The sequence below is a fragment of the Polaribacter sp. genome, from assembly GCF_036480315.1.
Taxonomy (GTDB): domain Bacteria; phylum Bacteroidota; class Bacteroidia; order Flavobacteriales; family Flavobacteriaceae; genus Polaribacter.
The window spans coordinates 1-57,671 of sequence record NZ_JAZGGG010000013.1 but is presented as its reverse complement, the minus strand read 5'-3'; the positions used below and the strand labels follow the sequence as shown (position 1 = coordinate 57,671).

General features: G+C 28.9%; 52 protein-coding genes (1 of these 52 running past the window's edge). 10 read left to right on the top strand and 42 right to left on the bottom strand.

Going from position 1 to position 57,671, the window contains the following annotated elements:
• The 12 genes in view from V3V28_RS02560 to rnpA are tightly spaced (at most 31 nt apart) and all read right to left on the bottom strand, a layout consistent with a single transcriptional unit that may run on beyond the window.
• Nucleotides 1-140, bottom strand: the beginning of a protein-coding gene (locus tag V3V28_RS02560; RefSeq protein WP_331363455.1) for a glycosyltransferase family 2 protein. Its footprint begins 607 nt before the window's first position; the window shows 140 of its 747 coding nt (coding positions 1-140); the start codon lies at nucleotides 138-140; the stop codon falls past the left edge of the window.
• A gap of 8 nt (nucleotides 141-148) precedes the next feature.
• Complete coding sequence (locus V3V28_RS02555; protein ID WP_331363454.1) at nucleotides 149-859, bottom strand: FkbM family methyltransferase; 711 nt, start codon at nucleotides 857-859, stop codon at nucleotides 149-151.
• On the bottom strand, nucleotides 846-2,150 hold the full coding sequence (locus V3V28_RS02550) for an MATE family efflux transporter (protein WP_331363453.1): 1,305 nt from the start codon (nucleotides 2,148-2,150) through the stop codon (nucleotides 846-848). Before V3V28_RS02550 ends, V3V28_RS02555 begins: the two co-directional genes overlap by 14 nt.
• Nucleotides 2,132-3,196: a GDP-L-fucose synthase family protein gene (locus V3V28_RS02545; RefSeq protein WP_331363452.1), complete on the bottom strand. Its 1,065-nt coding sequence runs from the start codon at nucleotides 3,194-3,196 to the stop codon at nucleotides 2,132-2,134. Before V3V28_RS02545 ends, V3V28_RS02550 begins: the two co-directional genes overlap by 19 nt.
• The gene (gmd, locus tag V3V28_RS02540; protein WP_331363451.1) at nucleotides 3,189-4,304 is read right to left on the bottom strand and encodes a GDP-mannose 4,6-dehydratase; all 1,116 of its coding nucleotides are present in this window, start codon (nucleotides 4,302-4,304) and stop codon (nucleotides 3,189-3,191) included. The genes V3V28_RS02545 and gmd overlap by 8 nt, the downstream gene beginning before the upstream one ends.
• Nucleotides 4,301-4,846, bottom strand: a complete 546-nt coding sequence (rfbC, locus tag V3V28_RS02535) for a dTDP-4-dehydrorhamnose 3,5-epimerase (RefSeq protein ID WP_331363450.1) — start codon at nucleotides 4,844-4,846, stop codon at nucleotides 4,301-4,303. Before rfbC ends, gmd begins: the two co-directional genes overlap by 4 nt.
• On the bottom strand, nucleotides 4,847-5,704 hold the full coding sequence (rfbA, locus tag V3V28_RS02530; protein WP_331363449.1) for a glucose-1-phosphate thymidylyltransferase RfbA: 858 nt from the start codon (nucleotides 5,702-5,704) through the stop codon (nucleotides 4,847-4,849).
• A 1-nt stretch (nucleotide 5,705) separates the two neighbouring features.
• On the bottom strand, nucleotides 5,706-6,713 hold the full coding sequence (rfbB, locus tag V3V28_RS02525) for a dTDP-glucose 4,6-dehydratase (protein WP_331363448.1): 1,008 nt from the start codon (nucleotides 6,711-6,713) through the stop codon (nucleotides 5,706-5,708).
• 2 nt (nucleotides 6,714-6,715) lie between these two features.
• Entirely contained in the window at nucleotides 6,716-7,756 is a 1,041-nt protein-coding gene (locus tag V3V28_RS02520; protein WP_331363447.1) for a hypothetical protein, read from the bottom strand.
• Between the two features lie 31 nt (nucleotides 7,757-7,787).
• On the bottom strand, nucleotides 7,788-9,467 hold the full coding sequence (locus V3V28_RS02515; RefSeq protein WP_331363446.1) for a DUF6909 family protein: 1,680 nt from the start codon (nucleotides 9,465-9,467) through the stop codon (nucleotides 7,788-7,790).
• A 28-nt stretch (nucleotides 9,468-9,495) separates the two neighbouring features.
• A complete protein-coding gene (locus V3V28_RS02510) occupies nucleotides 9,496-11,130 on the bottom strand; it encodes a S41 family peptidase (RefSeq protein ID WP_331363445.1) in 1,635 nt (544 codons plus the stop codon).
• The gene (gene rnpA / locus V3V28_RS02505; protein WP_331363444.1) at nucleotides 11,111-11,509 is read right to left on the bottom strand and encodes a ribonuclease P protein component; all 399 of its coding nucleotides are present in this window, start codon (nucleotides 11,507-11,509) and stop codon (nucleotides 11,111-11,113) included. Before rnpA ends, V3V28_RS02510 begins: the two co-directional genes overlap by 20 nt.
• Before the next feature lie 173 nt (nucleotides 11,510-11,682).
• Between rnpA and V3V28_RS02500 the strand changes: the two genes are divergently transcribed.
• Together V3V28_RS02500 and V3V28_RS02495 are read left to right on the top strand one after the other, a co-directional pair.
• Nucleotides 11,683-12,861 (top strand): acyl-CoA dehydrogenase family protein, encoded by a 1,179-nt coding sequence (locus tag V3V28_RS02500; RefSeq protein ID WP_331363443.1) that lies wholly within the window; start codon nucleotides 11,683-11,685, stop codon nucleotides 12,859-12,861.
• Nucleotides 12,862-13,288: 427 nt separating this feature from the next.
• Complete coding sequence (locus V3V28_RS02495) at nucleotides 13,289-16,027, top strand: outer membrane beta-barrel protein (protein WP_331363442.1); 2,739 nt, start codon at nucleotides 13,289-13,291, stop codon at nucleotides 16,025-16,027.
• A 78-nt stretch (nucleotides 16,028-16,105) separates the two neighbouring features.
• On the opposite strand, the gene V3V28_RS02490 is transcribed toward V3V28_RS02495, so the two are convergent.
• From V3V28_RS02490 to V3V28_RS02440, 11 genes are all read right to left on the bottom strand, one after another.
• Nucleotides 16,106-16,315, bottom strand: coding sequence for a YgaP family membrane protein (locus V3V28_RS02490; RefSeq protein WP_331363441.1), 210 nt, complete (start codon nucleotides 16,313-16,315; stop codon nucleotides 16,106-16,108).
• Between the two features lie 14 nt (nucleotides 16,316-16,329).
• On the bottom strand, nucleotides 16,330-19,524 hold the full coding sequence (locus V3V28_RS02485) for an efflux RND transporter permease subunit (RefSeq protein WP_331363440.1): 3,195 nt from the start codon (nucleotides 19,522-19,524) through the stop codon (nucleotides 16,330-16,332).
• Between the two features lie 109 nt (nucleotides 19,525-19,633).
• The gene (locus tag V3V28_RS02480) at nucleotides 19,634-20,713 is read right to left on the bottom strand and encodes an efflux RND transporter periplasmic adaptor subunit (RefSeq protein ID WP_331363439.1); all 1,080 of its coding nucleotides are present in this window, start codon (nucleotides 20,711-20,713) and stop codon (nucleotides 19,634-19,636) included.
• A 45-nt stretch (nucleotides 20,714-20,758) separates the two neighbouring features.
• On the bottom strand, nucleotides 20,759-22,069 hold the full coding sequence (locus V3V28_RS02475) for a TolC family protein (protein WP_331363438.1): 1,311 nt from the start codon (nucleotides 22,067-22,069) through the stop codon (nucleotides 20,759-20,761).
• Between the two features lie 83 nt (nucleotides 22,070-22,152).
• The gene (locus V3V28_RS02470) at nucleotides 22,153-22,740 is read right to left on the bottom strand and encodes a methyltransferase domain-containing protein (protein WP_331363468.1); all 588 of its coding nucleotides are present in this window, start codon (nucleotides 22,738-22,740) and stop codon (nucleotides 22,153-22,155) included.
• Between the two features lie 2 nt (nucleotides 22,741-22,742).
• Nucleotides 22,743-23,375, bottom strand: a complete 633-nt coding sequence (locus V3V28_RS02465; RefSeq protein WP_331363437.1) for a Crp/Fnr family transcriptional regulator — start codon at nucleotides 23,373-23,375, stop codon at nucleotides 22,743-22,745.
• Between the two features lie 126 nt (nucleotides 23,376-23,501).
• On the bottom strand, nucleotides 23,502-23,633 hold the full coding sequence (locus tag V3V28_RS02460; RefSeq protein WP_331363436.1) for a hypothetical protein: 132 nt from the start codon (nucleotides 23,631-23,633) through the stop codon (nucleotides 23,502-23,504).
• Between the two features lie 64 nt (nucleotides 23,634-23,697).
• Nucleotides 23,698-25,020, bottom strand: coding sequence for a TolC family protein (locus tag V3V28_RS02455; protein WP_331363435.1), 1,323 nt, complete (start codon nucleotides 25,018-25,020; stop codon nucleotides 23,698-23,700).
• A complete protein-coding gene (locus V3V28_RS02450) occupies nucleotides 25,007-28,363 on the bottom strand; it encodes an efflux RND transporter permease subunit (protein ID WP_331363434.1) in 3,357 nt (1,118 codons plus the stop codon). Before V3V28_RS02450 ends, V3V28_RS02455 begins: the two co-directional genes overlap by 14 nt.
• Nucleotides 28,364-28,387: 24 nt before the next feature.
• Nucleotides 28,388-29,503 (bottom strand): efflux RND transporter periplasmic adaptor subunit, encoded by a 1,116-nt coding sequence (locus V3V28_RS02445; RefSeq protein ID WP_331363433.1) that lies wholly within the window; start codon nucleotides 29,501-29,503, stop codon nucleotides 28,388-28,390.
• 10 nt (nucleotides 29,504-29,513) lie between these two features.
• Entirely contained in the window at nucleotides 29,514-29,978 is a 465-nt protein-coding gene (locus V3V28_RS02440) for a MarR family winged helix-turn-helix transcriptional regulator (RefSeq protein WP_331363432.1), read from the bottom strand.
• A gap of 146 nt (nucleotides 29,979-30,124) precedes the next feature.
• Here V3V28_RS02440 and V3V28_RS02435 point away from each other — a divergent pair, with 146 nt between their 5' ends.
• The 6 genes from V3V28_RS02435 (at nucleotide 30,125) to V3V28_RS02410 (ending at nucleotide 34,355) form a co-directional block, all read left to right on the top strand.
• Nucleotides 30,125-31,018, top strand: a complete 894-nt coding sequence (locus tag V3V28_RS02435; protein WP_331363431.1) for a metallophosphoesterase — start codon at nucleotides 30,125-30,127, stop codon at nucleotides 31,016-31,018.
• A gap of 1 nt (nucleotide 31,019) precedes the next feature.
• Nucleotides 31,020-32,192, top strand: coding sequence for a GNAT family N-acetyltransferase (locus V3V28_RS02430; RefSeq protein ID WP_331363430.1), 1,173 nt, complete (start codon nucleotides 31,020-31,022; stop codon nucleotides 32,190-32,192).
• A gap of 9 nt (nucleotides 32,193-32,201) precedes the next feature.
• Nucleotides 32,202-33,065, top strand: coding sequence for an acyl-CoA thioesterase (locus tag V3V28_RS02425; RefSeq protein WP_331363429.1), 864 nt, complete (start codon nucleotides 32,202-32,204; stop codon nucleotides 33,063-33,065).
• Nucleotides 33,066-33,209: 144 nt separating this feature from the next.
• A complete protein-coding gene (locus V3V28_RS02420) occupies nucleotides 33,210-33,560 on the top strand; it encodes an SdpI family protein (protein ID WP_331363428.1) in 351 nt (116 codons plus the stop codon).
• On the top strand, nucleotides 33,538-33,954 hold the full coding sequence (locus V3V28_RS02415; protein WP_331363427.1) for a hypothetical protein: 417 nt from the start codon (nucleotides 33,538-33,540) through the stop codon (nucleotides 33,952-33,954). The genes V3V28_RS02420 and V3V28_RS02415 overlap by 23 nt, the downstream gene beginning before the upstream one ends.
• A gap of 5 nt (nucleotides 33,955-33,959) precedes the next feature.
• On the top strand, nucleotides 33,960-34,355 hold the full coding sequence (locus V3V28_RS02410; RefSeq protein WP_331363467.1) for a class I SAM-dependent methyltransferase: 396 nt from the start codon (nucleotides 33,960-33,962) through the stop codon (nucleotides 34,353-34,355).
• 13 nt (nucleotides 34,356-34,368) lie between these two features.
• Here the strand turns inward: V3V28_RS02410 and V3V28_RS02405 are convergent, their stop codons facing one another.
• Genes V3V28_RS02405 through porZ form a run of 5 tightly spaced genes read right to left on the bottom strand, consistent with a single transcriptional unit; the run spans nucleotide 34,369 to nucleotide 42,438 of the window.
• Nucleotides 34,369-35,880, bottom strand: a complete 1,512-nt coding sequence (locus V3V28_RS02405) for a phosphoethanolamine transferase (RefSeq protein WP_331363426.1) — start codon at nucleotides 35,878-35,880, stop codon at nucleotides 34,369-34,371.
• Entirely contained in the window at nucleotides 35,846-36,868 is a 1,023-nt protein-coding gene (locus tag V3V28_RS02400) for an acyltransferase family protein (protein ID WP_331363425.1), read from the bottom strand. The genes V3V28_RS02405 and V3V28_RS02400 overlap by 35 nt, the downstream gene beginning before the upstream one ends.
• Nucleotides 36,869-36,911: 43 nt before the next feature.
• The gene (locus V3V28_RS02395; protein WP_331363424.1) at nucleotides 36,912-39,320 is read right to left on the bottom strand and encodes a TonB-dependent receptor plug domain-containing protein; all 2,409 of its coding nucleotides are present in this window, start codon (nucleotides 39,318-39,320) and stop codon (nucleotides 36,912-36,914) included.
• A gap of 59 nt (nucleotides 39,321-39,379) precedes the next feature.
• Nucleotides 39,380-40,102 (bottom strand): DNA repair protein RecO, encoded by a 723-nt coding sequence (gene recO, locus V3V28_RS02390; protein WP_331363423.1) that lies wholly within the window; start codon nucleotides 40,100-40,102, stop codon nucleotides 39,380-39,382.
• 2 nt (nucleotides 40,103-40,104) lie between these two features.
• The gene (porZ, locus tag V3V28_RS02385; protein WP_331363422.1) at nucleotides 40,105-42,438 is read right to left on the bottom strand and encodes a type IX secretion system anionic LPS delivery protein PorZ; all 2,334 of its coding nucleotides are present in this window, start codon (nucleotides 42,436-42,438) and stop codon (nucleotides 40,105-40,107) included.
• A gap of 87 nt (nucleotides 42,439-42,525) precedes the next feature.
• On the opposite strand from porZ, the gene V3V28_RS02380 reads away from it, so the two are divergent.
• Entirely contained in the window at nucleotides 42,526-42,999 is a 474-nt protein-coding gene (locus V3V28_RS02380) for a CYTH domain-containing protein (RefSeq protein WP_331363421.1), read from the top strand.
• 219 nt (nucleotides 43,000-43,218) lie between these two features.
• Here the strand turns inward: V3V28_RS02380 and trhA are convergent, their stop codons facing one another.
• The gene (gene trhA, locus V3V28_RS02375; protein ID WP_331363420.1) at nucleotides 43,219-43,731 is read right to left on the bottom strand and encodes a PAQR family membrane homeostasis protein TrhA; all 513 of its coding nucleotides are present in this window, start codon (nucleotides 43,729-43,731) and stop codon (nucleotides 43,219-43,221) included.
• Nucleotides 43,703-44,494, bottom strand: a complete 792-nt coding sequence (locus tag V3V28_RS02370) for a lysophospholipid acyltransferase family protein (RefSeq protein ID WP_331363419.1) — start codon at nucleotides 44,492-44,494, stop codon at nucleotides 43,703-43,705. Before V3V28_RS02370 ends, trhA begins: the two co-directional genes overlap by 29 nt.
• Nucleotides 44,495-44,615: 121 nt before the next feature.
• On the opposite strand from V3V28_RS02370, the gene trpS reads away from it, so the two are divergent.
• Complete coding sequence (trpS, locus tag V3V28_RS02365) at nucleotides 44,616-45,584, top strand: tryptophan--tRNA ligase (RefSeq protein ID WP_331363418.1); 969 nt, start codon at nucleotides 44,616-44,618, stop codon at nucleotides 45,582-45,584.
• Nucleotides 45,585-45,614: 30 nt separating this feature from the next.
• Here the strand turns inward: trpS and V3V28_RS02360 are convergent, their stop codons facing one another.
• From V3V28_RS02360 to V3V28_RS02305, 12 genes are all read right to left on the bottom strand, one after another.
• Entirely contained in the window at nucleotides 45,615-46,112 is a 498-nt protein-coding gene (locus V3V28_RS02360; protein WP_331363417.1) for a DUF1761 domain-containing protein, read from the bottom strand.
• A 121-nt stretch (nucleotides 46,113-46,233) separates the two neighbouring features.
• Nucleotides 46,234-47,217, bottom strand: a complete 984-nt coding sequence (locus V3V28_RS02355; protein ID WP_331363416.1) for a DUF4837 family protein — start codon at nucleotides 47,215-47,217, stop codon at nucleotides 46,234-46,236.
• 98 nt (nucleotides 47,218-47,315) lie between these two features.
• Nucleotides 47,316-48,665, bottom strand: coding sequence for a lytic transglycosylase domain-containing protein (locus tag V3V28_RS02350; RefSeq protein ID WP_331363415.1), 1,350 nt, complete (start codon nucleotides 48,663-48,665; stop codon nucleotides 47,316-47,318).
• 6 nt (nucleotides 48,666-48,671) lie between these two features.
• Entirely contained in the window at nucleotides 48,672-49,433 is a 762-nt protein-coding gene (locus tag V3V28_RS02345) for an exodeoxyribonuclease III (RefSeq protein WP_331363414.1), read from the bottom strand.
• A 50-nt stretch (nucleotides 49,434-49,483) separates the two neighbouring features.
• On the bottom strand, nucleotides 49,484-50,140 hold the full coding sequence (locus V3V28_RS02340) for a 3-oxoacid CoA-transferase subunit B (protein WP_331363413.1): 657 nt from the start codon (nucleotides 50,138-50,140) through the stop codon (nucleotides 49,484-49,486).
• A 17-nt stretch (nucleotides 50,141-50,157) separates the two neighbouring features.
• A complete protein-coding gene (locus V3V28_RS02335) occupies nucleotides 50,158-50,643 on the bottom strand; it encodes a hypothetical protein (protein WP_331363412.1) in 486 nt (161 codons plus the stop codon).
• A 57-nt stretch (nucleotides 50,644-50,700) separates the two neighbouring features.
• A complete protein-coding gene (locus V3V28_RS02330; protein WP_331363411.1) occupies nucleotides 50,701-51,402 on the bottom strand; it encodes a CoA transferase subunit A in 702 nt (233 codons plus the stop codon).
• A 39-nt stretch (nucleotides 51,403-51,441) separates the two neighbouring features.
• Nucleotides 51,442-53,718: a transglycosylase domain-containing protein gene (locus V3V28_RS02325; protein ID WP_331363410.1), complete on the bottom strand. Its 2,277-nt coding sequence runs from the start codon at nucleotides 53,716-53,718 to the stop codon at nucleotides 51,442-51,444.
• Between the two features lie 66 nt (nucleotides 53,719-53,784).
• The gene (locus V3V28_RS02320) at nucleotides 53,785-54,285 is read right to left on the bottom strand and encodes a gliding motility lipoprotein GldH (RefSeq protein ID WP_331363409.1); all 501 of its coding nucleotides are present in this window, start codon (nucleotides 54,283-54,285) and stop codon (nucleotides 53,785-53,787) included.
• Nucleotides 54,263-55,687, bottom strand: coding sequence for a PSP1 domain-containing protein (locus V3V28_RS02315; protein WP_331363408.1), 1,425 nt, complete (start codon nucleotides 55,685-55,687; stop codon nucleotides 54,263-54,265). Before V3V28_RS02315 ends, V3V28_RS02320 begins: the two co-directional genes overlap by 23 nt.
• Before the next feature lie 357 nt (nucleotides 55,688-56,044).
• Nucleotides 56,045-56,716 (bottom strand): hypothetical protein, encoded by a 672-nt coding sequence (locus V3V28_RS02310; protein ID WP_331363407.1) that lies wholly within the window; start codon nucleotides 56,714-56,716, stop codon nucleotides 56,045-56,047.
• Nucleotides 56,691-57,671 (bottom strand): hypothetical protein (locus V3V28_RS02305; RefSeq protein ID WP_331363406.1); only part of this gene is annotated, 981 nt, incomplete at its 5' end. The genes V3V28_RS02310 and V3V28_RS02305, both read right to left, overlap by 26 nt.

The following is a 57,671-nucleotide window of genomic DNA, read 5'->3' as shown; positions in this document are numbered from 1 at the left end:
AATGTTAAATCAGATGATTTTCCATCAATAATAATATATTCAAAATTCGAGAATGTTTGATTTAGAACAGATTCTATGGTTCTTTTAATTGTTTTTTCTGAATTAAAACAAACAGTAAGAATGCTAAATAATGGTTCCATATTTAATTTTATCTAAAAAAAACACCATCTACTTGCAATAATTTTCCTGAATTTTCATCGTAAAAACCATTTTCTAAACTGTATAAGTTATAACCCAATGATGTAATATAATTCGTCATCTCTAAATATAACATTTCTTTACTGTATAGTTCTTCAACAGACATTTCTATTTGAATACCATGAATGTTTTTTAATGATTTAATTGCTCCTTCTAATACATTCTTCTCAAAACCTTGCACATCTAATTTTAACAATACAACCTCATCATCTAAGACAAAGTTATTAAAAATAGCATCTAATGTTTTTATAACTACTACCTCTTTACCAACAATTTTAGATTCTGGTGCACTTTTAAGATGGCTAGGCATTATATCTAATAAAGAACTACTATATGAGTTTTCAGAAATATTAATTTCTAATTCTTCTTCTTTATCTCCTAAACCATAATTAAAAACTTTCCAATTTTTATTTTTAATAGCTTTTTTTTCTAAATTCTTAAACGTTGAATTTACGGGTTCAAAAGATACAATTTCTCCTTTGTAGCCTAGTTTAAATGTCTGTAATGCATATTGACCACTGTTAGCACCAACATCTAATATTTTAGTTATTTTATGATGACTTAAAAGTTTTTCTCTTCTTCTTAAATCTAAATTAGGGTATTTTACCAAATCTATTTTTAAAGGATTTAAAAAACTTCTTACAAGGTTAATTAAACTCATTATTTTTCAAAATTTTAAATGTTTGTATCGGTAAAATTATCGACATTCCTAAAATACTAAAAACTGTTCCCAAAATTACACCACTACTTCCTAAATTGTATTCCTCAACCAAATAAATTGATATTGGAATATTTATAATTGCACCAAAAATAAACAACCACATTTGTAGTTTTACTTTACCAATGGCATTTAAAAACATCATATAAATAGCTCCATAAACTCTTACTAAAACAAACAAAGACATAAAAAGCAATAAGCTTTTCGAAATTAATAAATCTCTTTGAATCCAAAGATTTATTATTGGTTTAGAAATGAAAAATAAAATTAATACTAAAAAAATAAATAGCATAAATAATTTATTTAGCTTAATAATGGTTTTTCTAATCCAGTTAAAATCTTTCTTTTGATAAGCATCTGTATATAATGCCCAAAATGGATCTTGCATAATTACAGAAAATGTAATTACTACCTGAAAAAGCCTAAAAACAACATCATAATTAGTTACCTCACTAGGTCCCAACAATTTTGTAATTATAAGGTTATCTGTAGAAAAGATAACTATCATGCATAGCTGAATTACAAAAAAAGCCAAACTTAAACCCATTAAATCATTCACTTTACTTTTGCTAAAGAACTTAATAGAAGGAATAATATTTTTATTTTTTTTGAAAAATAATACCGTAAAAATTAAACCAACTACAATATTTGCAATTCCATAAACCAAAGCTATTAGCATTAAGTTTCTTGGAAAGAAATTTAATAAAACTGTTATTGTTGATAAAATTAAAATCTGATAAATTAACATTGCTAATTCAACTTTAGAAGCCTGTTGACTAGCATAATAAAAAGATTTGTATAAATTAAGAACAAAACCAATAACTATTAAAATTAATGTTATTAGTAGTATTTTCTGTAATTCTATATTTGATAAAACTCGGGTATTAAATAATTCTTGAAGATTAAAATTAAAAATAAGTACAACTGCTATGATAAAAATAATGATAGAGATTGAAGAAATAGAAATGTATGCTGTAGATATATAGGTTTTTGCTAACTTAAAATCTTTAAGACTTAACGCTTCTGTTAATCTAGTTTTTAAACCGTTACCTATACCTGCGTCAACAAAAAAAACAATATTTACTAATGAAAAAATTGTAACCCAAATACCATATTGTTCTTTTTCTAAATAGTTTAATAAAATAGGAATTGTTGTAAAAACAATACACATATTTAAAACTTTAAACAATACACCTAAAGAAACATTTTTAAATATTATTTTTTTTCTATCCATAAAGATTGTTTCAAATACCAATCATACATCATTTTAACACCTTTTTCTAGTGCTACAGAATGTTGCCAACCTAATTTATGTAATTTAGACACGTCAGTAACTTTACGCATAGTACCATCTGGTTTATCAGAATTGAACACAAAGCTACCTTTAAAACCAACAACTTCTTTTATAAGATTTGCTAAATCTTTAATAGCAATGTCTTTTCCTGTACCAATATTTATATGTGTATTCCTAACCTCTTTTTTATCAGAAATTATATCCTTAAAATCTACATTTTGTATAATGTGTACACAAGCATCTGCCATGTCTTCAGACCACAAGAATTCCCTCATTGGTTTTCCTGTTCCCCAAATTTCAATACTTTCTGATGAGATTCCGAATTTTGATAAAACTGCTTCTGCTTCTTCAAAATTGTTTACACCTAAATCTTTTACAACAGCTTCTATTTTCCCTTCATTTAACAATTTTGCTAAATGAATTTTCTTAATTAACGCTGGTAAAACATGTGATTTTTCTAAATCGAAATTATCATTTGGGCCATACAAATTGGTTGGCATTACTGAAATAAAATTAGTGTTATATTGAATATTATAACTTTCACATAGTTTTATACCTGCAATTTTTGCAATTGCATAAGGCTCATTTGTATATTCTAAAACGTCTGTTAATAAAGAATTTTCTTGTATTGGTTGTGTTGCATTTTTAGGATAAATACAAGTGCTTCCTAAAAATAATAACTTCTTAACACCAGTAACATAACTTTGATGGATTACATTATTCTGTATCATTAAATTATGATAAATAAAATCTGCTCTATAGGTGTTATTTGCAACAATTCCACCAACTTTTGCAGCAGCTAGAAAAACGTAATCTGGTTTTTCACTAGCAAAAAAATCAGCCGTTGCTTGCTGATTTGATAAATCTAATTCTTTATGGGTTCTAGTAATAATGTTTAAAAACCCTCTTTCTTTAAGATTTTTAAGAATAGCACTACCAACTAAACCTCTGTGGCCTGCAAGAAATATTTTATCTTTTTTATTCATAATTGTTCAAAATATCGTGTCCGCCTTTTTTAAGATATAATTCCTTTTTCATTAAGTTTACATCGTTTTCCATCATATCACTTACTAAATCATTTAAAGTAAATTCTGGAACCCAACCTAACTTTTCTTTCGCTTTAGTTGCGTCTCCAACTAATAAATCTACTTCAGTTGGTCTAAAATAATGTGGATCAACTGCTAAAACCTCTTTTCCAACCTCTAAATTATAAGCTGGGTTAGAACAAGATTTTACATATCCTTTTTCATTTTCGCCTTCACCTTTAAATTCTAAAATAATACCAACTTCTGCAAAAGCCATTTTTACAAAGTCTCTAACTTTTGTAGTTGTTCCTGTAGCAATTACCCAATCTTCTGGCTGTTCTGCTTGTAGAATCATCCACATCATTCTTACGTAATCTTTTGCATGTCCCCAATCTCTTTTAGCATCTAGGTTTCCTAAATGTACTTTATCTTGTAATCCTAAAGCAATTTTAGAAACGGCTCTTGTAATTTTTCTAGTAACAAAAGTTTCTCCCCTAATTGGCGATTCATGATTAAACAAGATTCCATTACATGCAAATAAATTATAAGCTTCTCTGTAATTTACGGTAATCCAATAAGCATAAATTTTTGCTACACCATAAGGGCTTCTTGGGTAAAAAGGAGTTTTTTCTGTTTGTGGAACTTCTTGTACTTTACCATACAATTCTGAAGTTGATGCCTGATAAATTCTAGTTTTCTTTTCTAAATTTAGAATTCTTATAGCTTCTAAAAGTCTTAACGTCCCCAAACCATCTACGTTGGCAGTATATTCTGGCGTTTCAAAAGAAACATGCACATGACTCATCGCTGCCAAATTGTAAATTTCATCTGGTTTTACTTCTTGTATAATTCTAATTAAATTAGAAGTATCTGTCATATCTCCATAATGTAAAAATAAATTTCTATTATCTACATGTGGATCTTGGTACAAATGATCTATTCTTTGGGTATTAAAACTAGATGCTCTACGTTTTATTCCATGAACTTCATATCCTTTCTTTAGTAGAAGTTCTGTTAAGTATGCTCCATCTTGACCTGTAATTCCTGTGATTAAGGCTACTTTCTTCATTTTGTAAACTCTTTAAATGTTTTTAGTTTTATGTCTTTTTCTGATAAGACTATTTCTTCTTTTTTTAATAACCAATCTATTGCTAAATCCTGATCATTATAAATTACTCCGTCTTCTGAAGCTTTGTTATAATAATTATCACATTTATAAGCAAAAATTGTATTGTTTTCTAATACTGAAAAACCGTGTAAAAAACCTCTTGGCACAAATAATTGTTTGTTATTTTCTCCTGATAATTCAATTGAAAAGTGTTTTCCATAGGTTGAAGAGTTTTTTCTAACATCTACAACTACATCTAAAACTTTTCCTCGAATTACTCTAACTAACTTTGCCTGAGAAAATTCATCTTTTTGTATATGTAAACCTCTTAAAACTCCTCTTTGAGAAAAAGATTGGTTATCCTGTACAAAATTTACAACGCATCCTATATTTTGGTTGAATTTTTGTTTATTAAAACTTTCAAAAAAACTTCCTCTCCCATCATCAAAAATGGTTGGTTCAATAATAAAACAACCTTTTAACTTCGTTTCTTTAACAATCATTTATTTAATCTCTAATAAATTATTTCCATAACCACTTTTTAACAATGGTTCTGCTAATTGATGCATTTGTTGTTTGGTAATAAACCCTGCTCTAAAAGCGGCTTCTTCTAAAGAACCTATTTTTAAACCTTGTCTTTGTTCAATAGCCTGTACAAATTGCCCAGCTTGCATTAAAGAATCGAAAGTACCAGTATCTAACCAAGCAACTCCTCTATCTAAAATAGATACTTTTAATTTTTTCTGATCTAAATACACTTTATTTACATCGGTAATTTCTAACTCTCCTCTTTTACTTGGTTTTATATTTTTGGCTATATTAACTACTGAATTATCATAAAAATAAATACCAGGAACTGCATAGTTAGATTTAGGGTTTTTTGGTTTTTCTTCAATAGAAATTGCATTTGAATTTTCATCAAATTCTACAACACCATACCTTTCAGGATCGTTTACATGATAAGCATACACAATTCCACCTTCTGGATTATTGTTTGCCTTTAATAATTTAGGTAAACCAGAACCATAAAAAATATTATCTCCTAAAATTAAAGCAACCTTATCATTTCCTATAAAATCTGCTCCAATAATAAAAGCTTCTGCCAATCCATTTGGTTTTTCTTGAACAGCATATTCAAATTCACACCCAAATTGCTGACCATTACCTAGTAGTTTTTTGAATAAAGGCGTGTCTTCTGGAGTTGAAATAATTAATATTTCTCTTATCCCTGAAAGTATTAAAACAGAAATAGGATAATAAATCATTGGTTTATCATAAACTGGCATTAACTGTTTACTAACAGCCAATGTTAGTGGATGTAATCGAGTTCCAGAACCTCCAGCTAAAACTATTCCTTTCATCTTATTTATATTTTTTTAAATACCATTCAATTGTTTTTTGAATGCCTGTTTCAAAACTTTCATTTGCTTGCCAACCTAATTCATTTTCTATTTTTGAAGCATCTATTGCATATCTAAAATCATGTCCTGGCCTATCTTTTACAAAACTTATTTGATCTGTATATGATTTTTCTTTCGGATGAATTACATCTAAAATAGCACAAATTTTATTTGCTATATAAAGATTATCTCTTTCGTTTTTTCCACCAATATTATAAGTTTCGCCTAATTTACCTTTTTTATAAACCAATTCTATACCTGTACAATGATCTCTAACAAATAACCAATCTCTAATGTTTTTTCCATCTCCATAAATTGGTATATTTTCGCCTAAAGTTGCTTTTCTAATAATTGTAGGTATTAATTTTTCATCATGTTGTTTTGGCCCGTAATTATTTGAACAGTTTGTTGTAACAACGTTTAAACCATAGGTATGAAAATAACTTCTTACCATAAAATCTGATGATGCTTTAGATGCACTATAAGGGCTATTTGGTGCATAAGGGGTTTCTTCTGTAAACAAACCAGTTTCTCCTAAAGTACCATAAACTTCATCTGTAGAAATATGATGAAATCTACAGTTTATAAATCCTTTTTTATAAACGTTTGGAGATTCCATCCAGAAATTTTTAGCTACATCTAATAAGTTAAATGTTCCAAAAATATTGGTTTTTACAAATGCATCTGGATTTGTTATTGAATTATCTACATGAGATTCTGCAGCAAAATGAATAACTCCACCAAAATTGTGCTTTTTAAAAAGTTCTTCAACTAAATTTCTATCACAAATATCTCCTTCAATAAAAGTATATCTTGCGTTTTTTTCTATCTCAAGAAGATTAGTTGAATCTCCAGCATAAGTTAGTAAATCTAAATTTACAACTTTAATTTCTTTGTTGTTCTCTAAAAAATAAGGAATAAAGTTAGCTCCAATAAATCCCGCTCCACCTGTAATTAGAATTGTTTGCATTTTTACTTTTTGTAATTATTTAAATACGTATTCAATTGTTTTAAAAGTAAAAATAAAATCATAAATAATGCTCCTAAAGATGCTAATAAAAAAACATAGTTTTTTGTTACTCCTTTTATTTCGTAACCAATAGGCTGAAAATTAGAAATAATGTTTATTACTTCATATTTTTCTGACTTATCTTCTACAATCTTTTTTAACTCTGAATTTATTTTTCTATTGGTTTCAAATAACTCTAACTCTTTTGTAGTTCTTTTTTCTCCGCCTAAATCAATATTAGTTCCATTAGATTGTTTCTTTGCTTCTTCAAGCATTACTTGCATATAAACCGTTCTTAAAGAATCTATTTGACTTAAATTCTGGCGTAATAAAGAATCTGTTCTATTTAGGTTTTCATTTGTTAATTGTTTTATTCTATCAAAGTATTTATTCTTTACAACAGATGAAATAATAACATCATCTAAACTTGTAAAAATATCATTTTTCTCTGCAATTACATTAATCTTATGAACTCTATAATCATGTTCAGAAAATGAAGTCTTAAACTCATCATAAGTATAGCTCTTAACAGTTGTAGTATCTACTTTTAGAATAAAATTATTATAAGCATTTATAACATCATTTTCTGTTCTTACAGGCTCTATGATAAATTTTTTAAGCGTGGCTGCCGTTTTTTTATCTAATTTAAAAGTTTCAGCCAAACCTGCGGTATCTTTTTGTTTTACCAAATCATTATAATAATGTATATTATTATACAATTGTTTTGCACTTTTAAAATTAGGTTCTACTAGAAGGTCAGAGCCAAAACTATCATTCTTTTTAATCTCTAAAAAGATTCCTAAAACTCCACCTAAAATTGCTGCAATGGCAATTTTAATTATGTGCTGTTTTAAAAAAATTAAAATTAAAATTAAAGCATGAAAGATTCCTTTAAAAATACTTCCAATAAAGTTGAAAAAATTAGAAAAACCTTTACCTATAATTATAAATAAAGAGCCCAAATCTACTTCTTCTTCGTTACTGTTTTGTTGGTTTATTGACATTGTTTAGTTAATTGATATGAGTTAAAAAACCCTAAAAAATTTGTTCTAATATTTTTTGTGTTATTGCATAAGTTGGGGTTACACCCGTCATTCCTAAACCTCCAGAAGCTAATGTTGCTCCGGTTTCTAATGGATTGTCAGATGCATAATATGCATAACGTACTTTTACTTGTTCAGAAATATTTCCTCTAATTCTAGATGCAGATTGTATTGCTTTTTGATAGTGTGCACCTTCCATTTCTAACCCAATAACATTCCAAGTTGAGTCATGAAAGAACTTTAATAAATCTTTATTTTGCAGAGATGTTCCTAAAACAGAAACCATAGAACCTCCAAAAACGTTTACTCCAAAACCTTCTAAATCTTCTTTTGTTAGTTCGTTTTTAAATGGATAATTATCAGCTGTTCCTTCAAAAATATGTGCAGAAGGAATCATAATATCTCCTTTTCCACCTTCTAAAATCCCTGCTTTACCCATAATAGAAATCGATTTAACATCCAAATGATATTTCTTCATTTTAGTCTGATATGGTTTTAGTAATTCATCCATAGTTTCATAAGCTTGCTCACCAAAAGCATAATCCATAACAATAATTACTGGGCTTTTTGAAACAGAATTTTCCTTTTTAAACGAACAAACCTCAAAATTTATTTTATCTGTATCTATAATTTGTACGTTTATATTGGTACCAGATGTATCTTTTATATAAATTAAACCGTTTTTAGACGCATAATCTTTTACTTTCTTTTGTAATGGTTTACTGTTAGAATTACTTAATAATTGATAAACTTCAAAACCTTCTAATTCATTTGCTTCTTCTGGTAAGGCTCCTTTTACATATACAGAATTTAATACACTGTGCATATTTGCACTAATAATATGAATTGGTCTTTTTAAAAGGTCATTTTCTTTTAAAACCTCTTTAATATTATTTGCCCAAATTTCACCATAAATATGATGTCCTATTTCTTCAATTAAAACAGCGCTAAAAGTTACAGTTCGTTTCTTATTTTCTACAACTTCATTAATAGCTAATTTACCTAACCAATAAATTAGTTGAAAAAATCTATTTGGATTTTCTTCCGTAGAAAAAGTAGCATAAATGCTAGAAACTTCATTAAAAGTACGTCCTAAAATATTACCTAAATGTACTAAAGTAACTTCTTTTTCTGATGCTGTTATTTTTTTGTGATGCAACACAATATCTTCTAAATGCTTCCATTCTCTAACAAAATCATTGCCTTCATTTAAGGTAATTTTCTTTTGAATCTTGTGAGATTCTATAAATAAAAACGTTAAGTGAGTTAAAATATCGTAGATTTCTGAACGTCCTCTAGTAATTTCAATATTCATTTGATCTTTATCTATTCGATAACAATTTCTTCTTCTTTTTGGAGGAATAATTGCTTGAAAACTAGAGTTTTTATAACCTTCATCAGCCGTTAAATTAATGAATTGACATTCTTCAATTCCTTCTGGAAGTCTTTCTATAACGTATATTAAACCATTTAACTCTATTCTATCTTCTGCAATAGAACCATAAATTTCTGGACGTAAAAGCAACAAAGATTTGCGTAATGTTTCACCAGAAATACCCATAGGTTTATAAAAACCTCTACTAAATAAATGACGCATAGAAATGTATAATTTTTCTATGGCATTTGTAGATTCTTGAGCTCTAGTTCTTTCTATATTTTTTGATTGTGACATTCTTTATTTTAAGGCGTAAAGATAAAAATTATTTACCTGATAGAATCTTATTATATTTTGATTCGTTTTTTAATAATTTAACTGCTTCACTAATTACTTTATCGTTTTTTAAGTTGTGTTTATAAACACCTTCTTTATAATAATATCTCTCTAAAATTTCTGCTTTAATTATTTCTTTTAAAATATCTTCGTTTTCAGAAATTTTATCAATTTTATCATCATATAATTTTTCTTTTATTTGTTGATATTCTTTAGATATACCTTGATTTTTAGAAGATAAATAAGCATTCTTAAACAAGGCTTCTTGCTTTGTAACAAAAGCAGTATCTGTTTTTAAATAATTTTTAAAATTTTTAAAATTTGTATTTGAAAAATTATAAGAATCGACCGTTGAGATGTGTGGATTATTATAATAAAATTCGGTTGCAAAATTAAAGATTGCTCTAGAGGTAATCAATTTTTTTGTTTCCTCTGTCCTTATTGATGTTTCAATTTTTACGTCTGGTAGAACACCTCCACCATCATAAACAGTTCTTCCGTTTGCTGTTTTAAATTCATTAATACCTTTGTCAGAAAATTTAGGAACTAACCCTGTTTTAGGATCTCTATTTTCGTAATCTAATTCTTGAATACAGCGCCCGCTTGGTGTGTAATATTTAGAAATCGTTAATTTTAGTTGCGTTCCATAAGTCAATTCTCTGTATCGTTGCACCAATCCTTTTCCAAAAGAACGTTGTCCCATAATTACAGCTCTATCATAATCTTGTAAAGAACCACTAACAATTTCTGATGCAGAAGCAGAACGACCATTTACCAAAACAACAATAGGAATCTCTAAATCTAAAGGCTCGTTTTTAGTATTGTAAGTATTGCTCCATTTTTTAATTTTTGCTTTTGTACTTACTATTTTTTTCCCTTTTGGTAAGAAGAAGTTAGATATTCTTATAGATTCTAATAAAGAACCACCAGGATTATAACGAAGGTCGAAAACTAGTTTCGTCATTCCTTGTTTTTTTAATTTTCTATATGCTTTTTTTACTTCAGATGATGCTTTATCATTAAAACGAGTAAGTGTAATATAACCAGTTTCTTCATCAATCATTTCTGCAAAAGGCACAGGATTAATAATAACTTTATCTCTAGTTATTTCTTTTTTTAGGATGCTTCCTTGCCTTTCAAATTCTAAAGTAAATTTACTATTTGGTGTTCCTTTTAAAAACATAGAAAGTTGATCTCTTTCCATATTCTGTATCGATTGATTGTCAACAGAAATAATAATATCACCCGCCTTTAAACCTGCTTTATCAGCAGAAAAACCTTTGTAAACCTTACTAATTTGGATTCCTTTTTTAGTGTAATAAACCGAAACTCCTATTCCACCATATTCTCCAGCTCTTCTTATTCTAGCTGTTTCTACATCTTGTTCGTTATAGAAATTTGTGTATGGATCTAAATCTTTAAGTGTGTTTTTTATAGCTTTGTTTGTAAATTCTGCAGGATTTATTTCATCTACATAATACATATTTAGTTCTTTAAATAGTGTATTGTAAATTTCTATCTGTTTTGCAACTTCAAAAAACTTCGATTTAAAAGAGTAGGTTAGAAAAATAGTTACTACCAATAATAAAACAACGGTTATTTTCTTAAGGTTGAATATTTTCATCTTCAGTATTTTTTACTTTATTGATAAATATCGTTAATAATTTCTCCATTTTTAGATACAAATCTTCGTACTTCATTTCTTCTCTACCAATATACGAAATCATAAAAACATACGGCTTATCTAAATTATTATAGACAATTTCTTTTTGTAAACGATAGCATTCTCGCATTAACCTTTTAATTCGATTTCTATCTACTGCTAATTTAAAGTTTCTTTTTGGTACTGAAACACCAGCTTGACAAGGAAAATCTGATGTATGTTCTGTTTGTATATAAACCATTCTTAAAGGAAAAGTCTTCACAGAATTTCCTTCAATATAAAGTCTTTCTATCAATTTTTTACTTTTTAATCGTTCCTCTTTTCCTAAAGTATGCTTCATTATTACAAACTTAAAAGAAAACAATAACTTTTTATCAATTTAGAACAGTTAACTTTAAAAAAGTTATGTATTTTTATGAAACATTTTGCTCTTCTTTTTTAATAAGAATTGTTAAAATTTAAACAATAATTGGTAGATTTGTTAAAATTTACATTTTATAGACAAAACATTATATGAAACCAGATTTATTTCAAGCACCAGATTATTATAATTTAGATGAGTTATTAACGGAGGAACACAAATTAGTTCGTGATGCGGCTAGAGAATGGGTAAAACGAGATGTTTCGCCTATTATAGAAGACTACGCACAACGGGCAGAATTTCCAACCCAAATTATTGGTGGTTTAGCTGAAATAGGCGCTTTTGGACCTTATATTCCGGAAGAATATGGTGGTGCGGGTTTAGATCAAATTTCTTACGGTTTAATTATGCAAGAAATAGAACGTGGAGATTCTGGCGTAAGATCAACAGCTTCTGTACAATCTTCATTAGTAATGTATCCTATTTTTAAATATGGAAATGAAGCGCAACGTAAAAAATATTTACCAAAATTGGCTTCTGGAGAATGGATGGGTTGTTTCGGTTTAACGGAACCAAACCATGGTTCTAATCCTTCTGGAATGGAAACCAAGTTTAAAGATATGGGAGATCATTATCTTTTAAACGGTGCAAAAATGTGGATTTCTAATGCTCCTTTTGCACAAGTTGCCGTTGTTTGGGCAAAAAATGAAGAAGGAAGAATTCATGGATTGATTGTAGAACGCGGTATGGAAGGTTTTACTACACCAACAACACATAATAAATGGTCATTGAGAGCTTCATCTACTGGAGAATTAATTTTTGATAACGTAAAAGTGCCAAAAGAAAACTTATTACCAAATAAATCTGGTCTAGGCGCACCGTTAGGTTGTTTAGATTCAGCTCGTTTTGGAATCGCTTGGGGCGCAATTGGTGCTGCAATGGATTGTTATGATACTGCTTTGCGTTACTGTAAAGAACGTGTGCAATTTGGCAAACCTATTGGTCAATTTCAATTACAGCAAAAAAAATTAGCAGAAATGATTACCGAAATCACCAAAGCACAATTATTAGCTTGGCGACTTGGAGTTATGCGTGAAAATGGTACGGCAACTTCTGCTCAAATTTCTATGGCAAAACGTAACAATGTAGATATGGCAATTACAATTGCTAGAGAAGCAAGACAAATGTTAGGCGGAATGGGAATTACTGGCGAATATTCTATTATGCGTCATTCTATGAATTTAGAAAGTGTAATTACCTATGAAGGAACACACGATATTCACTTACTAATTACTGGCTTTGATGTTACCGGATTAAATGCTTTTAAATAACTTTCGGGTAAATTTTATAAAATACTTGGGCATCAATTTTATGATTGATGCCTTTTTTTTGTTTCTATATATAAGTGTATTTTATGAAGCAGACTGCAATAAAACATTTGGGCATCTTTTACAGTTGATCCCTTTTTTCATGTATTTATTACAACATTTACTTTTCGGTTTCAAACAGTTAGAAGAACAAACATTGTCACATACTGCAATGTTTGAAATAGAAATTGTTGGAGTATTAATGGTATAAAAAACAATCATTATTTTACAAATATGACGCAAATATAATACTTATTTAGAATAAATAAAAACAACAAGTTATTAACATCCATAAAAAACCTTAAAGTTCTGTTAAATAGGATTCAGTATTTGATTAATAGTTAAATATTTGCGTAAAAAATATCTTATTTTTAATAAAATCATTCTAAAAATGAAGAAAAATTTATTTCTGATATGCTTACTTTTAAGTTCAATTGCTTTTTCACAAACTAAAAACTTTACAATTACAGGTATTGTACAATCCACAAAAGATAAAGAACTTATAGAATCTGCAACTGTGCACGCAGAAAGGGTAAAAGATAGTAGCATAGTTTCTTATACAATTACCAATAGTAAAGGTGGTTTTAACCTTATAGGAGAAACATCAGATGACAAAATAAAACTTGTTGTTTCTTATATTGGTTTTAACCCGTATATTAAGATAATTGATGTTAAAAATCAAAATTTAGGCACTCTATTCATTAAAGCTTCAAACGTTTTAGATGCTGTTGTTATTAGGTCTAGTGCCCCAATAACCATCAAAAAAGACACATTAGAATTCAATGTAAAATCTTTTAAAACTAAAGCAGATGCTAATGTTGAAGATTTACTAAAAAAATTACCAGGCGTAGAAGTAGATGATGAAGGTAATATTACTGTAAATGGAAAATCAGTAAACAAAATATTAGTTAATGGGAAACCTTTTTTTGGGAATGACCCAACAATTACAACAAGAAATTTAACGAAAGATATTGTAGAAAAAATTCAAATTACAGACACAAAAACGAATGCTCAAGCTTTTTCTGGTGAAGATTCAGACGGAGAAAATAAAACCATAAATCTTACCATAAAAAAAGAAAACAATAAAGGTTACTTTGGTAAAGTTGCAGCAGGTGCAGGAACTAATGATAGGTATGAGTATGCAGGTATGGTTACACGTTTTAAGGGAACTGAAAGAATTGGTCTTTTAGCGGGTGGTAATAATATAAATTCCCCTGGTTTTAGCTTTGGAAATCAAAGATTACAATTTGGTGGTAATAACAGAAGTTTTGGTGGTGGACAAGGTATTGTAACCTCTAATAATTATGGTATAAACTACATAAATACTTTTGGAAAAATCTTTGAAGTTTCTGGAGATTATTTCTACAAAAATAGTGAGTCAGATAATAAATCTTCTACCAATAGAGAAACCTTTCTATCTGATGGAACAAGTTTTTTTAGAAATTCTGAAAACACTTCTTTAAATGACAGTGATAGTCATGATGCTAGTATCGATTTCGAAATTGAAATAGATAGTACTTTTAGAATTGATATTGAAAGTGATTTTAATAAAAACTTAAATACAAATACATTTAAAAGTCAGTCACAAACTTTAAATAACACCAAAACTTTAATAAATGATTCTAACATTGGATCAATAGCAGATTCTGATAGAAATACTTTTGATAATGAAATTAACTTGACCAAAAAATTTGGTAGTAAGGGCGCATTTTTAAGGGTTGAATTAACAGCAAATTTAAGAGAAACAAATACAGATGATTTTGTAAAGTCTGAAACGAATATTTATGGTTCTAATCCAGATCAAATTATTAGAGATCAATTTTCAGATGGAAATTCTGATGTAAAAATACTTGGTAGTGAAATTACATACCGTTTTCCAATTACAGCCAAAAAATTATTCTTAGATGTTGCTTATGATTATAGAAACACAAATACAAAAAGCAAAAGAAGTACTTTCGATTTTGATCAAATTACAAATGATTACACAAGTTTTAGTAATTTATTAAGTACAGATTTCGAATATTCTAATGCAGTTAAAAGACCAAGTGTAGAATTAGAGTTTAGAAATAAAAAATGGTCTGCCTCAACAGAGATTGCATATAGCAGTAGAACCCTAGAAAACAAAGATTTTTTAAGACCACAAACAAATTTAGTCAGAGAGTTTAATAATTTGGAATATGGTTTTAATGTAAGGTTTAGAAAAAGCAGAACTAGTGGATATCGATTTAGATATAATTTTAGAAATTCTACTCCAAGTTTATCGCAATTACAACCTTTTAGAGATGAATCAAATCCATTAAACATTATAACTGGTAACCCTTCTTTATTACCGTCTACAACACATAATATCAGATTTGGAGCATCGAACTTTAACTGGCAAAAAAGAACGGGTTTTTGGTCTTTTGCAAATATTTCTTTTACAAATGATAGAGTTGTGGCCAATACTATAATTAATCCTAATTCTTTAATTAGAGAAACTACATATGCTAATGTAGATGGGTTTGTTAGTATTAGGGCAGGAGGAAGTTATAGTTCTACAAAAAAATGGGAAGATTTTGGAAGCTTAAGAACAGAGTTTAGAGCTTTTGGTACTTATAGTAAAAATATTAACTTTAATAATGGAGTACAATATTCAAGTAAAATAACTGCTATTTCACCAAGAATTGGTTTTGATTTTACTTGGAACAAAGTTCTACAAATAAGACCATCTTACACCGTTTCATTCAGTAAAAATACTTATGACATTCAAAACTTTAGCAATAGAAATTTTACAAGTCATGATATTACCATAGTAACTTCAACAAATTTTTTAAAGAAAATTGAATGGCTTAATGATGTAAAATATAATTATAATCCAAATATTGCTGATGGTTTTCAAAAAAGTGCTTGGTTTTGGAATACGACATTACGCTATTCTATCTTAAAAAACAGTGGTGCAATAAGTTTAAAAATCTATGATGTATTAGACCAAAATACAAATGCAAGAAGAGTTGCAACTGATGACTATATACAAGATTCTTCTAGTACAATTTTAAATCAATATGCAATGTTAAGTTTTACCTGGAAATTTAATAGTTTAGGGAAAGCTGGAAAAAAGTTTGAACCTAAAAGTAGAAGATGGCGTCATTAACAAAGTATAATTAAACAAAAAAGGTGGTAACTATTAGTTACCACCTTTTTTGTTTTTAGAAGAAAATCAAAATATTATTTAACAAGAAGAACAGGAGTCACCTTCTTTTTTAACACCCAATTTTATTAAAATAGTTTCTAATAAGCACCATTTAGTAAATGCAGATTGAATTAGATTAACTCCAATAAAAGCTCCAAACCACATCCAATTTTGGTCTACAAAATAAGTTAATGCTACACTTATCAAAACCATTATTCCTACAATTACTCTAAAATATTTATTTAACATCTTTTTGATTTTAATTATTTATAATTCTTCTTTTCAATCATATAATAAACAAGTGGCACAACCAATAAGGTTAGCACTGTAGAAACAATAGTTCCTCCCATTAATGAAATTGCTAATCCTTGAAATATTGGATCAAATAGTATAACAAACGCTCCAATAACAACAGTTCCTGCTGTTAATAAAATTGGTGTTGTTCTTACTGCTCCAGCTTCAATTGCAGCTTGTTTTAAAGGAACTCCTTCCGCTAATCTTAAATTGATAAAATCTATCAACAGAACCGAGTTTCTTACCATAATTCCTGCTAAAGCTATCATTCCGATAAATGATGTAGCTGTAAAAAATGCTCCCATAATCCAATGTCCTAAAACAATTCCTATTAATGATAATGGTATTGCAACCATCATTACAATTGGTGCTTTAAAATTTTGAAACCATCCAACTATTAATATGTAAATCAATATAATAGCTCCTAAAAAGGCTATTCCTAAATCTCTAAATACTTCTAATGTAATTTGCCATTCTCCATCCCATTTAACGGTATAATTATCTTCAAAATCTGGCTGACCTAAATACATTTCGTTTAATTTATAACCATATGGAAGCTTAATTTCTTTCAACTTATCTTCCATTCCAAGTATTGCATACGCAGGACTTTCTAATTCTCCAGCCATATCTGCCATAACATACACAACACGTTTCTGATTTTTACGGAAAATGCTTTTTGGTGCAATCGTTTCTTTAATTTCAACTAAATCTGCAATCGGAATCATAGTTCCTTGTTTCGATTTTACTTTTAATTGAGAGAGATCTGAAACCGTAGATTTTTCTTTTTCATCCAAAGTTAAAATCAAGCCAACTTGGTTTACTGCATTTTCATCATATAAAGTTGTAATTGGGCTGTTAGACAAAGCCATATTCATTGTATAAGCAATTTGTTGTGGTGCAACACCATACAACATTGCTTTCTCTTTATTTATTTTAAATTGATATTCTGTTTGATCATTTTCAACCATCCAATCAACATCTACAACATCATCAGTACTTTTTAAGATATTTTGAACTTGGTTCGCAATATCTATTTGTGTCTTATAATCTGGCCCATAAACCTCTGCAACTATTGTTGATAAAACCGGTGGTCCAGGAGGAACCTCCACTAGCTTTACATTTGCATTATATTTTGCGGCAATACGTTGTATTTCTGGTCTTAATAATTTTGCAATTCCATGACTTTGAATTTTACGTTTATCTTTATCAATTAAATTTACTTGAATATCTGCCATATTAGATCCTCCACGTAAATCGTAATGACGCACTAAACCATTAAAAGTAATTGGTGCAGAAGTACCAATATAGTTTTGATAATTTACCACTTCTGGTCTTGTAGCTAAATATTGAGCAATCTCTTGTGTAACAACAGCTGTACGTTCTAGCGTTGTTCCTTCTGGCATATCTATTACTACTTGAAACTCATTTTTATTATCAAAAGGCAACATTTTTACTGCAACAGAATTGGTGAAAAACAATACCATTGTTGCCATTAAAACAATAAAAGTTCCTCCTAAAAACAGCCAGCGTTTCTTTTTATTTTCTAGAAGAGGTCTTTCTAACTTGTTATAAATTCTATAAATAAAAGTTTCTTCTAAAGGTTTTTGAACTTTTACTGGTTTTCCTTTTTTATCTTTTTCTTTTAAGAAAATATATCCTAAATAAGGCGTAATTGTTAAAGCTACAAATAATGATAAAATCATTGCAATTGATGCTCCTATTGGCATTGGGGCCATATATGGCCCCATTAATCCAGATACAAAAGCCATTGGTAATACAGAAGCTATTACTGTAAATGTTGCTAAAATGGTTGGGTTACCAACTTCATTAATTGCATATAAAGCAGCTTGTTTAAAAGGCAAGCGTTTCATTTTAAAATGCCTGTGCATATTTTCTGCAATAATTATAGAATCATCAACAACAATACCCGTTACAAATACCAATGCAAAAAGCGTAATTCGGTTTAGTGTATAATCCATCATATAGTAACTCAATAACGTTAAAGCAAACGTAATTGGTACTGATAAAAACACAACCAAACCACCACGCCAACCCATTGCTAGCATAACAACAAGTGTTACTGCAAAGATAGAGCCTATAAGATGCCACAATAATTCAGACACTTTATGAGACGCTGTTTCCCCATAATTTCTAGTAATTTCTACATGAACATCATCAGGAATTAAAGTGGCTCTTAAATGATCTACTTTATTAATAATAACTTCTGCAATTTTCATTGCATCTGCACCCTTTCTTTTCGCTACAGAAATGGTAACAGCAGGGTATTCAGATTTGTATGTTTGAGATTTATCACTAGCTTTTCCAAAACCTAAAGACACATAATTTTGTGGTACTTCTGGTCCATCAATAATTTGGGCAATCTGTTTTAAATAAATAGGTCTATTCTGTTGTACACCAACTACTAAATTTTCAACATCAGTTACAGATGCTAAAAAGTTACCCGTTTTCACTAAAAACTCTGTGTCATTTTTATCAAAACTACCAGAACTTAATTGCGTATTATTAGCTTTTATCATCTCAGAAACAGACAAGAAGTCCAATCCACTAGCAGCCAACTTATCTTTATCTAAAATAACTCTTAACTGACGATTTCTTCCTCCAATTTTATGCGTAATAGAAACATCATTTACCTTTTTAATTTCAGTTTCTAATTCTTGCGCCATTTGGCTTAACTGATAATCGCTGTAATTTTCACTCCACAACGTCAATCCCAACATTGGCACATCATCAATAGCACGTGTTTTAACTAAAGGAAATGTAACACCTGCAGGCATTTGATCCATGTGTTTGTTAATTTCATTGTACAATTTCACAAACGAACGCTCAATATCTTCGCCCACGTAAAACTGCACAATTACCATTGCTTTTTCACTCATAGAAGTAGAATACACATACTCAACACCTTTAATGTTCGAAATTAATTTCTCTAAAGGTTTTACAACTCTATTTTCTATTTCTTTAGGACTTGCACCTGGATAACCAACAAAAATATCCGCCATTGGCACATCAATTTGTGGCTCTTCTTCCCTCGGAATCAAAAACGAAGCATATACACCAACAACCATAAAAACAACCATTAGCAACACTGTAAGTTTTGATCCTATAAAGACTTTTGCAATTTTTCCAGCTAAACCTTCTTTCATTTTTTATATTTTTTTGGGCGTTTTAACAGGCTATCCGTTGCAATCTTTTTTTGCCATTTATGGCAGCAAAAAAAGGATTTTCACTTCTATCCTTAACGCGAATTTTTAATTATTGAACACTAACTTTAACTCCGTTGAATAATTTTCCTTCACCAGAAACGATATAAGATTCATCAGCATTTAAACCCGATAAAACCTCAACTTGATTCCCATAAGTTCTTCCTAAACGCAACCAACGCAACATTGCTGTATTGCTTTCACTTACTGTATAAACTCCAGATAATTGACCATTTGTTACAATTGCTTCTGTGGGTATTAAAACCAATGATGATTTTACTTTTCTTTCCACAGGAAATTGAACCGTAGAAAACATTCCAGATAAAATATTTGCTTCAGTTTTTGCTAAAGCAATTTTTACCAAATATTGTCCACCAGTATTTTTAGCAGAAGTACTTACTTCGTTAACTTTTCCTTTCAACGTTTTTTTCATAGATTTCACTAAAACATTTACAATTGTTCCTTTCTTAATTTTAGAAATTTCAGTTTCTGGAACCATTGCAATTACTTCAAATACTTTAGGTGTTTCTATACTAATTAATGGCATTCCTGGGTTTGTTATATCTCCACTTTCTATATTCTTACTGGTAATTACACCACTAAAAGGAGCTTTAATATTAGAATATGCGAATTGTGCATTAATTTCGTTTTTTATTTGATTCGCAGATTCTAAACCCGATTTTGCCATTTCATAATTAGCAGTCATGTCATCCATTTCTTTTTGAGTAACACTATTACTTGCAAACAAATTTTTAAAGCGTTTGTAATTTTTCTTTGCATTATTCAAAGCTGTTTGAGCCTTAGTAACACCAGCATTTACTTGTCCTTTCTTTGCTTGTAAATCAGCGTTATGAATAGAAACTAATAACTGACCTTTTCTAACTTTATCTCCAACATTTACGTGTACTTTTTTTACGTAACCCATCATTCTAGTACTTAAATCTGCACTGTTAGAGGCTTGTATTTTTCCACTTATAGATAAAAACTGATTGTCACTATTTATAGCAACTTTACTCACAGTAATTTTAATTGCAGGTGTAGTATCTACTGCTGCTTTTTTCTCTTCACTACCACAACTCACTATAAATAATGATAAAGCAATTAGTGTAATTATATTGATATATTTTTTCATTTCTATTGGTTTTATTTTTTACTGAAAACAGCGACTGTTTAGTGCCTATTCTTTAGTTAAAAATTCTAAATAAGTTTGTGTAAAATTGTATTCGAAAATTGTTTGATAATATTCTAATTGTTTTTGTGCAAATTGAGTTTCAGCCATCAATAAATCAGACGTTTTTTCTAAACCTTCTTTAAATCTATTTTTTCTGATCCTTAAAGATTCTTTAGATTGCTGCACTGCTAAATTTGTTAGATCTAATCTGTTTTTTGCATCAACCAATTGGCGTTTTACTTTATTCAATTCTAAATTACTTTTAGACACGTATTGATTGTATTCTAACTTCGATTTTTCGAATTCTGCTTTACTTTTTTGTGCTTTTCCAAAACGTTTAGATCCCTTAAAAATATCCCAACTTAATTGTGCCCCAATTAAATATCCATTTGCACTTCCTTGAAACAGTTTATTATCATACATTTCATAACTCCCAAAAGCATTTAAACGTGGTAAAAAAGCCATTTTATCTGCTTTATTCATTGCTTCATAAGCTTTAGAGGCTAGTTGCATTGCTTTAATATCTGCTCTATTTTCAGAAATTATTTTGTCATCAATATTAAAACCAACAACTGCTAAACTATCTGTTGGTTTATAAATTACATCATTTTTATCATTCATTAAAAAAGACAAATAATTAGAGGCGTTTTGCACATTACTTTTTGCAGTTTGTAACTGATTTTTAACTTCGGTAACACGTATTTCAACATTCAACACATCTGCACGTTGTAAATACCCTTGATTAAAACTATTTTCTGCCAATTTTTTGTTTTCATTTGCTGTAATCAACGCTTTCTCTAAAACAAGAACACCCTTGTATGCTAATTGCAATTGCATATATGCTTTTTCAACTTCAAAAGACAAATAATCTGTTGTTCTTTCTGTTTGCAAAGACATTGCTTCCATTTTAGATTTTGCTGCTTTTCGTTGATAAAAGCCATCTAAATTAAAAATTGGTTGCTGAATTTCTATTTTCGTAGCAAAATTTTGAGTCTGTGTAGGATTGTTTAATAACGTAGGGTTAAAATCATTCTGGGTTAAAATTCCTTGATTTAATTTAGACCCAAAAGCCATTAATGGATTTGTTGTAGAGATACCTGTATGACTTGCTGTAATATTTGGTAAAAACACAGCGTTTGTTTGCTTATAATCTGCTTTTGCCGCATTAAATCCCTCCTTAGAAATCTTAATTGTAGTATTATTTTCTAAAACTTTAGATAAGACTTCTATTTTTGAAATTGGTTTTATTGTTTGTGAACAAACAAAATTTGTACTCAAAACAAATAAGAATATAACTAGTTTACTAATTGCCCTCATTAAAAATTATTTTATGTAGCAAAAATAGAACTGCTAATAATTTTTAATGGTAACATATGTTACACAGTAAGAAAACTGTAGGATTAATTATCTTTTTTTATAAATTTTATAAAAAACTCCATTTTATTTCTATTATGAAATGAATTATAACATTTAGTGAAAATATCTATAGTAAAATGTGGTTCGAAATAAGTAAGATATTCTTTTTTATTTCCACCAAAAGGCGGATGATCATCATTAAGAATTGCATCAAATAGTAAACCTACTAATTTACCTTTCGGTTTTAAAACGGAATGCATTTTAGATGCATATTTTGATCTTAAAATAGGGTTTAAAGCACAAAAAAATGTTTGTTCTATCACTAAATCAAAAGTATCTTCTAAATCAAAAAAGTTAGTATGTAATAATTGAGATTCAGGGAAGTTAAGAATTCTTTTTTTAATATTTTCTAAAGCAATAGAAGATAAATCTACCACAAAAATATTTTTAAAACCATTATTAAATAAATATTCTGCTTCGTAAGAATTTCCGCCTCCTGGAATTAGAATTTTTAATTCTTTGTTTTCTAGTTGATCAAAATAGGCTTTTAAAGGCGGAGAAATTTCACCTAAATCCCAACCTATTTTATTGTCTTTGTATTTGTTGTTCCAAAAATCTGCTGATAAATCTATCATTATAGTTCTAAAACTTTAATACTGTTTCTAAAAAGCTGAATTTTATTCTCATTTTCTAACTTTTTAAGCAATCTTGAAACGACTACTCTAGAGGTGTGTAAATCTTCAGAGATTTGTTTGTGTGTTGTGGTTAATTCATCATTTTGATTAACCATAGCTTTGTCTTTTAAGTATTTAAAAAGACGTTCATCCATTTTTAAAAATGCAATAGTATCTACAGCTTCTAAAAGTTCATCTACTCTGTTATGATAGCTTTGTAAAATAAATGATTGCCAACTTTTAAAGTTACTTAACCAATCTGTCATTTTCTCTTTTGGCAACATAATCAACTCAACATCTGTTTCTGCTATTGCTCTTATTTTACTTTTGGTTTGCCCCATACAACAAGATAATGTCATGGCACAAGTATCTCCTTTTTCTAAATAATACAAAACCAATTCTTCTCCTTTTTCATCTTCTCGAAGAATTTTAATGGCTCCTGACAATAATAAAGGCATCGATTTTATATAATCTCCAACTTCAATAATTGTAGTTTCTGCAGAAAAAGTTTTAGGAATACCAATATTAGATATTTCTTTAATTAATTCTTCTTCAAAAAGATACCCGAAATTAATATCTAACTTATTTGTCATTTTAGTTTACTTTCTAACTATAAAAATAGTGAAAACCTTTTTAAAAATAAGAAATATCTCTTTTTATTGAAATACCAAAAACTCCAAAAAAAATTTTGGAGTTTTTTTATTTTAAACCAATTTTGTTTACTCGACTTTTTTATCTGTATTCATTAATAAATAAACTGCTACAACAAGACCGATTACAACCAACGCAAAAACTCCAATCATAATTGTACCATTTACCCAAGAAACAAGTGGTAAGTTTAAAAATTTCATATCCTTTAATTTTACTGTAAATTTAAAGGATATTAAAAGTTTAAATTATGATAAAAATCAGTTTTTAGAATTTTACATTTAAAATATCTCCACTTAATTGCAGCAATTTTAATTCTATCAATTTTGCATCGAATTTTACATTATTAAAAGCAGTTTTAGAATTAATGAAGTTAATTTGTGCTTGTCTAAACTCTACTGAAGAAACTTGCCCTAATTTAAAACGTTCTTCTGTTCTCTTGAAGTTGTTTTCTGCAGTTAACACGTTTGTTTCTTGTGCTTTTAAAACGAATAATTGATTTCTATAATTTTCCCAAGTATTCTTTAAGTTATTTTCAACATTTACTTTTTGTTGTTCCAACAATATTTGCTGATTTACTAATGCAATTTTTGCATTTGAAACTCTTGTTTTAGTGCTTCCACCATCAAATAAATTCCAAGATAAACTTAAACCCGCATTTATTCCGCTAAAGGAAGAAGTAGAAGCTCCAAAAAAAGCACCAGCTGGGTTTTCACTTTTATTCCATCCATAAGAAGTATTTAAGCCTAAACTTGGTAAATAATTAGATTTATTTACTTTCACATTAAACTCGCTAATAGCAATATTTTTTTCGTTTTGTTTTAATACCGTATTATTCGACAATGTTTTAATTCTTAGTTCATCAAAAACCAACAATTTGTTAAAAGAAACATTGGTTTCTACATTATAATTCACATCTTTTTGAGTACCTAAAACTACATTTAAACCTCGTTTTGCATTGCTTAATAATTGTTTAGAATTAATTAATGCAATGCTATCATTATTTACATCTACTTCTGCATTTAACAATTCTAATCTGGTAGATTGTCCATATTCATATTGATATTTTGCACGTTGCATTCTTCTTTTAGAAATAGCAAGTGCTTCGCTTAGATTATCTGTATTGTTAGAAAATCTTGCTATTTGAAAATACACTGTAAACAATTGCAGGTACGTATTTTCTATTGTCTCTTTTGCTTGTAACTCTGTTAAGTTATAGGTTTCTTTTAATTGTTGATAATTGTATTTTCTTCCTAATCCATCAAAAATTGTATAATTTAAACTAATTGAAGCATTGTAGGATTTTGTAATTGCTTCATTAGTAGCAGCAACTTCTCCTTCACGTTTATTTGTCTGATCTCCTTTTCTGTAATTTGCACCAGAAGAAGCTGAAACTGTTGGTAAAAAACCAGTGTTATAAATACTTTTATTATTACTAGCAACTTCAATATTATTATTGGCTATTTTAATTCCAAAATTATTTTTTAAAGTAATTTTCAAGGCTTCTTTTTTTGTAAGAATTTCTTGTGAACAAACCTGTAAAGTCGATAAAAAAACGACTAAAATAATTGCTTTCTTATTCAATTTCATAATTGTCTTTTTTAGTCTCTATTTGTAAGTTTTCTTCGTTGTTTTCAGAAATATTATTAATTTCATTTTCATCGAATTTAGATTCTTTAATAGCTCGTTCTACTTCTTCTTTTGTTACATTATTACCTGTAATTAGCCATTTTACATTCACTTTTATTGCATTAGAAACAGATAACATCATTGGCAACATTACCAAGGTTAAAACGGTTGCAATTGCAATACCATACGCAATAGAAATTGCCATTGGTATTAAAAATTGTGCTTGTCTACTTTTTTCGAAAATTAAAGGCGCTAAACCTGCAACTGTTGTTAAAGAAGTTAAGAAAATTGCTCTAAAACGAGATTGACCTGCTTTTACTAAAGCATCATCAAACTTTAAACCTTCTTTTAAATAACTATTGAATTTTCCTATTAACACCAAACCATCATTTACCATAATTCCAATAAGTGCTATAATTCCTAAAAAAGATAAAATACCTAATGCAAAATTGTGGAAATAATGCCCCCAAATAACACCAATCATACTAAAAGGTATCATAATTATTAATAATATTGGTTGACTATAAGAACGAAAAGTAAATGCAATTACAATATAAATCAACAATAAAATAATTGGACCAACAACACCTATAGAATCTGTAGTTTTTTTAGCTTCTCTATTTTGACCTTCGTAAATTGGTTTTACTGTTGGGTATTTAGACAAGATTTCTGGCATAATTACCGTTTTAATATTGTCTAAAATATCGGTTTCACTTGCACTTAAATCTTTTAAGTCTGCCGTAATTTGAATTTCTCTTTTACCTTCTAAATGATTAATAGCAATGTCTCCTCTTTCAATTTTATAGGTTACAATTTCGGAAAATGGAATTCGAGTTCCATTTGGCGCAACAATACGCATGTCATCTAAATCTTTTATAGAAGATCTGTCTTTTTTAGTAAAACGAACCCAAACTTTAATTTCATCTTGACCACGTTGAAAACGCTGTGCTTGAAAACCGAAAAAACCAGCTCTAACTTGAGACATTACTGACTGTAAGTTTAAACCTAATAAATACGCATTGTCTTTTAGCTTAATACTAACTTCTTTAATTCCTGCAGGATCATTATCTGAAACATCTTTTAATAATGGGTTATTTTCTAAATGTTGTTTTAGCTCATCTTTTACTGCTTTTAATTCTGTAATATTATTTCCTAATAAAGAAACTGCAACTGGGCTTCCACCAAAATTACCTCCAGAACCAAAAATTAAACTCTCTACACCGTAAATTTTACCAACTTTATCTCGAATAGAATTGGTGATTTCAGGTGATGAAAAATCTCTTGCTTCTCCTGGTAAAAGATTTACAGTTAAAGTTGCATTTGCACTTCCTGGGCCCACTCTTTTTATAACATTTTCTACAATAGAAATATTACCAGTTTGCTTTTCTGAATATTCTTTTTCTGTTAACCATACTTTTTCTTCTATTGAAGAGATTATAGAATCTGTAATTTTATCATTGGTTCCTTGTGGCATGTTTAATGTAATCTGAATTCGATCACTAGCAATTCTTGGGAAAAAAGAACTTTTTACAACACCACCTTGTAAGGCAGAAAAACTAATTAAGAGTGTAGCTACAAAAACACAAAAAATAAAGAATTTATTTTTTAAAGAAAACTTTAAAAAAGGCACATAATAATTGTCTCTAAACTTTCCTAAAAAAACATCTGCTTTTTTATTTATTTTACTAAAAAACTGATCTATTTTATTGACCTTTTCTAATTCAATTATTTGATTATTTTTTCTGACAATTATTTGATCACTGTTTTCTTCAATAACTTCTACACAAGGATCATTAAAATTAAAATTAGAAGCTAAATTTTCTTCTTTTCTTCTTTTTAAAGCTTTCGAATGTGCAATGTGTGCTGGTAAAATTACCAAGGCTTCAATTAATGAAACTGTTAACGTTAAAATTACAATTGTAGAAACTTCACCAAAGAAACTTCCTATTCTACCATCCACAAAAAAGAAAGTAGAAAAAGCAATTATTGTTGTTAATATTGCAGAAACAATTGGCGGAATTACTTCCATTGTACCATCTATTGCTGCGTTTATTTTAGATTTCCCTAAATCGTAATAATGATGATAAATATTTTCTCCAATTACAATTCCATCATCAACCAAAATACCAATTACAATAATCATCCCAAAAAGTGATAAAACATTTATGGTAACATCAAATTGAGCAGCAAACATAAACATACCAAAAAAAGCTACTGGTAAACCAAAAGCGACCCAAAGTGCCAAGCGTAAGTTTAAAAATAAAGCCAAGAAAAAAAGCACTAAAAGTATACCTACAATACCGTTTTCTATCAATAATTTTGTTCTTCCATTTAAAGTAATGGAAGCATCGCTAGAAACATTTAATTGTACATTTTGTTGTTTCTGATTGTACTCATGTATATACTCTTTAATTTTATCTGCAGAGGTAATTAAATCTTCATTATTTGTATTACTTACAGTTATATTTATGGCTAGATTCCCGTTATAAAATAATCTGTCTGGATTTTCTGACCAAATATCATTTACAGAAGCAACATCTTTTAAACGAATAATATTCCCAGAAGTTTCTGTTCTAACTATTAAGTTTTGCAACTCTACACCATAATAAGATCTGTTTCTTGCACGAATTAAATAATCTTCATCTGCTGTTTTTATATTACCACCAGTTATTAAAATATTCGAATTTCTAATGGCAGTAGAAACTTCAGTAAAAGACATATTATAGGCTCGTAAATCACTTTCTCGAACTGCAATTTCTATTTCTTCATCTGGAAAACCAGAAATAGCAACTTGCGAAATTCCATCGATTCCACGAATGTCATTTTCGATATTTCTAGCATATTGTTTTAAAGATTTTAGCGCTACATTTTCTCCACTAACTGTAAAACTAATGGTTGGTCTTATGCTTTCTACTTTTGCAATAACTGGTGGCTCCATTCCCGAAGGGAAAGAAGGAACTCTATCTACGGCATTTTTTACATCAGATAAAACAACATCTATATTTTTACCTTTTTCTACCTCAACATTTACACTTGCAGAATTTTCTCTAGACACAGAAGTAACTCTTTCTACACCAACAATTCCTTTTAAATTATCTTCAATTTTTAAGACGACACCTTCTTCCATTTCTGCTGGTGAAGCACCTGGATAGATTAAGCTAATTCTAATTAATTGTGAATCTACCAGTGGAAAAAAGGAAGATTTCATACTAACTGCACCTACTGCACCAAAAATTATAAATGCAAAAATCATTACATTTACAGCAACAGGATATTTTATAAAATAAGTAATTATTTTTTTCATTTAATGCTGAATTTATTTCAGTAACTATTTATTTTTATTGATTTTCACAATCATACCATCAAATGCTCCTGGAAGTGTTTGCGTTAAAATCTGGTCGTTATTCTCTAAGCCTTTAATAATTACTTTTTCAGATCCAAAATAAACAGGTTTTACTTTTACCAAACTTAAAACAGTATCATTTTTAACTGTGTAAACTGCATTATTATCAACCAACAATTTTCTAGAAATTTCTATAGATTCACTTTCAGATTTTGCAACTAAATAAGCTTCTAAAAACATCCCTTCTTTTAAGTCTTTATGTTTTACATCAATAAAAGCTTTAATTGTTTGTGAAATTTGATCTACTTTTCCATTTACTCTAACTACTTTTCCAGAATAGTTCTTCGTTTTTTCTAGATTAGAAAGCGCTACTGCATTTCCAACTTTTAATAAATCTGCAAATTTAGAATTGATAGAAACTTCCATTTCATAAATACTTGGATCTATAAATTCTCCTAATTTTTGTCCGACTCTAACCAATGTTCCAGGGCTTACTAATGCTTCTGTTATCGTACCAGAAAAAGGTGCTTTTATACGATGTTTGGCAAAACGAACTTCTAGATTTTTAACATTATAATAAGCCGTTAAAATACCTCTACCAGAAATAAAATATTTTTCTTTATCAGTTGTAAATTTTGGTAATTTTGGTGTCGATTTATTAATGTCGAAACTTTTTAAATAGTTTTCCCACTTGCTAAATTCTGTTGTATAATCTAGTCTTAAGTCTGGCATAATTGCAGTAATTAAATTATACAAATTACTTTTTTGAGATTGTAAACCTGCATAAAATTCATCACTATTTAAACTTAATAAAGTTTCGCCTCTATAATATTTTGTTCCAGGTTTAAAAGCTTTATTAGAAGTCTTTAAAATTCCTTGAACTTCAGAAAATAAGTCAATTTTATTTTTTGCAACCAAGTTTCCGCTAGCAGAAAGAATAATAGGAATTTCCTTGTTTTCTACATTCTGTACAAAAACAGTTTTTATTTGTTTCTTAAACTTTGGTTTTGGTTTTTGATTTTTTTCTACCAAACGATTTCCAAAAAAGACAGCAGCTGCAACAGTTAAAACTCCTAGAATAGCTAAAATTATTTTTCTCATGTATAGTTAATTAAATATGTTCTGCTTTTGAGCAAAAATTGGTTTGTATTTTTTTAAATATTTTTATTATCTGTTGTTTTTCTTCTAAAGAAATATTTTGTTCCATTGTTGTTATTAAATTCTGAATAACTGGTTTTGTTTTTTTAAAAACTTCTTTTCCGAATTGAGTCAAATAAACATTTTTAATACGCTTATCTTCTTTACTATGTTCTCTAAAAATGTATTTTTTACTTTCCATTTTAGTAAGTAAACGTGTTAACGAAGACTTATTTCTTAATGTTAGAAAAGCGAGTTCATTTTGATTTAAACCATCTTGATCGTGCAGCTTCTTAAGCACAATCATTTGTTCTTTGGTAAGATCTAAGCTATTTGATTTAAATGATTCCTGAATAAAATAATCTACCAGTTTCCCTGTTTTCCCTAACCAAGGACCAATAGAATTTTCAAAATCGATATCTTTTATTTCTTTTTTCACAGTGCAAATGTAGCTATAAACATTAATTAGTTGCATGTGCAACTAATTAATGTTTTGTTAAAAAAAAGTTATAAATGAGTTTGTTTAAGTAAAATTTAAAAAACCACTTTTTTTTAGCATCTTTATATCTTCAAAAAAGAGTAAAAATGTCTTCTAACTTTAGAATTTCTCGTGCTTTTAAAAATGCAAAAAGAATTTGTTTTAATGCAGATTCTAGATTTGTGTTTTTTAGCGATTCTCATAGAGGAGACAATGGTTTTGCAGATGATTTTGCGCATAACCGAAACATGTTTAAACATGCATTAGAGCATTACTATAAAAACGATTTTACCTATATTGAGTTGGGCGATGGAGATGAACTTTGGGAAAACAGAATCTTCTCAAAAATATTTAAAGCCAATAAACACATTTATTTGTGGTTGAAAAAATTTCATGATAAAAACCGGTTGCACTTCATTTGGGGTAATCATGATATGAAATATAAAAACCCAGCTGAAATTCGTAAGAACTTACATTATTATTACGACTCTGTAACAGAATCGAAAAAAGAGCTACTAATAGGTGCATCTTTTTCTGAAGCAATTGTTTTAGAAGATGAAAATACTGGAAAAGGAATTTTTCTTTTACACGGTCATCAAGCAGACTGGTTTAATTATGTATTTTGGAGGTTTAGTAGTTTTTTGGTAAAAGTACTTTGGAAACCTTTGCAAATATTAGGTTTTTCGGACCCAACAAGTCCAGCTCAAAATTTTAGAGAACGCATAAAAGTAGAATATAAATTAGAAAAATGGATTCAAGAAAACAACAATCAAATGATGATTACAGGTCACACACACAGACCTCGTTTTCCTGATAAAAATGAAATTCCGTTTTTTAATGATGGTAGTTGTGTACACCCAAGATCTATTACAGGTATTGAAATTGAAAACAATGAAATTTGCCTTATAAAATGGCACATTATAACTTTAGAAAACGGAACTTTGCAAATAAAGAGAACCATTTTAGAAGGCCCAGAAAACTTAACACATTATATGAATTAATTTGATTTGCTGCACTAACACAAATAATGCATTATTTTTTACTTCGGTAGATGAAATCTCTGAAGAAATTTGGCAATCCTTAAATTGCGAAAGCAATATCTATTTTCAAAGAGATTTTTTAAAATCTATTGAAAAAAATCATCCAAAAATTACATTTTCTTATATCGTTTTAGTGAATGATAAGAATGAACCAACAGCTCTTGCTTCCATTCAAATAATAGATTTTTTGATAGACGGAATTAGAAATGATTTAGAACTTCTAATTAGAAAACTGAAGAATATAGCGAGAAAACTACACATTTTTCCTAATAAAAAACCTTTAAAATTATTAATTGCTGGTAATACTTTTGTGAGTGGTGAACATGGTGTTTTTATCAACCAAAATCAAGATAAAAAAACCATTATTAAAGAGTTAGCAAAAGCAATTCTTCACTTTGTAAAAAGTGATAAAAAGTTAAAAATTGATGCATTTCTATTAAAAGATTTTATAAATGAATCTTTATTTATTACGGATGAATTAAAGGATTTTAATTATCATCCGTTTTCTGTTGAACCAAACATGATGCTTAAAATTGATGAAAATTGGCGAAATTTTGATGATTACTTAGCAGCAATGAAAACCAAGTTTAGAGTAAAAGCAAGAAAAGCTTTTAAGCAAAGTATTGAAATTAGAATTGAAGAAGTTACCGCAGAAAACATTGTAAATCAACTGCCAGAAATGACTAATTTATACAAAAAAGTTGCTTCGAATGCAGATTTTAATTTGGGAGATTTTAATTTAGAGACATACAAAGATTTAAAAGAAAAATTAGACGAAAACTATGTACTAAAAACCTACTGGTTAGACGATAAAATTGTAGGTTTTATTTCTGGTGTAATCAATAATAAGTCTTTAGATGCTCATTTTGTAGGTATTGACTATCAACTAAATAGAGAGTATGCAATCTACCAGAGAATGTTATATGATTACATAGAAATTGCTATTAATAAAAAATTAAACATTTTAAATTTTGGAAGAACTGCTAGCGAGATTAAAAGCTCTGTTGGTGCAATTCCACAAGATTTAACCATGTATTTACGTCATAAAAAAAGTATAAAAAATAGAATTTTAAAGTTATTTTTACAAAGAATTCAACCAACACCTTTTCAACAGAAATTTCCATTTAAAAAGTAACCAACACCTATGAAAAACAACAAAGAACTTATAGATCTTTTAAATTTAGAAGATTTAGGAAATAATATTTTTTCTGGCGAAAGTGTTACTATTGGAAGTCCGAATGTTTTTGGAGGTCAAGTTTTGGCGCAATCTTTAAATGCAGCTTATAGAACCGTTTCAGAAACACGTTTTGTAAACTCATTACACGGCTACTTTTTAGAAGCTGGTAATTTATTAATTCCTATAAATTATCATGTAGAAGAAGTTAGAAATGGTGGTAGTTTTTCTACAAGAAGAGTTACTGCAAAACAAAAAGATAGCACTATTTTTATTTTGGCGGCTTCTTTTCATAAGCAAGAAGAAGGTTTTGAGCATCAAGTTAAAATGAAAAGTAACTTAAAACAACCAGAAGAGTTATTAAGTTGGGAAGATATGGTTACTCAATTTGGAGACTTTTTACCTAAATCCATCAAGTCTTTTTTAAGTATTGAACGCCCTATTGATTTTAAACCAGTACACATTCCTAATCCTTTAGAACCAGAAAACAGAGAAGCTACAGAAGACATCTGGTTTAAATTAAAAGGGGATGTCCCAAAAATGGATTTAGCTTTAAAGCACCAAATTCTAACCTATATTTCTGATTATAATGTATTAAATGCTGCTTTTAACCCAAATGCAAAAGAGTATAATTTTGGAAATACCCAAACTGCAAGTTTAGATCATTCTATGTGGTTTTTTAGAGATTTCGATTTTAATGATTGGATGCTTTTTTCTGCAGAATCACCAAATACGTATGGTGCAAGAGGTTTGGCTAAAGGAAATATTTTTACAAGAAATGGTAAATTAGTTGCTTCTTTTGCACAAGAAGGATTAATGCGTCCTAAAAAATAGGTAATCTAAAGTGTTGTCAGTTCGAGTGATTTTTGAAGAATGAAAAAATTGTATTGAGAACCAATTAAAAACTTCTCGATACAATTTCGTTGAAAAAACGAAATCACTCGAAGTGACAGTGAAAATAAAAAAAATAACAAAATTATGAATGATGCTTTAACATACGTTGTAACCACTAATGGTTTACTTTTTTTATTGAGTTTTATTTTTTGGAAATTTCCGCCAAAAAAAATCAATAGTCTTTATGGATATAAAACTCCAAAAGCGATGTTAAATCAACAAATTTGGGATTTTGCAAATAGCACTTTTAATAACAGTTTATTAATTTACGCTGGTATTTCATTTATTGCTGGTTTATTTTTTGCAACTTTTGTAAAAGCTGAACTAACTTGGCAACCAATGGCATTTGTTTTTTTATCAGTAATTGTAAGCATTGTAAAAACAGAACGAGCTTTGACCGATAATTTTACAGATGAAGGGAAAAAAAAGAAGTAACGATGAAAAAATTGTCCTTAAAAAAATATTATCTAAATTAAATTTACTTCCTGTTATTGAGCAAGTTAATTTTTATCGTGAGAAATTAAAAAATAAAGAAAGTAATAATTTATTTAGGAAAAATAATCCAAATGTTAAGCTTCCTCCAGATTTCTATTTATATGAAACTTTTAACATGAATTACAAAAGTTTTTATACAAATGGAGTTCCTACAGCTGCATGGATTGTAGACTTTATCAAAGAATTTAAAGAGTTAAAAAATATTTCAATTTTAGATTGGGGTTGTGGAACAGGAAGAATTATTAGGCATTTACCTTCTCTTTTAGATAAAACAAATTCTTTTTACGGTACAGATTACAATAACAAATATGTAAAATGGTGTACTGAAATTTAACAGGAATTCAATTTAAACTAAATGGCTTAAAACCTCCTTTAGATTTCAAAAATACTTCTTTAGATGCTATTTATGGAATTTCAATTTTTACACATTTATCTGAAGAATTACATTATTCTTGGTTGAAAGAGTTAACAAGAGTTTTAAAACCAAGTGGAATGCTTATTTTAACTACGCATGGAGAAGTTCATAAATTTAAGCTTTTACCAAAAGAACAAGAATTATATGATACAGGAAACCTTGTAGTACATGCATATAAAAAAGAAGGAAATAGACTATTTGCTTCTTATCAATCTCCAGAATTTTTTAAAAACTTGTGTAACAAAAATAATTTAGAAGTCTTAAAGCACATTCCTGGTAAAGTAAAAAACAATAAAGCTCAACAAGATGTAGGGTTTTAAAAGCGATTAAAAACTAATCAAAAATACTTTTTTTATTTTCAAACTTATAGTTTTCTATTTTTCCTAGATCTAAAATACTGTGAAACAAGAAATCTGTTGTAATTGAATCTTGTTTTTTAAATTTTAACTGGTTAATTTTTAAAGGATATTTTTCTTTAAAATTATTAGAAAACCAAACTAACATTGCTGGGTTTCTTGCAGCTTTATGCCTTTGTGCATGCAACCATTTACCATCTTCACCTAGCGTTTCTCCATGATCTGATAAATAAATTAGAATTGTGTTTTTAGAAGATTGTTTCAGTTTTTCTATTAAGATGTTTAAAAAATTATCTAAATATAAAATGGTATTATCGTAAGAATTAATCAACTCATCTTTTGTTAGAGAACCAATATACTTACTAGAAATAATTGGTTTAAAATATTGAAAATCACTAGTAATTCTACTATTATAATACCAGTGACTGCCAATCATATGTAGCGTAGATATTCTATTCTCTAATTTAGAATCCTCAATAGAAAAATGGTCTAATAAAACTAAATCTTTTTGCTTTTTAAAACTTTGAAAGGAGTGAAACTTATCAATAATAATTTTAGATGTATTAGAATAAATAATGTCTTTGTAACTTCTTTCTATTGATTGATTTCCAATCCATTCTGTTTTAAAAGAAGCCTTATTTAGAACAGAATACAAGCTTGTAGCTTCTTGATGACTTTGCTTACTATCTATAGATTTATCTGTTAAAATTTGTGGTAAACTCTGTGATGTAAAAGTAAAAGGAGTATACACTTTTTTAAAACTTATTAAATTTTTTTGTTTAGAAAGTAATGGATTGGTATTTCTATTATATCCATTTAAAGATAAATGATCTGCTCTTACAGATTCTCCTACGACCAAAACAATATGAAGGTTTTCTTCTTTTGTAAACACTTGTTCTTTGACTTCTTTTAATTTTATTTTCGGCTTATTAGCATATTTAACGGAAGCAAAATAAAGACTATAAGGAAGTCTATTTTTAAAAGCATCATACTTATAATTTTCTACTACAAAGAAAGTTAAGACACCAAAAATGGCAAGGAAAAAAAGTGGTGACTTTATACTACTTACTCTAGACTTTTTGTGAAGTCTAAAAAATAATAAAAGGCTAAAAGATGACAACAGTACAAAAAGAACAAATTGATAACTTAAAACATCTATAGCAATATCACTATTTGTTTCTGAAATTGCTTGTATCATGCCTACACCAATAGTAAGGTCTTGTGTATACACCCAAAAAGAGAATGATGTTGCTAATATAAATAATATTGGAAAGACAATTTTAAATACTTTATTTAATAAACTGAAAATATAAATAAAGCCGAATAAAGAAAATTGTAGCAGTAAGAAATGAGCTAAATAAACTAAATTACCTTTAAGACTTCCAAAAGGAAAATGTACATAAGATGCAATGGTTATAAAAACTGCAATTAAGATGTTTAGCCCTAAATGAAATTTAATTTCTGGGATCCATAACTTTATTTTTTCCATTTAAGAAAGGTGCTTTTTTATTGATAAAAATAATAACAGGATACATAATAATTAATTGTAAAACTACAAGAATTATTTTTTCAAACTCACTAAATGCAAAAGATTTTGAACTCCAAAGTAATAATAGAAAGAGTTTTATAACTGTTATAGATCTAATATGCATTGCTAAAACAGGAATGGTATTTTTACCTATAAAAGCTAAAAAGTTAAGTTTTTTAAACCTTTTTAACCTCCTAAAAACTAACATCCAAAAGCTAATTGCAATACTAGCAGTTAATAAGAATAAAAATTCATTCCCATAAATAGATCTATACATATCTATTTTATCAATAAGATTAAATGAAATTAAAACATGAACTAAAAACAATATAAAAATAATAATTGTTTCATATTGATTATTACTATTCAGAAAAAAATCTTTAAGATAAAATGCAGCTGCGTAAAAGAATAAAGATACCAAAGCTACATCTATACTCCAAATAAGATGAATTTCTAAAATTTTAGGAATTAGAAAACCAGTAATAATCAAAAGTAAAATACATAAAATTTGATAACTTTTTTTCTTTAGTTTTCTTACAATTCCAAAAAACAAAAAACTTAAAAATATAGCTGGTAAAAACCACATTTGAAGACCCCAATTCATGTAATCATGACCTCCTTGTGCATAAAAGATACCTGTAAAGTTTTTAAAAGCACTTAATCCCAAATTAGTAGAATCTCCAAATTTTCTACCTATAAAAAACCAAAACAGGAAAAGTAAAAAACTCCATAAGAAATAAGGAATTATAATTTGTTTTGCTCTTTTTTTTACAATCTCTATAGTAAGCCTTTTAGGATGAAATAACCCACTCATAAAAAAAAACAGAGGCATGTGAAAACTATAGATATACTTTTCTAAATAAGGATAATTATGCCCATAAATAACTAAAATAATACCAAATCCTTTTACTAAATCTATCCAATTTATTCTCTCTTTTTTGGTATGCATTACTTACTATTTATGCTAAAAATACATAAAATAATTGTTGTTATTAAAAATTAGCAACTAAAGAAAGTGATAAGTTTCTTCCAGGAGCAGCAACTCCAGAAGCAAATTCTATATAATGTTGGTCTAATAAATTGTCTAATCTTGCTTGTACTGAAAAATTAGTATTTACTACATATCTTCCATTTAAGCCAACAGTTACCCAACTTGGTGCACCATAATATTTGTCTACATCTTCTGTAGCATTTTCATCTACAATAGGTGTTAAATCATGGTTGTCAATTCCTTCTCTAAAGTTAAAGTCTTCTATGTCTTTTTTACTATTGAATCTTAAAGCTGCACCTAATTCAATTTTATTCTTCTTATAATTTACTTCAAACTGACCAAATAAAGGCGGAATTGAAGACATTGGTTCTTTAGTGTCATGAGTTCTTCCTTTAGTATAGGTAATAAACCCTGAAGTGTTCCAAGTATCAGAAAGTTTACCTAAATAACTAGTTGTATAACCAGAAATATACGCGGTTCCTCTATTTTGGTTTGCAACTGCATTACCAAAATCACCATCAAATTCTACTTGATTACTTCCATTAATAATAAAAACATCTCTAATAATATAATTGTCTAGTAAAGTGTAAAAAACTGTGGCTCCAAAACGGAATTTTCTATCATTAAAATATTTCTGAATTCCTATTTCTGCATTGTAAGCAAATTCTGGTTTTACATCTATATTTGGCACGGTAACATCACCGTTTTTTTCACGAACTCTACCAACATCATCTATATTTGGTGAACGGAATCCTGATGAAATTACACTATTTAATTGCCAGTTTTTGTTGGCTCTAAAAACATAACCAACAGTAGCAGTTACTGCAGAATTATTTGCAGTAATATCGTTATCTGGTAACTTTATAAAAGTTTCATCAATCCATTTTGCATTTAAGTTGGTATTTGTAAAACGAATTCCTGAATTTAAAGTAGATTTTTTACTTAAATCTTGCCTATAATCTACATAAACAGCAGAACTTAAGTAATTACTGCCACCATCTGGATAACGAGATTGAACTTTAAAATCATTAGAAAAACCATCAATTTCTCCGTTTACAATATTTAACTCTTTACCATAAGAATTAGAATTTACATCATTATAAGCAAACTCAAAACCGTAAGAAAGTATTCTACTTTTATCTTCAGTTAATGGAATTGAAAAATCTCCATTTAAACTGAAAACATTTACATTTTCTTCTCTATAAGAACGCTCTAAACTACCAAACTTTCGTTGTATTCTACTTTCTTTTATATTTTGATAAGCTAGCGTTAATGAACCACTTTCCATCCATCTTTTATTAGGATTGATCAATAATTGAGTTGAAGCTAAAAATCTTTTTTGAGGACCATAATACCATTCAGCAAACTTTAATGTACCAGATTTTAACTCTGCTAAACGATCGAATCTTGGTACATCTGACGTAGATGAATATTGTAAGTTAATTTTTAAATCTGTATTTTTAGATAAAGGAACATAGAATTTTTGTAAAACATCTGTCTGGTTATATCCTGTGTTTCTCTGTAAACTTGGATTCTCGTTTTTAGTTGGGTTTTCATTGTAATTCCCATTTACATTTTCTGAATAAAAGAATACTTTTCCCCAATCGTTAAAACCATGAGAACGATTCTTTCCTGCCAATAAATCGCCAAAATTGCTGTAAGCAATACTTGTAAATGATGCCCAATTTTTAAAACTTACTTCTGCAGAAACATTTGTGGTAGATTCTTGATTTATTGATGAAAACCTTGAAAAAAGTTGGCTTTTAACCATTTTTTCTTCAGATAATCTAGGCGTTTTTGTATAATAATGAATAACACCACCTAAAGCATCTGAGCCATAAATAACTGAAGAAGGTCCAAAAACTACCTCTGTTTTATCTAACATATTTGGCGCAACTGTTATAGAACTTTGTAAATGCCCTTTTCTGTATATAGCATTGTTCATTCTTACACCATCTATTACTAATAACACTCGATTAGATTCCATACCACGAATTACTGGACTACCACCGCCAGATTGCGATTTTTGAACCTTAATTCCAGGGATAGTAGCTAATAAATCTGCAGAAGTTTGCGGAGATACTTTTTGAATATCTTTAGTTGTTAAAACTGCAATTTGTTCTGCAATTCTATTTGTTTTTGCTGCATTTTTAAAAACTGATAAAACAACCTCATCTAATTGCTCTGATTGTTTGGTTAAATAAATTATAAAATTACGCTGTTTTAATGTCGATTTATGTACTCTTAAAACTGCATATGAAATGTGTGAAAAAATAATAGTTTCTTTATCAGTAAAAGAAGAAACATCCACAAAACCTTCATTATTTGAAATTAAGCTTATGGTTTGGTTATCATTAAAAACAGTAACATCCTTAACATACTTGCCAGTTTCTTTGTCTAAAACTTTCACTTTTTGAGCAAAGACTGCACAATTAATAAAAAAAACGAATGTAAAAATTAAGTACTTCATTAACTAAAAACTGTTTCTAAAATTTGTAATGATTTCGGCTTCCTAAAGCCGCCCAAATGTAATTCAAAATATCGAATTATTATTTGCAAAACTATTTGTCTTTCAGACTTGTTAAAAGACACTTGCTCTATACCATCAAAATCTATGCCTAATAGCTTTTTAAATTGATAAAAATTTATTCCATAAATAACATTTTTTTGAGAGGTTAGGTTTGTAAAATTACCTTCTAATAAATCGAATCCAAGACCTTCGTTTTCAGAAACATCAGGATAAAAACCTAAAAAACGAGTAAGATTTAATAAAAATAATAAGTGAAAATTCGCAATTTTATCATGTGAATCTAACCAAATTAAAGCGTTTTCTAAATACTCAAAAAGAGGTTTATTTTCTTCTTCTTCTTGAATAGAATTCGATAAAATTTCCGACAAGAATAAAACTACCGATTGTTTAACAATATCTTTGTAAATCGATTTATAAGGATATGTAATCTGTACCTCTTTTATGGAGTTTAAGTTTCCTTTGGTGTTATGACTTGCTTGAATTTTTAATTGTGTTAATGGCTGAAAGTATGCCACTTTTAATCCACCTTTTTTAGCTTTAAGAACCCCTCTTATTAAGTACGTTTTTAGACCTTCTTCTTGTGTGTAACATTTTACAATTAAGCTCGTGTCACTGTATTTTAATGAACTTAAAACAATTGCTTTTGTGGTTACAATTGCCATTTCTAGTTTACAATTGCAATTTTAGTAACACTCGTTTCAGAAGCATCATCGTTAGATAATAAAACAATGTAAATACCAGAAGCTACTTTGTTACCTGCTAAATTTTGTTTGTTCCATACTACTTTTCCTCCCTGTAATTCTTGTCCTTCTACAACATTAGTTTCATAAACCAAATTACCAGCAACATCTAGTATCTTTACATTTGTTCCTTTTGGTAAATGTGTTCCGTTTCTACCGTCAATAGTTACAGTTTGATGCTTTTTTAAAGCAGGATTTGGATATGCATAAACTTCGCCTAGAACATCTCCAAAAGGTGCTACTTTACTATTATAAGCTACAATTCCTTTATCGGTTGCAAAATATACTTTACCAGAAGAATCGTCTACTGTAATTTTTACAATTCTGTTTGAAGGTAAAGGAGAGTTTTGTTTACTAAAATTAGCTAAAGTTGTTTGCCCGTTAGGATTTGTATAAATAACACCTCCATTATCTGTACCAAACCATTTATTATCTGCGCCATCAACAACAATAGAATTAATGGTTTGATCTCCTAAAAGTCGATCTCCAAAACCATCAGAATTTGCGTTAATTACAATTGGTGAAGCTTCGGGGTTTTCATCTTCAAAAACTCCTGAAGCATTACTATAAACTACCATACCAGATTTAGTACCCAACCAAACTCTGTTACTTGCATCTACGGCAACTGTTCGTACATTTAAATCTGGTAAATTTCCTAAATTAGGTGTTGCAACTAATGCTTTTTTTCTATTTCCATTTTCGTTATAAGCATAAACCCCATTACTTCTTGTACCTATCCAAACACCATTTCCTCTATCAATTGCAACTTCTGTTAGCCCAATTGCAATTTTATTTGAAGTTAATGAAGATAAGTCTATACTAGACCATTGTCCGCTAGAAGAAAGTTTTTTAAGTTCACTAGAAGCTGCAACATTAGTAACCCATAAATTACCACGATTATCAAAAGCTGTTCCTGCAACTCTAATAGTAACGCGCAACGGGTTTAAACTTGAACTTTCTATTGTACTATTTCTTTGGTTATAAAATGTTTTAATTTCATCGTTTTCTATTGCTAATAAACCTCCTGTAGAAACACTATTAAAATCTGTTGTTGTACCAAAAGAACTGATAAAAACTTTAGCATCATTATCTGGATCTATTGCTATATGTGACAAATCTGTAATTGGAAAACTAGGATTAAATTTTGTATTTATCCATTCTTCTCCGGTAAAATGAGAAAAACCTTGTTGATTTTGGTTAGGCGCATAAGTAGCACTATAACCACCATAAACCACCCATAAATTATTGTTTTGAGATGCGATCGAAAAAATAGCGTTAGACAAAGGTCCTTCTGGATGTATTTCTAAATAGTTAGTAGGCAAACTTACTGTTGCAGATAACAAACCAAATTCTTTTGTCCCTAAAAAAACAGTGTTATCCTCAAAAAAAGAATTGTTTAGAGTAAACGGAAAGTCTGTATTTGTAGAAAATTGAAAAACTTCATTTAAGGCTGTATTTAAAACAATAGCATTATTGGTGAAAGTTATTGAAATATGAGAGCTTGAAGATTTTACTGCGATTATCTTTTGAGAAAAATCTTTTACTTCTGATAAATTTGCTCCACTTAAACTAAATAATTTTGTGTTTTCAACTGTAAATAACTGATTATTAAATTTCGTTATTTGTTTAAAGTTTCTTCCTGAAAATTGTTGTTGCCAATTATTAAAATCTATTAATAAATCACTAGTAATATCTGCATTAAAAATTCCGTTTTCTGTAGCTGCATAAATTTGAGAATCATCAACAACAATTTGATTGATTTTTACAGCACTAGAATTGTTTCCTATAAAATAAGTGTCTCCAAACTCTAGTTTTTCAATATCATAAACAACAATTGCAAATGGAGTTGCTAAATATAATTTATTATTAAATTCTGATATCTGATTAATACTCTTTTCACCAGACTCATTAAAGTTTAAAATATCTGAAGAAATGGTAATAGTACCATCATTATCTACTACTTCTATCAAGCCGTTTTCATAACCAATTACCAACCTTTTAAAAGTATTATTGTAGTAGATAGATGTAGTAACTTCACCAGATAAACCTTGTACCGAAGACAATTTATCAATTTCTAGCGTACTTATATTATAAGTAAAAACAGCATTATCTGCCAATGCATAAATTATATTATCAACTTTTACAAAATCTTTTACATTGTTATAAGAATAAAAGTCTTCCCATGAACTACTATAATCTGTTTGAGCAGAAAAAGCAAGTACAAAAAAGAATATGAAGGTTGAAAAAAGTTTTTTCATCATAAAAATTTACACATCAAAGATATTTATTTATTGTTACAATAACGATAAAACACCTTACATTAGTACAAATTTGAAGGATATTTTATGAGTGTAGAAATAGAAAGAAAGTTTTTAGTAAAAAATGATACTTTTAAAGAAGAAAGTTGTCAAAAAAAATACTTAAAACAAGGGTATTTAAATTCTGATAAAACTAGAACTGTAAGAATTAGAATTGCCAATGATAGTGCTTTTATTACCATTAAAGGAAAGTCTAACAAAGCTGGAACCACACGTTTTGAATGGGAAAAAGAAATAAATAAAACAGAAGCAGAAGAACTACTTTTACTTTGTGAACCAACAATCATAGAGAAAACTAGGTTTTTGGTTAAAAAAGGAAATCATGTTTTTGAAATAGATGAATTTTATGGTGACAACCAAGGTTTGATTGTTGCAGAAGTGGAATTAACCACAGAAAATGAAAATTTCGAAATACCAAAATGGTTAGGAAAAGAAGTTACAGGAGATATAAAATACTACAATTCTAATTTAAGTAAAGTTCCTTTTAAAAATTGGACATAAAAAACCCTCGAACAAAAGTTCGAGGAAATTTAATAAATCTACCCCCTAAATAAGATTTATAACACCTAAAATATTAACATAAGTTAATATAGTAAGTTCTACAAAAGTAGATAATTTTTGTGAAACTGTCTAATAATCTGAGTATTACTACTATTTCTTCAATTTTTATAACAGAAATTTGCTATAAAAAAAAGATGGCAAAAAAGTGACTGGCACTTCCTAACAAAACAAATAAATGAAAGATTGCATGGTTGTAGGGCAGTTTTTTAATGGAATATAAAATAGTACTTGCCACCCCATTAATAGGTAAATTGCAGTTGATAATTTGTCAAACTTTCCGGTAAAAAATAATTTTAAAATGATTCCTGCTAAAGCAAAAATCCACACAAAAATAAACATATACCAACCTAATTTAGAATCTAATGCAACCAGAAAAAAGGGAGAATAACTTCCTGCTATTAGTACATAAATAGCAGCATGATCAAAAATATTTAGTTTTCTTCTTTTCTTTGAGTCTTTAGCAGCATGATAAAATGTAGAAGCCGCATATAAAATTATAAGACTTAAACCATAAATTATAAAACTTACTGGTTTCCAAAAACCAGTGTAAGAAAATGCTTTTACAATTAAAAAAGGAAAGGCAATTATACTTGCCAATAAACCTAATCCGTGAGAAAAAACATTCAACTTTTCTTCTTTTTCGCTATAAAGGTGATTTAAACTCTCGCTCATTATTTGGTCTATTTGTGTCTTTCATATACTTTTCATCCTTCAATAAATCTGAATGCAGAATGTCGAAAGCTTTATTTTTTAAACTTTCCATATCATCAATATGTAAATCTTTAGTTTCTATGAATTTATGTTGATGAATTCTAAAAGTTCCTGGACTTCCTTTTAGAAAATCCCAAGAAAATAAACGTTTACAATCATAATAAGCTTGTGGTACAATTGGTATTTGATATTCAATTGCCAAACTAAATGCGCCTTTCTTAAAAGGTGCCAAAACAACATCTTCTGTTGGTACTAAACCTTCTGGAAAAATTGCCATGCTAACTCCATTTTGTAATCGTTTCTTCGCCATTTCATAAACCCTTTTTCTACTTTTTGGGTTGTTTCTATCTACCATAATAACAACTCTTTTGTAGAAAAAACCAAAAACAGGAATTTTAACCAACTCTTTTTTTCCAACAAAAACAATTGGGTTTTTACTTATAGCAATCAATACAAAAGGGTCCATTAATGATGCATGATTTGGGCAAATCATATAACTTTTATTGCTTTCCATTTCTTCATCCAATTGAAGATCTATCCAAAAACCCATTCCATAGATTAATATTTTAGATAGAATTCTTGCCACTTTCCAAAAATGATGATAATGTGCTTCCTTAAATGAGAATACTAACAAGAAAGGAGATAAGACTATAACGGTTATCATCATTAAAATGTAAAACCATAATCTCCAAATTAATAAAAAAGGAATCTTTATATATTTCATAAAGAGCCAAATGTAGTAATATTCTTTTGTTTGATTGGTTTTCTTAAACAAAACCTTATTTTTACGCCCGCAGAGTGTGTTAATTATACTCTAACACAAAAGTATTTTAAATATATAATTAATGTCAAGAATTTTAACAGGCGTACAAAGTACAGGAACACCGCATTTAGGGAACTTATTAGGAGCAATTTTACCAGCAATAGAAATGTCTAATAACCCAAAGAATGAAGCTTTTTTGTTTATTGCAGATTTGCATTCTTTAACACAAATTAAAGATGGAAAAACTTTAAGAGAAAATACTTACAGTACTGCTGCAACTTGGCTAGCTTGTGGTTTAGATATTAATAAAACGGTTTTTTATAGACAGAGTGATGTTCCACAGACTACGGAATTAACTTGGTATTTAAACTGTTTTTTTCCTTACCAAAGACTAACTTTAGCGCATAGTTTTAAGGACAAAGCAAATCGATTATCTGATGTTAATTCTGGATTGTTTAACTATCCTATGTTAATGGCTGCAGATATTTTACTATATGATGCAGAAATAATTCCTGTCGGAAAAGATCAACTTCAACATTTAGAAATGACTCGTGATGTTGCTAACAGATTTAATAATGTAGTTGGCAAAACTTTAGTTGTTCCTGAAGCAAAAATACAGGAGAATACAAAATTAGTTCCTGGTATTGATGGCGAAAAGATGAGTAAGTCTAGAAACAATATCATTAATATTTTCTTACCAGATAAAAAATTAAGAAAACAAATAATGTCTATTAAAACGGATAGTAAAGGTTTAGAAGAACCTAAAAACCCGGATACAGATAACATTTATGCTATTTATAAACTATTAGCTTCAAATGAACAAATAGTTGAGATGAGAGCAAATTACGAAGGAGGAAATTATGGCTACGGACATGCTAAACAAGCTTTATACGAATTAATTATTGAGCATTTTGCAACAGTTAGAGAACGTTACAATCATTTTATGGAAAATAAGCATGAAATTGATGAAGCGTTAGAAATTGGAGCAGAAAAAGCAACTAAAGTTGCAAAAGGAGTTTTACAAAGAGTTAGAGCAAAAATAGGTTACTAAACTTATTTAAAATTCATAAAAAACTATACTTTATACCCATTGACAAATAATACCTCCCATAATTGCTAAAGTAACAATCCAATAACCAGCATTTATTGCAACATATTTTACGCTTTTTCTTTCGAACATAGCAATAATAGATAAAATAGGCAATACAAATAAGAATCCTGACATTGTACCATGTAAAGCACCATGTTTAAAAGTTCTAAAACGATCTCCATACGTACCTAAAAAGTTTTGGAAAACACTGAATGCCTCTCCGGTTTGTTCTTCAAAACCTGGCTCTCCTTGTAAAACTTGCATTACACCCATTTGATGAATAACTAGAAACATTAAAAAGAAAGCAATTAAAAAACTAAACACATAACTCAATATAAAAGTTAATGCCATATTTTGGCCGGCTAAAGATTCTTTTGTGAATCCCATTTCTTTCATCCAAGCATTTCCAAACAAAGGGCCATACCAAACAAAACCTATTACTAAAGGTATTAAAGCCGCTACAAAAAAGATGTAAAAATTCATTTCCATGATAAAAAAGTTTATAAGTTGAATACCAAATATAAGAAATAAGATTTTGACAATAAATTGGCTACAAAAAAACTCAAAAGAAATTCTTTTGAGTTTTTAAAATTTTATATAAAGTATTGACTTATTTAATCTTCATAGATTTACCCATTGCTTCTAACTCAAAAACGAAAGCTCTTTTACTTACAGAAGGTGCATATGTAAATCCTTCAAAAATAATTAATCGATTATTTTTCTTATCAACAACCGTGTAGTTGACAAAAGGTCCGGCCATAAAATCATTTTTAACTTCCCATTTTCCACGCGTTTCATACGCTTTTTTACCATCAATTTTTGTTTCAAAAGTATGTGGTGTATATGCTTTTTCTGTAATCATGTGCATTGTTATTGTATCTGAACCACGAATGTATTTCTTGCCAATTCTATTTCTTACAGAGATAATACTATCTGACACTTTCGTTTCATCTCCTAAAGGAACTGAATACACTAAAATATTATTACTTCCTGTTTTTGCAATTCCACTTGTTAAATGGTGACGTAACCACAAGAAATCTCCTGTGTCATCTACAGTTTTAAATTTATCATGTATTGTAAATGAAACGCCTAAATTTTGAAATGTTTTAAAGTTAGAATCATCTAATTTCGTTTTTGCAAAAACACTTTGCGTCATTTTTACATCAGAATCTATAAAAAGACTTATGATTTCTTCTTGGTGCTTTTTAAACATTTTTACCATACCAGCATCATCTTTCGCATACACATACACAATAGTTTGTGGTTGTGCATAGACGTTGTGCTTTACAGAAAAACTCTCTTTATCAGATTCCCCAATAACTAAAATGTTTCTACCAACTTTCATCATCTTTCCAAATCCGTTTGGTGCAACTTGAGAGACTGATAAAATTGGTTCTGGTTGTGGTAAACCTACCATTAACTCACCAAAAGCATTTCTAATTTCTTTACCAACATCGCTGGTCCAATCACTAGATTTTGTAACTACCATTACTTTGTTTACTTTACCAATAGAGGTTCTTAAAACAAATTTATCATTACCAGTACAGGCTGCTAACAACAACGTAAATATAAAGATTGAAACTATTTTTTTCATAAGTTTAGCTTTTAAATATTTTAAGTTTGGTTCTAGGTTTTAAACTCTTAACACTCCAAATATTGTTCCACTTTTAATTATATTAGTAGAAACAACTTTTAACTATTATTTTTTCTTGATTTTTTTATTGAATTCGGAATTTTCTTTGGGTAGATAGAAAGTCTTTGCCCGATTTTTAATCTACTACTTTTTAGACGATTCCAACGTTTTAGATCACTAACTCTTACACCATACTTATTTGCAATTTTACCTAAAAAATCTCCACTTCTTACTTTATAACGGATACGTTTATCCATTTCAAAATATTTAGGTAAAGGTTTTTCTCTTTTTGCATCATCTTCATCAGCTAAAGCATAAATGGCAGTTTCTTTATCTAAAAATTCTATAATTTTACTGCTTGGTAACCTAACTGCGTAATTTTTATCTTTTACTAAAGGAATGATTTCTAATTTGTAAGACGGATTTAATTCTGCTAAAGTTAATTCATCAACATTAATCTTTTCTGAAATCTGATCGAAACTAATTGTTCTTTTTATACGAATTGTGTCTGTTTGAAAATCGAAAAATTTAGGAACTTCAGAATAAATATTTAACTCATTTGAGTATTCGAAAATATACATAGTTGCATAAAATGCGGGAACATAGCCTGCAGTTTCTCTTGGTAAATAAGGTCTAATATTCCAATAATTTTTATAACCGCCAGAACGTTTTATTGCTTTTCTTACATTTCCTGGCCCAGAATTATAAGCTGCTAAAGCCAAATCCCAATCTCCAAAAATGGTATATAACTGACTTAAATATTTACACGCAGCAACTGTTGCTTTAACAGGGTCTTGGCGTTCATCTACATAAGAACTTACTTTTAAATCGAACTCAACTCCTGTTCCGTACATAAATTGCCACAAACCTGTTGCTCCAACTCTCGATTTTATTCTGGGTCTTAAGGCAGATTCTACAATTGCTAAATATTTCATCTCCAAAGGAATGTCATACTGATCTAAATATTGCTCAAACATTGGAAAATAATATTTGGCTTTTGCCATTAATGCTGGATAGTATTTTTTACGATATACTAAATAGCTATTAATTACTTTTTCTAAAGATGGATTGTATGCTAAATTGAAAGGTGTTCTATCATTTAATCTTGATAAACGGACTTTTAATAAATCTGTAGTTACAACAGAAGTTGTATTTCCAATAATATCTTTATCATTAATTACATAAACGAGTGTATCTATTAATGATGAATTAAATTTTTCTTCAACTAATAAACTATCAATTGTTTTTAAATCTGTATCTGAGAATAATACTTTTTTTATGGGTTGTTTTAAGGAATCTTTGGCAACAAACAAAGTATCTACCTTAACTATTGGTGCTATAATTGTGTCTATTTTTTCCTGTGAAAAAACAGAAAGGCTAAAAAATAAAAAAAATAAAAATTGCTTCATAAAATACTATAAATCTAACTCCACAACAATTGGGCAATGGTCTGAATGTTTTGCTTCTGGCAATATATATGCTCTAGAAATCTTGTTTTTTAAAGGCTCAGAAACCATTGCATAGTCTAAACGCCAACCTTTGTTATTAGCTCTAGAATTTGCTCTGTAACTCCACCAAGAATATTCTTGTTTATCTTGATTAAGAAAACGGAAACTATCTATAAAACCGCTTTTAATAAAACCGCCAATCCAAGTTCTTTCTTCCGGTAAAAAACCAGAAACATTTTTCATTTTTGGGTTGTGAATATCAATGGCTTCATGACAAATATTATAATCTCCACAAATAACTAAATTCGGAATTGTTTTTCTTAATTCAGTAACATAAGCCAAAATTTCATCCATATAATTGAATTTAAAATCTAATCTCGCTTGATTTGTTCCTGAAGGTAAATACATGCTCATTATTGAAACGTCATCAAAATCTACACGTAAATTTCTTCCTTCAAAATCCATAGATTCAATTCCGGTTCCATATTCTATATGATTTGGTTTTTCTCTACACAATACTGCTACAGAAGAATACCCTTTTTTCTGTGCAGAAAACCAATAATGATATTTATAACCTGCATTTTCGAACAAAGTTAAATCTACTTGTTCTTTATGCGCTTTGGTTTCTTGTATGCAAATTACATCTGGCTTTGCAGCTTCTAACCAATCTATAAAACCTTTTTTTAAGGCTGCTCTAATTCCGTTTACGTTGTATGATATTATTTTCATTAGCCCATCTTTACTTCTTCTCAAAGGGAAGAAAAACTCATTCTTAAATATTAAATGTTCATTTCTGGAATTTCTCCATCAATAATTAAAGTACCTTCTGTTGCGTTCTTAATTTCTTCAACAGAAACTCCTGGAGCTCTTTCTAATAAATGAAAAGTATTATTTTTTACTTCTAAAACTGCCAAGTTTGTAACTACTTTTGTTACACAACCAACACCTGTTAAAGGCAAAGAACATTGTTTTAATATTTTAGATTCACCGCGTTTGTTAGTGTGCATCATTGCAACAATAATATTTTCTGCAGATGCAACCAAATCCATTGCGCCTCCCATTCCTTTTACCATTTTTCCTGGAATTTTCCAGTTCGCAATATCTCCGTTTTGGGCAACTTCCATAGCTCCTAAAACGGTTAATTGAACGTGTTTACCACGAATCATAGAAAAACTTGTTGCCGAATCAAAAATAGAACCACCATCTAAAACAGTAACCGTTTGTTTTCCTGCATTTATTAAATCTGCATCTTCTGTTCCCTCAACAGGAAAAGGTCCCATTCCTAACAATCCGTTTTCAGATTGAAATTCTACTTCAATTCCTTTAGGAATATAATTTGCAACTAATGTTGGTATTCCAATTCCTAAATTAACGTACCATTTGTCTTGTAATTCTTTTGCAATTCTTTTTGCGATTCCGATTTTATCTAAAGCCATAATAATTTTTTTTCTTATTAATCTAATACTATAAAGTCTTTAAGTTTTCCTTGAATATCTTTTAAATTAGGACTGTAAATTATTCTTTCTGCAGTAACCTTATAAAAACCAGAAAAATCAATTTGATTTAATTTATTATATTTAAAGTATGCTCTTGCACAATCAGTCCCTACAAACCAAATTTCTTCTTTTTTATCAATTAAAACTGGATAATAAAATTCAGAAAGAAAAGGAGCATCATATTTTAAAAGCGCCCATTTAGAACCAAAATTTAAGTTAATATGTTCTCCAAAAAAATAAAGCCAGAGAAGAAAAATTTTGTCCGATTTTTTAAAATTTTTCATAACGCAATCTGTTATGAATTTAATGTTTTTGTAAGGTTTAATATCTATATTTTTCTCATTAATTATTTCAAATAGTTCTTTAGTTTTTTCTTCTTTTCTATCATTAATTTTTAAAATATAATCTTGATTTTTTAAAAAAATATTATTATTAAAAAACATAATAGTTAGTTTCAATTTAGGTCTGTATAGATTCCTGTCTACGCAGGAATGACAGAATTATTCTTTAGTTCTTACTGTTCTCTGTTCAATTCTCTTTTCATATTTCTCTCCTTGAAAAATACGTTGTACAAATATCCCAGGGATATGTATTTGATTTGGGTCTAAAGTTCCCGCAGGAACTAATTCTTCAACCTCTGCAACTGTAATTGTTGCTGCGCCACACATATTCGGGTTAAAATTACGAGCTGTTCCTTTAAAAATTAAATTACCTGCTGTATCTCCTTTCCACGCTTTTACAAAAGCGTAATCAGCGTTAAATGCAGGTTCTAAAACATACATTTTTCCATCAAATTCTCTTATTTCTTTTCCTTCAGCAACTTCGGTTCCATAACCTGCTGGCGTATAAAATGCAGGAAAACCAGCTTGTGCTGCTCTACATTTTTCTGCTAAAGTACCTTGTGGTGTTAATTCTACTTCTAGTTCGCCAGACAACATTTGTCTTTCAAACTCATCATTTTCTCCTACATAAGAAGAAATCATTTTTTTAATTTGTTTTCCTTGAAGTAATAAACCTAATCCAAAATCATCTACACCTGCATTATTAGAAATACAAGTAACATCCCTAACATCTAATTTTACTAATTCTGAAATGGCATTTTCTGGAATACCACACAAACCAAAACCACCAAGCATAAACGTCATTCCGTTTTTTACGCCTTGTAAAGCTTCTTCTACGTTGTTTACTTTTTTGTTAATCATAAGTTTATAATTTTTTAAAATTCTGATACAATTTCTGTACTAGAAGTCTGTATCTTCTTCAGGAATTTCATCCTTTTTATCATCATCCGATTTTTTATCACATTTAATATTTATAGATAAATTATTTGGCTTTTCAAAATTTTCTTGACTGATGTTTAGAGTTTTATCAGCATAACATTTTTGCATAAATAAAGCCCAAGAAGGTAAAGACATTGTTGCTCCTTGTCCATAACCAATTCCTGGAAAATGTATTGATCTATCTTCGCCTCCTGTCCAAACTCCTGTTGCTAAATTTGGCACAATTCCCATAAACCAACCGTCTGATTGGTTTTGAGTTGTACCTGTTTTACCAGCAATTTCATTTGTGAATTTATAAGGAAAACCAGTAACTATTTTTGGATAACCTGTATAACCAGATCTTAATCTTACACCAGAACCAGATTGTGTAACTCCTTGTAATAAATCTAAAATTACATAGGCAGATTCTTCGCTTAAAACCTCTTTAGTTTGCGGTGTAAATTCTTGTAAAACTGTTCCGTTTTTATCTTCAATTCTAGTTAAAATCATTGGATTTACACGTAAACCTTTATTTGCAAAAGTTGAATATGCACTTACCATTTCTAATAACGATAATTCTACAGCACCTAACGCAATTGAAGGATTTGCAGGAATATCTGTTTCTATACCAGCAGCTTTTGCCAAACGAACTACGTTTTCTGGTGTAACTTTGTCTATTAATCTTGCAGACATTGTGTTTACAGAACCTGCTAAACCATCTTTTAAAGTTAACATTCCTCCGTATTTTAAATTCGAGTTTTCTGGAGTCCAAGCCTTTGGAATACTATATTTTCCTTTAGGAATTGTGTACAATGTATTCGGGAACTCATCACAAGGAGATAATCTTAATTGATTAATTGCAGTTGCATACACAAATGGTTTAAACGTAGAACCAACTTGGCGTTTCTGCTGTTCTACTGCTTCGTATTTAAAATGTTTATTATTAATACCACCAACCCAGGCTTTTATATGACCTGTTTGTGGCTCAATAGAAACCATACCAGAACGTAAAAAATATTTGTAATATCTAATTGAATCATTGGGTGTCATAATTGTATCTATATCACCTTTCCAAGAGAAAACTTTCATTGCTGTTTTCTTGTTGAAAATCTTTTCAATTTCTTTTGTAGATTTCCCAGCTTTTTTAAGACGTTTATATCTTTCTGAATTTTTCTTTGCACGATCTAAAATCCCTTTAATTTGATTTTTTTCAATATCATAAAAAGGAGCGGTTTTGTTTTTCTTTTGTTCTTTAAAAAAGAAAGACTGCAAATTAGCCATGTGTTCTTTTACAGCTTCTTCTGCATATTGTTGCATTCTAGAGTCTATAGTAACATAAATTTTTAATCCGTCTTTAAAAATGTCATATTCTTCTCCGTTTGGTTTTGGGTTTGAATGTACCCATTTTCTTAAAAACTTTTGTAAGTAAGTTCTAAAATAAGTTGCATATCCATCACTATGGCTTTCTGGCGTATAATTTATTTTGAATGGTATGTTTTGTAATGAATCTTTTTCTTGTTCAGTTATAAAACCACTTCTATTCATTTGTAACAAAACAACTTTTCTTCTTTGGTTTACTTTTTCTTTTCTTCTTAAGGGATTAAAATAAGAGGAGTTTTTTAACATACCCACCAACATTGCAGATTCTTCTATGTTTAAATCTTTTGGTTCTTTTCCAAAGTAAATTCTTGCTGCAGAACGTATACCAACAGCTTGGTTTAGAAAATCGTACTTATTTAAATACATTGCAATAATTTCTTGCTTTGTATATTGACTTTCTAATTTTGTTGCCACCACCCATTCTTTCATTTTTTGAAGAACTCTCATAAAAATATTCCTAGATGCTTTACCCGTAAATAGCATTTTAGCTAATTGTTGAGTAATTGTACTTGCACCACCACTTCCTGGTTTTAGAATTGCTCTTGCTGTTCCTTTAAAATCGATACCAGAATGCTCGTAAAAACGCTCATCTTCAGTGGCAACTAATGCATTTACCAAATGCATAGAAAGTTTTTTATAATGAATTGGTGTTCTGTTTTCTGTAGCGTATTTTCCTATAGTCTTACCATCTATAGAAATAACCTCTGTTGCTAAATTAGTTTCTGGGTTTTCTAATTCTTCAAATGTTGGTAAAGCTCCTAAAAAACCCCAAGAGGTAAATAAGAATAAAAGAACTAGTATTGAAAATCCCCCTAGAACAATGCCCCAGAACCATTTTATATATTTTTTAAAACCTGTTGTTTTTTTCTTTGTTTTCATAATAAAAAACTATTTCTCAATATGTTTGAGATTTCATTAATTTGTCTTTGCCGTAGAAACGGGAATCTATTCTATTTTTTCGATACTAAAACCAACATCGCAAATTCCTTCTAAAAACGGAATCGGATTTACCTCTCCATTTTTACGCATTGCTTGTCTTACATTAAAAGTATATTTTCCTGAATTAGGAAACGCTTCTCTCTCTTTATAAAATAATTTATTATCTTTAATTTCAGTAAAACCACTTCCTAAAAACTGTCCTGAAGTATCCGTCATTTCATACTGCAAAGTATCTACTACAATAGTTCCGTTTGGAAATTTTAGCTCTGTAATTAAATACAAATTACTAAATTGATAATCCTTATTGTTTCGAATATTGATAAACAGGTTTTTTTGAGAAATAGTATCTTTTACATCAAACTCAAAAAATATTTTTTTATTGGCTTCTAAAGCTGCATTTTCAATTGCTTTATATTCATTAAACTCTGTTTTATCATCACAAGAGATCATAAAACAAAACAAGAACATCACTAATAAAAAAAAATTATTTTTCTGAATCGTTTCCATTTTTTGGTGGATTGTTTTTACGATTTCTGTTATTATTTTTTCTTGGTTTATTTGGCTTTTTTGCTTCACCTTTTGGCTGTGTTGAATCTGCACTAGCATTTGGGTTGGGTCTTGGTTTTGGTTTTGGTTTAGGCTTTGGTTTTGGTTGTTGCGGGTTATTATTTTGTTTTGCAACAGGTTTTCTTTTTTGATTAGGGTTTGGCTTCTGGTTAGGGTTCGGTTTCTGATTGTTCCCATTTGCTGCAACCGGTTTCTTCCTATTTTTATTTCGATTGTTTTTTCTACGTTTGCTTGTTTTAGGAGCATCAAAACGTGTTAAACTATCTTGCCCAACTGCATCTTCAAAATCTACTTTTACAGGAACCTCAACATCCGCTTCATATTCTTCTAACGAAATAGATTTTTCATTATTTTTATTAAGCGCAATAATTTCTAAAACTTGTTCTAACGTTAAACGAAACCATTTAAAACGTTCTTCTTTATAAGTGTACCAAAGATGATTTTTAAAAATATCCATCTTTACAAAAACTGCATCTCCTTTTTCTGTCCTTAAAACTAAATCTTGTTTCGGAAACGTTTTTAAAGCGTCTAAATAGGTATCTAATTCAAAATTTAAACAACATTTAAGTTTACCACATTGTCCTGCTAATTTTAACGGATTTAAAGATAATTGCTGATAACGAGCAGCAGAAGTAGTTACTTTTCTAAAATCGGTTAACCAAGTAGAACAACATAATTCTCTACCACAAGAACCAACACCACCTAAACGTGCAGCTTCTTGTCTTGCGCCTACTTGTTTCATCTCTACACGAATAGAAAAAGCACTTGCCATGTCTCTAATTAATTGTCTAAAATCTACACGAGATTCTGCTGTATAATAGAAAGTTGCTTTGTTTCCGTCTCCTTGATATTCTACATCAGAAAGTTTCATTTGCAAACCTAAGCGTCCTAAAATTTCTCTTCCTCTTTTTTGAGTTTCTTCTTCTTTAGCTCTAGATTGTTGCCAAATATCGATATCTCTTTGAGATGCTTTTCTGTAAATTTTCTTAACATCTTCATGGTCTTCAGTAATTTTGCGCTTTTTCATTTGCACTTTCACCAATTCTCCTGCTAAAGAAACCGTACCAATATCGTGTCCTGGAGAACCTTCTGTTGCTACAATATCTCCCATAGTTATGGGTAGATTATCTGGGTTTTTAAAAAAATGCTTTCTTCCGTTTTTGAATCTTACTTCAAAAATATTGAATCTTTCTTGTCCGCTTGGTAAAGTCATATTAGACAGCCAATCGAAAACTGCTAGTTTATTACTACCACTTCCGCAAGTTCCAGACCCACAATTACCATTACTCTTACAACCTTTTGGTACTCCATTTTCTGTTGTACCACAACTTCCACATGCCATGTAAGTATATATATTTTTATAGTTGATATTCTTTAAAGTTTATTTTTAGCAGCAAATCTGCTAAAATCAACGCTATAAAGGCTAAAAACCTCTTGGTTCATAAATTGATTATCAAGCTGATACACAAACACAGCTTCATCTTCACTAATTCGTAAATATACGCATTCTCAAAGAATGAAAAAATAGGTAAATGAAAGTTATTTCAACTACTTTTTATTAATTATAAATCAAATATAGTTTGAAGGTTTATTTAATTTTTTTACACTTTAGAATTTGTAATGATTGAATTAGAATTCGTATAAAACTTTATATTTCATAAAAAAAGACCTCTAATTGAGGTCTTTAAATTAACATTAGTTATTTTATTTTTTTCCATATTGTTTTAATTCCAACATTATTCAAAATGATTATGCTATCGTTAATTTTTTCAAGATTATAAGTCATTTTTTTATTTTTTATAGGTTTACCTGAAAGAGTGTCGCTTAAAAAAACATCAATAATATAATCTTTATCTGGTTTCAATTTAATTTCTACTGAATCATAATTTAAATTTTGTAGCTTAAATTTTATAGAATCTTGATTGTTCTTTTTTAAATATATTATTCCTTTTTTGTTTAAATCTATGTAAACTTTATTTTTAAACTCAACTGTTCCATTATATGGATAAGCTAAAACTCCTTCTTTATCTTTAACAAAAAACTTTAATTTAATTGAATCATTTTTTGAATTTATTTCTTCAACAATAGTAAAAAATGAATTGCTTTTTACTATTGTTGAGTTAAAGTTTAAATCCAATTTATTTTTTCCTTTTAAATAAGTTCCTTTTCCATATTTTGAAACTCCAAGGTGATTAGATTCAATATAACTAAAGTTATTACCTTTAAAATTTATACATGTACTAAAATCTCCTAAAAGATCTTTTTCACAATATTTTCCTGATAATTTATATTGAGAACATCCACTTAACCCTAATAAAAGAATATTAATAAATATAAACTTATATCTAATTACACTTATGACCTTTTGCATTTGCATTTCCTTCTTGTTCATTAAATAATATTTGTCTTATTCTATCTCTATGAATTTTCAAAGGCTCCAAAACCTTAAACGAATCTGTTTCTGTAATATTACCATTAGAATCTTTATAATACAGTCCTCCATAAGCCATAGCTTCATAATAATCCCAATCTAAATTACCTCCGCCATTGTTTTTATCCCAAGTATAAAGGGAAACTGCCATTGCTTTTATATATTTTGCCATAAACTCATGATGATATCTATTTGCATCAGAATATCCGTATTTTTCAGCATAATATTTGATGTCTTCATAGAAACTTGGATTAACTCTTGGTTTTATATTATTCAGAATATGGGCATGAACAGATTCATGAATCATTGTTCTTGCAATTGATAATTTTGTCCCCTTTCCTAAATACTCATCTGAAATAGTTGTAGTAAATGTATTACCACTAGTTGTTGTATTAGCATTATTAGAATAAGTTCCGTTTTTAATAGTATAACTGAATTTATCAGAACTATCAAACATATTTAAAATCTCACCTGAAAGAGTGAAAGATTGTGTAATAGAACTATCTACTGTTGGTCCTAAACCTGTTTCATTTTTTATACTTTTAAAAATATTTTTTGCACATTCATCAGTAAGTTCATTAATAATTTGTTCTTCCCAATCTACTTCTGCTCCATTAATTATAGCTTCAATAGCCTCATTAGTAAAATTCCTAGCATCTAAAGAACAATCACTCTCTTCTAAAAAATTTGCAATATCACTTAAATATGTGTTTTCACGATTTTCTGGAGATAATTGGTCGTTTAACCAAGGTCCAATAATTGGGTTTTGTGCAGTATTATTATCATTAAAACATTCTAAAATATCTGCCAAATCTATTTGGTCTTGAGATAAAATAACGCCATTAGTACTTGAACATGGATCACTATTAGTTGTTGTTGTACCACCTCTATTATT

What these genes read in the sequence shown, in the direction of transcription:
- porZ (WP_331363422.1), bottom strand. Translation starts at nt 42,438, where the DNA reads ATGAAAAAACTTTTTTCAACCTTCATATTCTTTTTTGTACTTGCTTTT.
- V3V28_RS02520 (WP_331363447.1), bottom strand. Translation starts at nt 7,756, where the DNA reads ATGTCAATAAACCAACAAAACAGTAACGAAGAAGAAGTAGATTTGGGC.
- V3V28_RS02445 (WP_331363433.1), bottom strand. Translation starts at nt 29,503, where the DNA reads ATGAGAAAAATAATTTTAGCTATTCTAGGAGTTTTAACTGTTGCAGCT.
- V3V28_RS02315 (WP_331363408.1), bottom strand. Translation starts at nt 55,687, where the DNA reads ATGGCATGTGGAAGTTGTGGTACAACAGAAAATGGAGTACCAAAAGGT.
- recO (WP_331363423.1), bottom strand. Translation starts at nt 40,102, where the DNA reads ATGGCAATTGTAACCACAAAAGCAATTGTTTTAAGTTCATTAAAATAC.
- V3V28_RS02455 (WP_331363435.1), bottom strand. Translation starts at nt 25,020, where the DNA reads ATGAAATTGAATAAGAAAGCAATTATTTTAGTCGTTTTTTTATCGACT.
- V3V28_RS02400 (WP_331363425.1), bottom strand. Translation starts at nt 36,868, where the DNA reads ATGCATACCAAAAAAGAGAGAATAAATTGGATAGATTTAGTAAAAGGA.
- V3V28_RS02485 (WP_331363440.1), bottom strand. Translation starts at nt 19,524, where the DNA reads ATGAAAGAAGGTTTAGCTGGAAAAATTGCAAAAGTCTTTATAGGATCA.
- V3V28_RS02515 (WP_331363446.1), bottom strand. Translation starts at nt 9,467, where the DNA reads ATGTCACAATCAAAAAATATAGAAAGAACTAGAGCTCAAGAATCTACA.
- V3V28_RS02450 (WP_331363434.1), bottom strand. Translation starts at nt 28,363, where the DNA reads ATGAAAAAAATAATTACTTATTTTATAAAATATCCTGTTGCTGTAAAT.
- V3V28_RS02405 (WP_331363426.1), bottom strand. Translation starts at nt 35,880, where the DNA reads ATGGAAAAAATAAAGTTATGGATCCCAGAAATTAAATTTCATTTAGGG.
- trhA (WP_331363420.1), bottom strand. Translation starts at nt 43,731, where the DNA reads ATGAGCGAGAGTTTAAATCACCTTTATAGCGAAAAAGAAGAAAAGTTG.
- V3V28_RS02345 (WP_331363414.1), bottom strand. Translation starts at nt 49,433, where the DNA reads ATGAAAATAATATCATACAACGTAAACGGAATTAGAGCAGCCTTAAAA.
- V3V28_RS02475 (WP_331363438.1), bottom strand. Translation starts at nt 22,069, where the DNA reads ATGAGGGCAATTAGTAAACTAGTTATATTCTTATTTGTTTTGAGTACA.
- V3V28_RS02350 (WP_331363415.1), bottom strand. Translation starts at nt 48,665, where the DNA reads ATGAAGCAATTTTTATTTTTTTTATTTTTTAGCCTTTCTGTTTTTTCA.
- V3V28_RS02490 (WP_331363441.1), bottom strand. Translation starts at nt 16,315, where the DNA reads ATGTTAAATAAATATTTTAGAGTAATTGTAGGAATAATGGTTTTGATA.
- trpS (WP_331363418.1), top strand. Translation starts at nt 44,616, where the DNA reads ATGTCAAGAATTTTAACAGGCGTACAAAGTACAGGAACACCGCATTTA.
- V3V28_RS02310 (WP_331363407.1), bottom strand. Translation starts at nt 56,716, where the DNA reads ATGCAAAAGGTCATAAGTGTAATTAGATATAAGTTTATATTTATTAAT.
- V3V28_RS02330 (WP_331363411.1), bottom strand. Translation starts at nt 51,402, where the DNA reads ATGATTAACAAAAAAGTAAACAACGTAGAAGAAGCTTTACAAGGCGTA.
- V3V28_RS02465 (WP_331363437.1), bottom strand. Translation starts at nt 23,375, where the DNA reads ATGACAAATAAGTTAGATATTAATTTCGGGTATCTTTTTGAAGAAGAA.
- V3V28_RS02420 (WP_331363428.1), top strand. Translation starts at nt 33,210, where the DNA reads ATGAATGATGCTTTAACATACGTTGTAACCACTAATGGTTTACTTTTT.
- rnpA (WP_331363444.1), bottom strand. Translation starts at nt 11,509, where the DNA reads ATGAAGCATACTTTAGGAAAAGAGGAACGATTAAAAAGTAAAAAATTG.
- V3V28_RS02460 (WP_331363436.1), bottom strand. Translation starts at nt 23,633, where the DNA reads ATGAAATTTTTAAACTTACCACTTGTTTCTTGGGTAAATGGTACAATT.
- V3V28_RS02370 (WP_331363419.1), bottom strand. Translation starts at nt 44,494, where the DNA reads ATGAAATATATAAAGATTCCTTTTTTATTAATTTGGAGATTATGGTTT.
- V3V28_RS02480 (WP_331363439.1), bottom strand. Translation starts at nt 20,713, where the DNA reads ATGAAAAAATATATCAATATAATTACACTAATTGCTTTATCATTATTT.
- V3V28_RS02545 (WP_331363452.1), bottom strand. Translation starts at nt 3,196, where the DNA reads ATGAATAAAAAAGATAAAATATTTCTTGCAGGCCACAGAGGTTTAGTT.
- V3V28_RS02340 (WP_331363413.1), bottom strand. Translation starts at nt 50,140, where the DNA reads ATGGCTTTAGATAAAATCGGAATCGCAAAAAGAATTGCAAAAGAATTA.
- V3V28_RS02495 (WP_331363442.1), top strand. Translation starts at nt 13,289, where the DNA reads ATGAAGAAAAATTTATTTCTGATATGCTTACTTTTAAGTTCAATTGCT.
- gmd (WP_331363451.1), bottom strand. Translation starts at nt 4,304, where the DNA reads ATGAAGAAAGTAGCCTTAATCACAGGAATTACAGGTCAAGATGGAGCA.
- V3V28_RS02380 (WP_331363421.1), top strand. Translation starts at nt 42,526, where the DNA reads ATGAGTGTAGAAATAGAAAGAAAGTTTTTAGTAAAAAATGATACTTTT.
- rfbC (WP_331363450.1), bottom strand. Translation starts at nt 4,846, where the DNA reads ATGATTGTTAAAGAAACGAAGTTAAAAGGTTGTTTTATTATTGAACCA.
- rfbB (WP_331363448.1), bottom strand. Translation starts at nt 6,713, where the DNA reads ATGCAAACAATTCTAATTACAGGTGGAGCGGGATTTATTGGAGCTAAC.
- V3V28_RS02550 (WP_331363453.1), bottom strand. Translation starts at nt 2,150, where the DNA reads ATGGATAGAAAAAAAATAATATTTAAAAATGTTTCTTTAGGTGTATTG.
- V3V28_RS02415 (WP_331363427.1), top strand. Translation starts at nt 33,538, where the DNA reads ATGAAGGGAAAAAAAAGAAGTAACGATGAAAAAATTGTCCTTAAAAAA.
- V3V28_RS02360 (WP_331363417.1), bottom strand. Translation starts at nt 46,112, where the DNA reads ATGGAAATGAATTTTTACATCTTTTTTGTAGCGGCTTTAATACCTTTA.
- V3V28_RS02555 (WP_331363454.1), bottom strand. Translation starts at nt 859, where the DNA reads ATGAGTTTAATTAACCTTGTAAGAAGTTTTTTAAATCCTTTAAAAATA.
- V3V28_RS02510 (WP_331363445.1), bottom strand. Translation starts at nt 11,130, where the DNA reads ATGAAAATATTCAACCTTAAGAAAATAACCGTTGTTTTATTATTGGTA.
- V3V28_RS02435 (WP_331363431.1), top strand. Translation starts at nt 30,125, where the DNA reads ATGTCTTCTAACTTTAGAATTTCTCGTGCTTTTAAAAATGCAAAAAGA.
- rfbA (WP_331363449.1), bottom strand. Translation starts at nt 5,704, where the DNA reads ATGAAAGGAATAGTTTTAGCTGGAGGTTCTGGAACTCGATTACATCCA.
- V3V28_RS02425 (WP_331363429.1), top strand. Translation starts at nt 32,202, where the DNA reads ATGAAAAACAACAAAGAACTTATAGATCTTTTAAATTTAGAAGATTTA.
- V3V28_RS02325 (WP_331363410.1), bottom strand. Translation starts at nt 53,718, where the DNA reads ATGAAAACAAAGAAAAAAACAACAGGTTTTAAAAAATATATAAAATGG.
- V3V28_RS02320 (WP_331363409.1), bottom strand. Translation starts at nt 54,285, where the DNA reads ATGGAAACGATTCAGAAAAATAATTTTTTTTTATTAGTGATGTTCTTG.
- V3V28_RS02500 (WP_331363443.1), top strand. Translation starts at nt 11,683, where the DNA reads ATGAAACCAGATTTATTTCAAGCACCAGATTATTATAATTTAGATGAG.
- V3V28_RS02335 (WP_331363412.1), bottom strand. Translation starts at nt 50,643, where the DNA reads ATGTTTTTTAATAATAATATTTTTTTAAAAAATCAAGATTATATTTTA.
- V3V28_RS02355 (WP_331363416.1), bottom strand. Translation starts at nt 47,217, where the DNA reads ATGAAAAAAATAGTTTCAATCTTTATATTTACGTTGTTGTTAGCAGCC.